The 55,582-nt window shown below is 62.6% G+C and carries 55 protein-coding genes, 1 tRNA gene and 1 pseudogene (2 of these 57 only partly in view); 29 read left to right on the forward strand and 28 right to left on the reverse strand.

What is annotated here, in order from left to right; translation table 11 throughout:
* A protein-coding gene (locus ACJRW5_RS03750) for a PQQ-dependent sugar dehydrogenase (protein ID WP_484569194.1) crosses the window boundary here: on the forward strand, positions 1-207 show its final stretch. It extends 1,095 nt beyond the left edge of the window; only the last 207 of its 1,302 coding nucleotides appear in the window; the start codon falls outside the window, past its left edge; the stop codon is at positions 205-207.
* A gap of 212 nt (positions 208-419) precedes the next feature.
* Here ACJRW5_RS03750 and ACJRW5_RS03755 read toward each other — a convergent pair whose 3' ends face one another.
* The 3 genes from ACJRW5_RS03755 to ACJRW5_RS03765 form a co-directional block, all read right to left on the reverse strand.
* A complete protein-coding gene (locus tag ACJRW5_RS03755) occupies positions 420-1,535 on the reverse strand; it encodes a hypothetical protein (protein ID WP_484569195.1) in 1,116 nt (371 codons plus the stop codon).
* A gap of 242 nt (positions 1,536-1,777) precedes the next feature.
* Positions 1,778-2,428, reverse strand: coding sequence for a response regulator (locus tag ACJRW5_RS03760; RefSeq protein ID WP_484569196.1), 651 nt, complete (start codon positions 2,426-2,428; stop codon positions 1,778-1,780).
* Positions 2,425-2,589, reverse strand: a complete 165-nt coding sequence (locus ACJRW5_RS03765; protein ID WP_484569197.1) for a hypothetical protein — start codon at positions 2,587-2,589, stop codon at positions 2,425-2,427. Before ACJRW5_RS03765 ends, ACJRW5_RS03760 begins: the two co-directional genes overlap by 4 nt.
* Here ACJRW5_RS03765 and ACJRW5_RS03770 point away from each other — a divergent pair.
* Positions 2,542-2,647, forward strand: a tRNA-OTHER gene (locus tag ACJRW5_RS03770). The genes ACJRW5_RS03765 and ACJRW5_RS03770 overlap by 48 nt on opposite strands.
* Before the next feature lie 236 nt (positions 2,648-2,883).
* Here ACJRW5_RS03770 and ACJRW5_RS03775 read toward each other — a convergent pair.
* Both ACJRW5_RS03775 and ACJRW5_RS03780 read right to left on the reverse strand, forming a co-directional pair.
* Positions 2,884-3,690: pseudogene (locus ACJRW5_RS03775) on the reverse strand (histidine kinase); the annotation flags it as partial.
* The gene (locus tag ACJRW5_RS03780) at positions 3,691-4,128 is read right to left on the reverse strand and encodes a cupredoxin domain-containing protein (protein WP_484569198.1); all 438 of its coding nucleotides are present in this window, start codon (positions 4,126-4,128) and stop codon (positions 3,691-3,693) included. It abuts the pseudogene before it with no gap.
* A gap of 245 nt (positions 4,129-4,373) precedes the next feature.
* Between ACJRW5_RS03780 and ACJRW5_RS03785 the strand changes: the two genes are divergently transcribed.
* The 7 genes from ACJRW5_RS03785 to ACJRW5_RS03815 all read left to right on the forward strand — a co-directional run bounded on the left by ACJRW5_RS03785 (position 4,374) and on the right by ACJRW5_RS03815 (position 10,282).
* Positions 4,374-5,555 carry an ABC transporter substrate-binding protein gene (locus tag ACJRW5_RS03785; protein ID WP_484569199.1) on the forward strand — a complete coding sequence of 394 codons (1,182 nt, stop codon included), beginning with the start codon at positions 4,374-4,376 and terminating at the stop codon, positions 5,553-5,555.
* Positions 5,556-5,641: 86 nt separating this feature from the next.
* Positions 5,642-6,607, forward strand: a complete 966-nt coding sequence (locus ACJRW5_RS03790; protein ID WP_484569200.1) for a YVTN family beta-propeller repeat protein — start codon at positions 5,642-5,644, stop codon at positions 6,605-6,607.
* Positions 6,604-7,419 (forward strand): ABC transporter ATP-binding protein, encoded by an 816-nt coding sequence (locus ACJRW5_RS03795; protein WP_484569201.1) that lies wholly within the window; start codon positions 6,604-6,606, stop codon positions 7,417-7,419. Before ACJRW5_RS03790 ends, ACJRW5_RS03795 begins: the two co-directional genes overlap by 4 nt.
* Positions 7,419-8,210, forward strand: a complete 792-nt coding sequence (locus ACJRW5_RS03800; protein WP_484569202.1) for an ABC transporter permease — start codon at positions 7,419-7,421, stop codon at positions 8,208-8,210. Before ACJRW5_RS03795 ends, ACJRW5_RS03800 begins: the two co-directional genes overlap by 1 nt.
* Before the next feature lie 233 nt (positions 8,211-8,443).
* A complete protein-coding gene (locus ACJRW5_RS03805; RefSeq protein WP_484569203.1) occupies positions 8,444-9,019 on the forward strand; it encodes a PQQ-dependent catabolism-associated CXXCW motif protein in 576 nt (191 codons plus the stop codon).
* A gap of 23 nt (positions 9,020-9,042) precedes the next feature.
* Positions 9,043-9,708 (forward strand): response regulator, encoded by a 666-nt coding sequence (locus tag ACJRW5_RS03810; RefSeq protein ID WP_484569204.1) that lies wholly within the window; start codon positions 9,043-9,045, stop codon positions 9,706-9,708.
* A gap of 154 nt (positions 9,709-9,862) precedes the next feature.
* Positions 9,863-10,282, forward strand: a complete 420-nt coding sequence (locus tag ACJRW5_RS03815) for a GNAT family acetyltransferase (RefSeq protein ID WP_484569205.1) — start codon at positions 9,863-9,865, stop codon at positions 10,280-10,282.
* 362 nt (positions 10,283-10,644) lie between these two features.
* Here the strand turns inward: ACJRW5_RS03815 and nahK are convergent, their stop codons facing one another.
* The 6 genes from nahK to ACJRW5_RS03845 all read right to left on the reverse strand — a co-directional run bounded on the left by nahK (position 10,645) and on the right by ACJRW5_RS03845 (position 20,288).
* Positions 10,645-13,287, reverse strand: coding sequence for a hybrid sensor histidine kinase/response regulator NahK/ErcS' (gene nahK / locus ACJRW5_RS03820; protein ID WP_484569206.1), 2,643 nt, complete (start codon positions 13,285-13,287; stop codon positions 10,645-10,647).
* Positions 13,217-14,380 carry a nitric oxide-sensing protein NosP gene (nosP, locus tag ACJRW5_RS03825; RefSeq protein ID WP_484569207.1) on the reverse strand — a complete coding sequence of 388 codons (1,164 nt, stop codon included), beginning with the start codon at positions 14,378-14,380 and terminating at the stop codon, positions 13,217-13,219. Before nosP ends, nahK begins: the two co-directional genes overlap by 71 nt.
* Before the next feature lie 362 nt (positions 14,381-14,742).
* Positions 14,743-15,927 carry a porin gene (locus tag ACJRW5_RS03830; protein WP_484569208.1) on the reverse strand — a complete coding sequence of 395 codons (1,185 nt, stop codon included), beginning with the start codon at positions 15,925-15,927 and terminating at the stop codon, positions 14,743-14,745.
* A gap of 330 nt (positions 15,928-16,257) precedes the next feature.
* Positions 16,258-18,648 carry a pyrroloquinoline quinone biosynthesis protein PqqF gene (gene pqqF / locus ACJRW5_RS03835; RefSeq protein ID WP_484569209.1) on the reverse strand — a complete coding sequence of 797 codons (2,391 nt, stop codon included), beginning with the start codon at positions 18,646-18,648 and terminating at the stop codon, positions 16,258-16,260.
* Between the two features lie 135 nt (positions 18,649-18,783).
* Positions 18,784-19,602 carry a pyrroline-5-carboxylate reductase family protein gene (locus ACJRW5_RS03840; protein WP_484569210.1) on the reverse strand — a complete coding sequence of 273 codons (819 nt, stop codon included), beginning with the start codon at positions 19,600-19,602 and terminating at the stop codon, positions 18,784-18,786.
* 11 nt (positions 19,603-19,613) lie between these two features.
* Positions 19,614-20,288, reverse strand: coding sequence for a TetR/AcrR family transcriptional regulator (locus ACJRW5_RS03845; RefSeq protein ID WP_484569211.1), 675 nt, complete (start codon positions 20,286-20,288; stop codon positions 19,614-19,616).
* A gap of 351 nt (positions 20,289-20,639) precedes the next feature.
* Here ACJRW5_RS03845 and ACJRW5_RS03850 point away from each other — a divergent pair, with 351 nt between their 5' ends.
* On the forward strand, positions 20,640-22,676 hold the full coding sequence (locus ACJRW5_RS03850; RefSeq protein ID WP_484569212.1) for an oxidoreductase: 2,037 nt from the start codon (positions 20,640-20,642) through the stop codon (positions 22,674-22,676).
* Positions 22,677-22,723: 47 nt separating this feature from the next.
* Here ACJRW5_RS03850 and ACJRW5_RS03855 read toward each other — a convergent pair whose 3' ends face one another.
* Genes ACJRW5_RS03855 through ACJRW5_RS03890 form a run of 8 tightly spaced genes read right to left on the reverse strand, consistent with a single transcriptional unit; the run spans position 22,724 to position 28,837 of the window.
* On the reverse strand, positions 22,724-23,602 hold the full coding sequence (locus tag ACJRW5_RS03855; protein WP_484569213.1) for a metal ABC transporter solute-binding protein, Zn/Mn family: 879 nt from the start codon (positions 23,600-23,602) through the stop codon (positions 22,724-22,726).
* Entirely contained in the window at positions 23,599-24,504 is a 906-nt protein-coding gene (locus ACJRW5_RS03860; protein WP_484569214.1) for a metal ABC transporter permease, read from the reverse strand. Before ACJRW5_RS03860 ends, ACJRW5_RS03855 begins: the two co-directional genes overlap by 4 nt.
* Positions 24,501-25,259 (reverse strand): metal ABC transporter ATP-binding protein, encoded by a 759-nt coding sequence (locus ACJRW5_RS03865; RefSeq protein ID WP_484569215.1) that lies wholly within the window; start codon positions 25,257-25,259, stop codon positions 24,501-24,503. The genes ACJRW5_RS03860 and ACJRW5_RS03865 overlap by 4 nt, the downstream gene beginning before the upstream one ends.
* The gene (locus ACJRW5_RS03870) at positions 25,256-26,194 is read right to left on the reverse strand and encodes a metal ABC transporter substrate-binding protein (protein ID WP_484569216.1); all 939 of its coding nucleotides are present in this window, start codon (positions 26,192-26,194) and stop codon (positions 25,256-25,258) included. The genes ACJRW5_RS03865 and ACJRW5_RS03870 overlap by 4 nt, the downstream gene beginning before the upstream one ends.
* Before the next feature lie 15 nt (positions 26,195-26,209).
* Entirely contained in the window at positions 26,210-26,776 is a 567-nt protein-coding gene (locus ACJRW5_RS03875; RefSeq protein ID WP_484569217.1) for a DUF6162 family protein, read from the reverse strand.
* Entirely contained in the window at positions 26,773-27,093 is a 321-nt protein-coding gene (locus ACJRW5_RS03880; RefSeq protein ID WP_484569218.1) for a hypothetical protein, read from the reverse strand. The genes ACJRW5_RS03875 and ACJRW5_RS03880 overlap by 4 nt, the downstream gene beginning before the upstream one ends.
* Positions 27,090-27,629, reverse strand: a complete 540-nt coding sequence (locus tag ACJRW5_RS03885; RefSeq protein WP_484569219.1) for a thiamine pyrophosphate-binding protein — start codon at positions 27,627-27,629, stop codon at positions 27,090-27,092. The genes ACJRW5_RS03880 and ACJRW5_RS03885 overlap by 4 nt, the downstream gene beginning before the upstream one ends.
* Entirely contained in the window at positions 27,626-28,837 is a 1,212-nt protein-coding gene (locus ACJRW5_RS03890; RefSeq protein WP_484569220.1) for a PepSY-associated TM helix domain-containing protein, read from the reverse strand. The genes ACJRW5_RS03885 and ACJRW5_RS03890 overlap by 4 nt, the downstream gene beginning before the upstream one ends.
* Before the next feature lie 300 nt (positions 28,838-29,137).
* Here ACJRW5_RS03890 and dusA point away from each other — a divergent pair, with 300 nt between their 5' ends.
* A complete protein-coding gene (dusA, locus tag ACJRW5_RS03895; RefSeq protein ID WP_484569221.1) occupies positions 29,138-30,148 on the forward strand; it encodes a tRNA dihydrouridine(20/20a) synthase DusA in 1,011 nt (336 codons plus the stop codon).
* Here the strand turns inward: dusA and ACJRW5_RS03900 are convergent.
* On the reverse strand, positions 30,118-30,444 hold the full coding sequence (locus ACJRW5_RS03900; RefSeq protein ID WP_484569222.1) for a transcriptional repressor: 327 nt from the start codon (positions 30,442-30,444) through the stop codon (positions 30,118-30,120). The genes dusA and ACJRW5_RS03900 overlap by 31 nt on opposite strands.
* Positions 30,445-30,640: 196 nt before the next feature.
* On the opposite strand from ACJRW5_RS03900, the gene tal reads away from it, so the two are divergent.
* Positions 30,641-31,567: a transaldolase gene (gene tal / locus ACJRW5_RS03905; RefSeq protein ID WP_484569223.1), complete on the forward strand. Its 927-nt coding sequence runs from the start codon at positions 30,641-30,643 to the stop codon at positions 31,565-31,567.
* Between the two features lie 92 nt (positions 31,568-31,659).
* Here tal and rssC read toward each other — a convergent pair whose 3' ends face one another.
* Together rssC and rssB are read right to left on the reverse strand one after the other, a co-directional pair.
* Positions 31,660-32,142 (reverse strand): anti-sigma factor antagonist RssC, encoded by a 483-nt coding sequence (rssC, locus tag ACJRW5_RS03910; protein ID WP_037050692.1) that lies wholly within the window; start codon positions 32,140-32,142, stop codon positions 31,660-31,662.
* An 8-nt stretch (positions 32,143-32,150) separates the two neighbouring features.
* Positions 32,151-33,335: a two-component system response regulator RssB gene (rssB, locus tag ACJRW5_RS03915; protein WP_484569224.1), complete on the reverse strand. Its 1,185-nt coding sequence runs from the start codon at positions 33,333-33,335 to the stop codon at positions 32,151-32,153.
* A gap of 212 nt (positions 33,336-33,547) precedes the next feature.
* Between rssB and ACJRW5_RS03920 the strand changes: the two genes are divergently transcribed.
* Positions 33,548-33,847: a PilZ domain-containing protein gene (locus tag ACJRW5_RS03920; RefSeq protein WP_484569225.1), complete on the forward strand. Its 300-nt coding sequence runs from the start codon at positions 33,548-33,550 to the stop codon at positions 33,845-33,847.
* A 56-nt stretch (positions 33,848-33,903) separates the two neighbouring features.
* Here the strand turns inward: ACJRW5_RS03920 and ACJRW5_RS03925 are convergent, their stop codons facing one another.
* Positions 33,904-34,608 carry an MlaA family lipoprotein gene (locus ACJRW5_RS03925; RefSeq protein WP_484569226.1) on the reverse strand — a complete coding sequence of 235 codons (705 nt, stop codon included), beginning with the start codon at positions 34,606-34,608 and terminating at the stop codon, positions 33,904-33,906.
* 105 nt (positions 34,609-34,713) lie between these two features.
* Here ACJRW5_RS03925 and ACJRW5_RS03930 point away from each other — a divergent pair, with 105 nt between their 5' ends.
* The 3 genes from ACJRW5_RS03930 (at position 34,714) to ACJRW5_RS03940 (ending at position 36,291) form a co-directional block, all read left to right on the forward strand.
* Positions 34,714-35,124 carry an acyl-CoA thioesterase gene (locus ACJRW5_RS03930; RefSeq protein WP_484569227.1) on the forward strand — a complete coding sequence of 137 codons (411 nt, stop codon included), beginning with the start codon at positions 34,714-34,716 and terminating at the stop codon, positions 35,122-35,124.
* Positions 35,125-35,186: 62 nt separating this feature from the next.
* Entirely contained in the window at positions 35,187-35,906 is a 720-nt protein-coding gene (pcrP, locus tag ACJRW5_RS03935) for an HAD superfamily inactivated hydrolase PcrP (RefSeq protein ID WP_484569228.1), read from the forward strand.
* Between the two features lie 118 nt (positions 35,907-36,024).
* A complete protein-coding gene (locus ACJRW5_RS03940) occupies positions 36,025-36,291 on the forward strand; it encodes a DUF4404 family protein (protein ID WP_037050680.1) in 267 nt (88 codons plus the stop codon).
* A 49-nt stretch (positions 36,292-36,340) separates the two neighbouring features.
* Here the strand turns inward: ACJRW5_RS03940 and queF are convergent, their stop codons facing one another.
* The 5 genes from queF to ACJRW5_RS03965 form a co-directional block, all read right to left on the reverse strand.
* Positions 36,341-37,171: an NADPH-dependent 7-cyano-7-deazaguanine reductase QueF gene (gene queF, locus ACJRW5_RS03945; protein ID WP_484569229.1), complete on the reverse strand. Its 831-nt coding sequence runs from the start codon at positions 37,169-37,171 to the stop codon at positions 36,341-36,343.
* Between the two features lie 216 nt (positions 37,172-37,387).
* Positions 37,388-40,456: an efflux RND transporter permease subunit gene (locus ACJRW5_RS03950; RefSeq protein WP_484569230.1), complete on the reverse strand. Its 3,069-nt coding sequence runs from the start codon at positions 40,454-40,456 to the stop codon at positions 37,388-37,390.
* Positions 40,453-41,475, reverse strand: a complete 1,023-nt coding sequence (locus ACJRW5_RS03955; RefSeq protein ID WP_484569231.1) for an efflux RND transporter periplasmic adaptor subunit — start codon at positions 41,473-41,475, stop codon at positions 40,453-40,455. Before ACJRW5_RS03955 ends, ACJRW5_RS03950 begins: the two co-directional genes overlap by 4 nt.
* 217 nt (positions 41,476-41,692) lie before the next feature.
* Positions 41,693-42,487 (reverse strand): ABC transporter permease, encoded by a 795-nt coding sequence (locus ACJRW5_RS03960; RefSeq protein ID WP_484569232.1) that lies wholly within the window; start codon positions 42,485-42,487, stop codon positions 41,693-41,695.
* Positions 42,484-43,416, reverse strand: a complete 933-nt coding sequence (locus ACJRW5_RS03965) for an ABC transporter ATP-binding protein (protein ID WP_484569233.1) — start codon at positions 43,414-43,416, stop codon at positions 42,484-42,486. Before ACJRW5_RS03965 ends, ACJRW5_RS03960 begins: the two co-directional genes overlap by 4 nt.
* 442 nt (positions 43,417-43,858) lie before the next feature.
* On the opposite strand from ACJRW5_RS03965, the gene ACJRW5_RS03970 reads away from it, so the two are divergent.
* The 13 genes from ACJRW5_RS03970 to choX form a co-directional block, all read left to right on the forward strand.
* The gene (locus tag ACJRW5_RS03970; protein WP_484569234.1) at positions 43,859-46,306 is read left to right on the forward strand and encodes an acyl-CoA dehydrogenase; all 2,448 of its coding nucleotides are present in this window, start codon (positions 43,859-43,861) and stop codon (positions 46,304-46,306) included.
* A gap of 116 nt (positions 46,307-46,422) precedes the next feature.
* On the forward strand, positions 46,423-46,830 hold the full coding sequence (locus tag ACJRW5_RS03975) for a PA2817 family protein (protein WP_484569235.1): 408 nt from the start codon (positions 46,423-46,425) through the stop codon (positions 46,828-46,830).
* A gap of 102 nt (positions 46,831-46,932) precedes the next feature.
* On the forward strand, positions 46,933-47,481 hold the full coding sequence (locus tag ACJRW5_RS03980) for a Tll0287-like domain-containing protein (RefSeq protein ID WP_484569236.1): 549 nt from the start codon (positions 46,933-46,935) through the stop codon (positions 47,479-47,481).
* Complete coding sequence (locus tag ACJRW5_RS03985) at positions 47,478-47,762, forward strand: metal-sensing transcriptional repressor (protein ID WP_484569237.1); 285 nt, start codon at positions 47,478-47,480, stop codon at positions 47,760-47,762. Before ACJRW5_RS03980 ends, ACJRW5_RS03985 begins: the two co-directional genes overlap by 4 nt.
* 187 nt (positions 47,763-47,949) lie before the next feature.
* Positions 47,950-48,813, forward strand: coding sequence for an MBL fold metallo-hydrolase (locus ACJRW5_RS03990; protein WP_484569238.1), 864 nt, complete (start codon positions 47,950-47,952; stop codon positions 48,811-48,813).
* 27 nt (positions 48,814-48,840) lie between these two features.
* Positions 48,841-50,616, forward strand: a complete 1,776-nt coding sequence (locus tag ACJRW5_RS03995) for a SulP family inorganic anion transporter (protein WP_484569239.1) — start codon at positions 48,841-48,843, stop codon at positions 50,614-50,616.
* The gene (locus tag ACJRW5_RS04000) at positions 50,613-50,993 is read left to right on the forward strand and encodes a rhodanese-like domain-containing protein (RefSeq protein WP_484569240.1); all 381 of its coding nucleotides are present in this window, start codon (positions 50,613-50,615) and stop codon (positions 50,991-50,993) included. Before ACJRW5_RS03995 ends, ACJRW5_RS04000 begins: the two co-directional genes overlap by 4 nt.
* Positions 50,994-51,168: 175 nt before the next feature.
* Complete coding sequence (gene cydP, locus ACJRW5_RS04005; RefSeq protein WP_484569241.1) at positions 51,169-51,384, forward strand: cytochrome oxidase putative small subunit CydP; 216 nt, start codon at positions 51,169-51,171, stop codon at positions 51,382-51,384.
* Positions 51,381-52,946, forward strand: a complete 1,566-nt coding sequence (locus ACJRW5_RS04010) for a cytochrome ubiquinol oxidase subunit I (RefSeq protein WP_484569242.1) — start codon at positions 51,381-51,383, stop codon at positions 52,944-52,946. The genes cydP and ACJRW5_RS04010 overlap by 4 nt, the downstream gene beginning before the upstream one ends.
* A 10-nt stretch (positions 52,947-52,956) precedes the next feature.
* On the forward strand, positions 52,957-54,096 hold the full coding sequence (gene cydB, locus ACJRW5_RS04015; RefSeq protein WP_484569243.1) for a cytochrome d ubiquinol oxidase subunit II: 1,140 nt from the start codon (positions 52,957-52,959) through the stop codon (positions 54,094-54,096).
* Between the two features lie 11 nt (positions 54,097-54,107).
* The gene (cydX, locus tag ACJRW5_RS04020) at positions 54,108-54,221 is read left to right on the forward strand and encodes a cytochrome bd-I oxidase subunit CydX (RefSeq protein WP_484569244.1); all 114 of its coding nucleotides are present in this window, start codon (positions 54,108-54,110) and stop codon (positions 54,219-54,221) included.
* The gene (locus ACJRW5_RS04025; RefSeq protein ID WP_484569245.1) at positions 54,214-54,504 is read left to right on the forward strand and encodes a cyd operon YbgE family protein; all 291 of its coding nucleotides are present in this window, start codon (positions 54,214-54,216) and stop codon (positions 54,502-54,504) included. Before cydX ends, ACJRW5_RS04025 begins: the two co-directional genes overlap by 8 nt.
* 283 nt (positions 54,505-54,787) lie before the next feature.
* Positions 54,788-55,582 carry the 5' portion of a choline ABC transporter substrate-binding protein gene (choX, locus tag ACJRW5_RS04030; protein ID WP_484569246.1) on the forward strand. The gene runs 159 nt beyond the window's last position, so 795 of the gene's 954 nt are visible here — the first part of the coding sequence; its start codon is at positions 54,788-54,790; its stop codon lies off the right edge, out of view.

Below are 55,582 nucleotides of genomic sequence, written 5' to 3' on the forward strand. Positions count from 1 at the left end.
CCGGTGGGCTACAAGGTGATCTTCGTGCCCTTCGAAAACGGCCGCCCTTCAGACGACCCCATCGACTTCGTCACCGGTTTTCGCGGCGAAGACGGCAAAACCCGCGGCCGCCCGGTTGGCGTTACGGTCGATCCGAGCGGCGCACTAATCGTGGCGGATGATCTGGCCAATACGGTTTGGCGGGTGGTGCGCGAAGGTAGCGAGTAAGGTGTTGAGGGTGGCAACGACCAAGCGTTTCCAACTTCGACAACCGAGCTGTGGACATGGTGGACAAGCTTCGCGTTGCCCACCCTACTAATCCCTTGCGTAGGGTGGATGACGCTTTTTTTCATCCACCATTGGCGAGACCGATGTTTGGGCTACGTGCTAACGCCCCGCCGAAAGGAGCGCAGCGCATTGAGGCCGGATTAATTGGTTTGTTATGCTCCGCTGTGCCTTATACCCGTTAACGATTCATATTTACGAATCAATTCATCTCTGTATGAGGGAGACCAATCCGGCGAATTATAAACGCGATTAAAGTGCTCACCTGGCTGAAAAGTAATTTTTTCCATATAGCTAACAATATCTTGAGGTAGAAGATCCTTAAAACAATCCAAGCAACCATTCTGTTGAACTTTGATGGACCTTCTAAGCACAGCATTGAAAACTTTGTCACCGCTTGCGAACATCCCCTCTTGCCCAGGAACACGCTCAGTCCACATTCTAAAGTAACGACTCAAGTTATAAAGATCCCATGTCATATTAAACGCACTCCGCTGTTTAGAGCATGGCTCATCTGACATCTTGTATTTCATCATTCGCTTCATGGGTTTGTCACTGAAATAAATAGCAGCAAACGTGATACCCACGAGTGACAGCCTAAACTCAACAACCATCCACTCAACCACTTTTGTTAGCTTATCGAGCTTACTAAGGTTCGGCAATTGAGAAACATAGATTACGTATACAACAATTAAATATAACGAGTCCCACTCACGTAACCGTCGATATTTGGTGAGATTACTCTTGGTAACGTTAGACCGCATAGCATAGGAAGCAGCCGGAACAAGCACATCAACATCACCCAAAGCGAATTCAACAATTGACGAATTATTAATGTTATTTATGCGGTGAAACAACTCTAGATCCGAAATAACCTCATCGAGAACCTGATCGTCTTTTCTATAGTTTATCTTCTCATATACAGCGTAAGTTGGATCCAACTCAATTTCAGCAAACTGACAAAAAGAGACAAGCGCTATCGCATCACGAGATTCTTGCTTGGGTTTGCTTTTCTTAAAAGCATTAAGAATGAACTGGTAGATATTCAGATCTAGGTAAACAGTGTACGTGACACCCTTTTCTTGCTTGTTATACAAATAATCGGAGAAGCTATATATCTGCGAGTCAGCAACACCATAAAAATTGTGAACAAGCCAGTCTCTCTCCATCAGACTTTCAACAATGTTTTCCAAATAATCTGGATAGGTATATAAAACATCCATTTCCATACATCCGCCAAGGAGCATAACAGCGCTTAGATCACCACCCATGCTAATCCAATAGCATAAAGGGCGATATAACTTCGCACACCCGCCGCCAAAAACAATAAAAATTACAACAAAATCAATTAATTACAAGCAAGTCTAGCAAGCTAATATACTCACTCGACCTCCTCTTTTCGCTCACGCATTGCGTCGCCAAAAAGAGTCAGGCCGAAAAGGCGGGATGCAAATACCGCTGCGCAAACGCAAGTCCCCGCGTTCATGCGCGGCGTCAACAGGCATCACCCTGCTCAGGCGCTTTCCAACCCCACCCGCACCACCCCACTATCAATCGCCAAATGCACCAACTCCGCCTGCGAGGTGATCTGCAGTTTGTTCTTCACCAGGGTCTGGTAGTTGGACAGGGTCTTGGCGCTGATGCACAGCTTCTCGGCGATCTGGCGGGGTGGCAGGCCGCGGGCGAGCATGACGAAGATTTCGAACTCGCGCTGGGTCAGTTCACGCAGGCGCGGGTCGAGGCCGTCGCTGCTGGCGGGGTTGCAAGCCAGCTGGGTGGCCAGTTGCTGCTCGATATAGGCGTGGCCGGCGGCGGTGCGTTTGACCGCCTCCACCAGTACTTCCGGCGACGAGTTCTTGGTCAGGTAGCCGATGGCGCCGGCGTCCAGCGCCTGGCGCACCAGGGGCAGTTCGTCGTGCATGCTGAAGAACAGCACGCGCAGTTGTGGCAGGCGCAGGCGCAGGCGGCGGGTGGTTTCCAGGCCGCTGATGCCGGGCAGGCCGATATCCATGATCACCAGGTTGGGAATCTCTTCCTGCACCCGCTGCAACGCTTGCTCACCGTCGCAGGCCTCGCGCAATTGCACCTCCGGCAACAGTGCACGCAGCAGGCTGGCGTAGCCCTGGCGCACTACTGCATGGTCATCTACCAGCAGAATCTTCATGACGTTGCCTCCAGGGGAATATTCAGGCACAGCGCCCAGCCCGCCTGTGGTCGACTGTGCAGGCGCAGTTCGCCGCCCAGGCTGCGGCTGCGTTCGCGCATCGAGCGCAGGCCGATGCCGGGGCGCAGCGGTAGCGCGGCGCCCTGACCGTTGTCGCGCACCAGCAGACGCAAGCCCTGGCCGCGGCGCTGCAGGCGAATGCGTACTTCGCTGGCATCGGCATGCCGGGCGACGTTGGTCAGCGCCTCCTGCACCAGGCGATAGAGATGGGCCTTGCTTGCCAGCGGCAGGCTCGGCAGGTGCTTGCCCAGCAGCAGACGACAACGGATGCCGTGTGCCTGCTGCCAGTCTGCAGCCAGTTGCTGCAGCGCCGGACCAAGCTCCAGACGCTCCAGCACCACCGGGTAGAGGTCGCGGATCAGGCTGCGAAAACCCTGCTGCAGCCGTTCGCAGTTGCCATCCAGCAAGCGCACGGTGTCCTGTACCTGCAGCGGCCGGTTGGCGATCACCTTGAGCAGGCAGGCCTGGGCACGAATACCGCTGAGATACTGGCCCAGGTCGTCATGCAGCGTCTGGCCAAGACGCGCCCGTTCGCGCTCCTGCAACTCCAGCAGCGACTGGGTCAGCTCGGCGTTGTCCGCCTGTACCTGTTGCAGGGTGGTCGCCATATCGTTGAAGTGTCCGGCCAGGCGCTGCGCCTCGGCCATGCCGTGGCCGTGCAGGCGAGTGTCGAAATGCCCGGCCCCCACCTCGCGCAGACCGGCGAACAACTCGTCCAGTACACGCAGGCCACGACGCACGGCAAAACGGATAGTGAGCAGACAGAGGATCAGGGCGAAGCTGCTGAGCAACAGCAGTTGCAGCAGCGAATCGTAGATTTCCTCGATTTCGTCATAGGGATCGAGGGCGATACGCAGTTCGCGGCCATCCTCCAGCGGCCAGGCATCGGCCACAAGTGAGGCCGAGCCCAGCAGGCGTTCGGCGATCCAGTGCTCGATGAGGCTTTCGGTCTGCTGCTCGGGCTCTTCGCCCGGACGCAGCCAGCTCACGCGGATGTGGCGCAGGTTTTCGGTCAGTTCGGGGCGCAGGCTGTCGGGCCTGCTGCGCGCCACTTCGCCAAGGTATTCCAGTACCGCCTCGGCAGCCTGCAGCTCACGCTGCACATCGTGGCTGGCCTGGCGCAGCAACAGCGCCAGCCCGGCCAGGGTCACCAGCACGAAGAGCAGGCTGACGCAGAGGTTGATGCGGCCGAGCGCGGTCATCTACTTGATCACGAAATGACCGAGCATGCCTTTGCCTTCCAGGCCCTTGGCATAGAACCGAAATTTGCCCGGTTTGACGGGTACAAAGAAGACTTCCGCCTCGCCGGCATCCTCGAACTCCAGCTCGGTGAGGGTCACCGCCTTGACCTCGACCCCGCCGGCCTCGACCTTGCGCAGGTAGATGGAGGTGGCGAACTCGGGGGCCTGGAAGGCATATTCCTTCTGGCCGTTGGAGATGATCTTGAGCTGGTAGGCCTGTCCGGTTTCCAGCTGGTACTCGCTCTGCGACATGAAGTAGTCACTGTCATCGTTGCCCAGTACCAGATCAGGCAATGCGACCGGCCGGCGGGTCAGGTCGCCTGCGGCGTGCAGTTGGTCGACGCCGAGCAGGCTGATGATCAGCAGCAAGGGTAGAAGCAGGGCTTTGAACATTCGCATGGCAGGCACCGTTGTTGTTATTGGACGTTGCCTGCAATGCTAAGAAGCAATGGCCCACGCCGGTTTACTACCTTGGTACTGACAGGTTGGTACTTTGGGCATATTTCCCGGCGGCCCACTGCATCGCACCACCCTTTGCGACTCGACGGACTACTACCTTCGTACGTGTCCGGCGCTACCTTGGGCATATTTCCCGAGACCGCAACGCTTCCTATGCTGGCGACACCCTTTGCAGGAGTCGCCCCATGCACCGCATCAGTTGCCGCCTGTTGTTCTGCCTCGCCGCTCTCTGCGGTTCGGCGAGCGCTGTCGCAGCAGACGAGTTGCAGGTGCGCATCGGCTACCTTGCCCATCAGCCGCCGCGTGGCCCGTTGCTGTCCAACGTGATTCCCGAGCCCACTGACGCCGGCCGCCGTGGCGCCGAACTGGCGATCATCGACAGCAACAGCACCGGGCGCTTCCTCAAGCAGCAGTTCGAGCTGCAGAGTGCCGAGAGCGACAACGCAGAGGCCCTGCTCAGCGCTGCCGCAGAGCAGCATCGGGCCGGCATCCGCCTGTTCGTGGTCAACGCGCCCGCCGACACCTTGCGCCAACTCAGCCAGCGCCTGCCGGACAGCCTGCTGCTCAATGCCGGTAGCGCCGACGATGGTTTGCGCCGCGAACAATGTCTGCCCAACGTACTGCACACCTTGCCCAGCCGCGCCATGCTGGCCGACGCCCTGGCGCAGTTTCTCGCCGTGCGCAAATGGACGCGCTGGCTGCTGGTGACCGGTAGCACCGAGGGCGATATCGCCTACGCCGACGCGCTCAAGCGCGCCGCCAAACGCTTCGGCCACAGGATCGTCGCCGAGAAGCCGTGGAGCTTCGACAACGACCAGCGCCGCAGCGCCCAGGCCGACATACCGTTGTTCACCCAGGCGCCCGAATACGACGTGGTGCTGGTGGCCGACGAGCGTGGCGACTTCGGCGAGTACCTGCCCTACAACACCTGGTACCCACGCCCGGTGGCCGGCACTCAGGGGCTAACGCCGACCGCCTGGCACAAGACGGTGGAAACCTTCGGCGCCGCGCAGTTGCAGAAGCGCTTCGAGCAACTGGCCGGGCGCTGGATGAACGACCGCGACTTCGCTGCCTGGATGGCCGTGCGCAGCATCGCCGCTGCCACGACCAAGTTGCGTAACGCAGAGCCCGCCGCTATCCGCACCCTGGCGCTGTCCGCAGAGCTGCCGCTGGATGGCTTCAAAGGCCGCAAGCTGAGCTTCCGCCCGTGGAATGGCGAGCTGCGCCAACCGATTCCGCTGGTCCATCCCCGCGCCCTGGTCAGCACCTCGCCGCAGGACGGCTTTCTGCATCCGCACAACGAGATGGACAGCCTCGGCTACGACCGGCCTGAGGTGAACTGCGATCTGGCGGGGACCGCTAACTGATGGTGCGCACGGCGCCCCCTACCCACACCGAACCCTAGGGTGCGCCGCGCGCACCAGTCCAAGACAACAACAAGAGGATCACTCCCATGCGCCTGACCCGCCTCGCCTGTGCCGTTGCCTTCGGCGTGGCCTGCCACTCGGCCCTTGCCGCCACGGCCTACGTGTCCAATGAGAAGGATGACAGCATCAGCGTGATCGACCTCGACAGCCTGGAGGTCACCGCCACGCTGGATGTCGGCATGCGCCCGCGCGGCTTGCTGCTGTCCTCCGACAACAAGCTGCTGTACATCTGCGCCAGCGACTCGGATCGCGTGCAGGTGATGGACCTAGCCACGCGCAAGATCATCAAAGAGCTGCCCTCCGGTGCCGACCCCGAGCAGTTCGCCCTGCACCCCAACGACCGCTGGCTGTACATCTCCAACGAGGACGATGCCCTGGTCACCGTGGTCGACGCGCAGAGCGACGAGGTGCTGGCGCAGATCGACGTCGGCGTCGAGCCCGAAGGTATGGCCGTCAGCCCGGACGGCAAATGGGCGGTCAACACCAGCGAAACCACCAACATGCTGCACTGGATCGATACCAGCACCCAGCAACTGGTGGACAACACCCTGGTCGATCAGCGCCCGCGTCACGTCGAGTTCGACAAGGACGGCAAGCGCCTGTGGGCCTCGGCCGAAATCGGCGGCACGGTAACGGTGCTCGACGTCGACTCGCGCCAGGTGCTCAAGGTGCTCAACTTCGCGATCAAGGGCGTGCATCCGGACAAGGTGCAACCGGTGGGCGTGAAGCTCAGCGACGACGGCAAGTACGCCTTCATTGCCCTCGGCCCGGCCAACCATGTCGCAGTGGTGGATGCCAAGACCTACGAGATTCTCGATTACCTGCTGGTGGGCCGGCGTGTCTGGCACCTGGAATTCACCCCGGACCACAAGCGCCTGCTGACCACCAACGGCGTCAGCGGCGACGTCTCGGTGATCGATGTCGACAGCCTCAAGGTCACCAAGTCGATCAAGGTCGGCCGCTACCCCTGGGGCGTGGTGGTGACGCCATGAATGCCCTGGAGGTGAGCGGGCTCGGCTTTGCCTACGGCGCACGCCAGGCGCTCAGCGATCTGGCCTTCGAGCTGGCGCCCGGCCGCTTCGGCGCCCTGCTCGGCCCCAACGGCGCCGGCAAATCCACCCTGATCGCCCTGCTCACCCGCCTGTACGACCTGCAACAAGGCGATATCCATATCTTCGGCCACAGCCTGCGCCGCGAGCCACGCCAGGCGCTGCGTCAGTTGGGCGTGGTGTTCCAGCAGAGCACGCTGGACCTCGATCTGTCGGTGCAACAGAACCTCGCCTACCACGCCGCCCTGCACGGCATGCCGCGGCGTCAGGCGCAGGAACGTATCGAGGAAGAGCTGCTGCGCCAGGATCTCGGCGAGCGCCGCCACGACAAGGTACGCACGCTCAATGGTGGTCACCGGCGGCGCGTGGAGATCGCCCGCGCGCTGCTCCATCAACCCCGCCTGCTGCTGCTCGACGAGGCCAGTGCCGGGCTCGACCCGGCCAGCCGCCTGGCGCTGGGCCGGCACGTGCGCAACCTGTGCCGTGAACAGGGTCTGTGCGTGCTGTGGACCACCCATCTGCTCGACGAGATCGAGTCCAGCGACGACCTGCTGATCCTCCATCGCGGCGAGCGCGTGGCCTGGGGCAAGGCCAGCCAGTTCGGTGACGACCTGGCCATCAGCTTCGCCCGCCTGACCGGCGACGAGGCGTTGGGCCGTGGCCATGTGCGTGAGGCGCTGCGGCCGAAACGTGCCGGCGACGATGATGAAACAGCCACGGTGCGCACGGCGCACCCTACGCGAGGTGCTCACTGATGACCGCCTACTGGGAATGCCTGCGCGGCATCGTGTTGCGTGAGTGGCTGCGCTTCGTCCTGCAACGCTCGCGCTTTCTCAGCGCCCTGGTGCGCCCGCTGCTGTGGCTGCTGGTGTTCGCCGCCGGCTTTCGCGCCGCGCTGGGCATCGCCATCATCGAGCCGTACGACACCTATATCACCTACGACACCTATATCGTGCCGGGCCTGGCCTGCATGATCCTGCTGTTCAACGGCATGCAGGGCTCGCTGTCGATGGTCTACGACCGCGAGATGGGCAGCATGCGCGTGCTGCTCACCAGCCCGCTGCCACGCGCCTTCCTGCTGGTGGCCAAGCTGCTGGCCACGGCGCTGATTTCCTTGCTGCAGGTGTATGCCTTTCTCGCCATCGCCTGGGTCTATGGCGTGCAACCGCCGGCCTGGGGCCTGCTCGCCGCACTGCCGGCATTGCTGCTGGTGGCGCTGCTGCTCAGTGCACTGGGGCTGCTGCTGTCCAACGGCATACGCCAACTGGAGAACTTCGCCGGGGTGATGAATTTCGTCATCTTCCCGATGTTCTTTCTGTCGTCTGCGCTCTACCCGCTGTGGAAGATGCGCGAGTCCAGCGAGTGGCTGTACTGGCTGTGCGCATTCAACCCCTTCACCCACGCCGTGGAGCTGGTGCGTAATGCCCTCTACCTGCGCCTGCATAGCGACGCCCTGCTGATCTGCCTCGGCCTGACCCTGCTGCTGACGCTGCTGGCCGTGCTCACCTTCAACCCGCAGCATGCGGCGCTGCGCAAAGCGGGCTGAGCCGCCGAGTTCAACCTGTAGGAACCCCGCCCCGGGGCGAAGCTTGAGGATCCACGTCGATCTCGCGGCGCAGCCATTCGCCGCGGGGCGCGACGCCTACTCACCAGGCAGTCACCTACTGCCCAGCCCGACATTTCTACTACTTTGGTACTGGTTTCCCTCTCCAACGTAGAATTCCCAAGCCTGCGACCATGGCCTGTAATACCGGCACAACAATAAGTAGAGACCTTGCCATGAAGTACCGTCTGCCCTTGCAAGCAGGCCTGATGCTCGCTTCCCTGCTGCTGGTCTGCCTGGTGCAATCCGAAGAACTGTTCAACGCCGAAGGCTATCGCAACAGCCAGTACCGCAGCCCTACACCACACAGCCTGGAGGGCGTTCAGGTCGTCGACACTCCGGCTCTGCAAAAGCTGCTCGCCAAGCAGCCGAATACCTCGCTGATCGACGTCTACCGCCGCCCCTGGTTGCAGGGCCGCTTCATCGAAGACGCCCCTCACGCCAATCTGCCCGGCAGCCTGTGGCTGGCCAATGCCGGTGATGGTGACCTCGCTGCCCAATGGCAGCGCTACTTCAGCCACTATCTGCAACAGGTCAGTGCTGGCGACTTGAACCATCCACTGGCGTTCTACTGCCGCTCCGACTGCTGGCTGAGCTGGAACGCTGCGCGCCGCGCCCATGCTCTGGGCTACCGCCAGCTCTACTGGTACCGTGATGGCATCGATGCCTGGGAACAAGCCGGTCTGCCCCTGGTACCGGCGCAACCTGCCGAACTGCCTGCCGCTTTCCTCACGCCCACCGCCACACCATAATCACAACAACGAGGTGCAAGGCCATGTACAAGATTCTGATTGCCGACGACCATCCGCTGTTTCGTGAAGCCATCCATAACGTCATCGCCGACGGCTTTCCCGGCAGCGAGATCATGGAAACTGCCGACCTGGACAGCGCCCTGGAGCTGACCCAGAACCACGACGACCTGGATCTGATCCTGCTCGACCTGAACATGCCCGGCATGCACGGCCTGGGCGGGCTGATGAACCTGCGCAACGAGGCGCCAACCATTCCGGTGGTAATCGTCTCCGCCGAACAGGACAAGCAGATCGTGCTGCAGGCCATTACCTACGGCGCCGTGGGGTTCATCACCAAATCGTCGCCACGGGCGCAAATGACCGACGCCATCGCGCAGATCCTCGACGGCAACGTCTACCTGCCGCCGGACATCATCCGCTCGCAGAAGAGCGGTAGCTCGCGCCCGCATCACGACAACCCCAGCATTCCGCCGGAACTGCTGCAGGCGCTGACGCGCAAGCAGCTCTTGGTGCTCGAACGCATGACCAAGGGCGAGTCGAACAAGCAGATCGCCTACAGCCTGGACATTGCCGAGACCACGGTGAAGGCCCACGTTTCGGCCATCCTGCGCAAGCTCGGTGTGCACAACCGGGTACAGGCGATCCTCTCGGCGGGCGATATCGACTTCGCCTCTTACCTACGGCGCTAGCTCGCGATAGGTTGGCTGTCGCTCCCGCGCAGGCGGGAAGCCAGAAACTTAGAAGCACCTGGGCCCCCGCCTTCGCGGGGGTGACGAACGAGGTTGTCCTGACTCCCGTCATCGAGCCGTGCTAAAACGGCGGCCTCATTCACTGGAGTCCGCCATGCTCATCCGCCCCTTTCAACCGAGCGACGAAGCCGCCGTCGTCGACCTCTGGCAACGCTGTGACCTGACTCGCCCCTGGAACGATCCGCACAAGGACATCCAGCGCAAGCTGCAGGTGCAGCCCGAGCTGTTTCTGGTCGGCGAGATCGACGGCACGCTGGTGGCCTCGGCCATGGCCGGCTACGAAGGGCACCGCGGCTGGGTCAACTACCTGGCGGTATGCCCCGAGCAGCGCCAGCGCGGCCTGGCGCGCCAACTGATGACACATATCGAAGAGAAGCTTCTGGCCATGGGCTGCCCCAAGCTGAGCCTGCAGGTACGCGACACCAACGCGGCCGCGCTGGCCTTCTACGAGCGGCTTGGCTACAAGGTCGATGCATCGGTGAGCCTGGGCAAACGATTGATTGCGGATGATTGATTACATCCAGGGTGCACCATGCGCACTGCTCTCGAACAAAGCGCTATGAGTGCCCCGGATTGCATCCGGGCTACGAGTCAATTTCTGCGGCTGAACGCTTCGGTGCGCACGGCGCACCCTACGGGATGATCGAGACCTGCTAGGCATTTGGTGTATCGCTGAATCGTAGGATGCACCATGCGCACCGCTTTCGAACAAAGCGCTTTGGATGTCCTGGACTGCATCCGGGCTACGACTCAGTTTCTGCGGCTGGAGCGCTTCGGTGCGCACGGCGCACCCTACGGGATGATCGAAACCTGCTAGGCATTTGGCGTATCGCTGAATCGTAGGGTGCGCCGTGCGCACCAAGCCCCGTGCCGACCTCAGGCCCCTGCCCCGCGCTCCATCAAATGACTCATCGCTGCCTTCAGCTTCATCGGTCGCACTGGTTTGTGCAGCAGGCTGTGGCCGAGCTCGCGCATCTGCTGCTTGAGTTCGTTGCTGTAGTTGGCGGTGATCATCAACGCCGGTAAGGGGGCGCTGCGCCGGGCGTTGATCTGCGCCACAGCGTCGACACCGTTGCGCTCGTCATCGAGGTGGTAGTCGGCGATCAGCAGGTCGGCCTCGGCGTGGTAGTTGTCCACCTGGCGTGCCAGGTCCTCCTCGGACAGCGCAGTGACCACACGGCAGCCCCAACCTTCGAGCAGCGTACGCATGCCGGCGCAGATGGCCGCATCGTTATCCAGCACCCACACCCGCGCACCGCTCAGGCGCTCGATCAACTGGTTAGGGCTGTCCTGCACGGCACGCGCCCTCGGTGCGCGGCGGGTCAGCGGCACCTCCACGGCGAACATCGAGCCCTTGCCCTGCTGCGACGCCACGCGAATACGGTGGCCGAGCATGCGCGCGATCTTGTCGACGATGGCCAACCCCAGGCCCAGACCGCGATCCTGCTTGCGCTGCACCGTGTCGCCGCGTTTGAACTCCTGGAATATCTCGCCGAGCTTGTCCGCGTGAATGCCGATGCCGCTGTCCCAGACCTCGATGGACAGGCTGTTGCCGCGCCGCCGGCAGCCGAGCAGCACGCGCCCGCTGGCGGTGTAGCGAATGGCGTTGCTGAGCAGGTTGCGCAGAATCCGCGCCAGCAGCTGTACATCGCTGCGCACCAGCGCCGAGCTGGGCAGGTAGTCCAGACGCAGCCCCTCGCTACGGGCGATCTGATGGTATTCGGCGGCCAGGTTTTCCAGCAGCTCACTGACGGCGAATGGCGCAATGTCCGGCTTGATCACCCCGGCATCGAGTTTGGAGATGTCGACCAGCGTGCCCAGCAGACTCTCGACGTCTTCCAGCGAGTTGCTGACGTTGCGCACCAGCGGCGCGCAGCCGCTCAGATCGTTCTTTTCCAGCAGCGCGCTGGTGAACAGCCGCGCGGCATTAAGCGGCTGCAGCAGGTCATGGCTGACCGCCGCGAGGAACTTGGTCTTGGACAGGTTGGCCTGCTCCGCCTCGCCCTTGGCCTCACGCAGACGCGCCTCCATCTGCGTACGCTCGTCGATCTCGCGACGCAGCTGATCGTTGACCGTGGTCAGCTCGGTGGTGCGCTCGCGCACGCGCTGCTCCAGGTGTTGATAGGCCTGGTGCAAGGCCTCGGCGGTACGGCGGCGCTCGGTGATATCGCGGATCAGCACAAAGATCCCCACCACTTCGCCGCTGGCCAGGCGATTGGGCACGTAGGAGCGCAGCATGTAGCGCTCCTGGCCGCTGTGGTTGGTCTCGGCGAACTCGAAGGTCACGCTCTCGCCGGACAGCGCCAGCTCCACATAAGGCTCCAGACGCTGACAGTGCTCCTCGCTGTGCACCTCGCGCAGGCTCTGGCCGAGCATGGCGCCGCGCGGCCAGCAGTACCACTCTTCATAAACCTTGTTGGTGAACTCGTAGACCAGGTCCGCCGACAGGTAGGCGATCAAGGCCGGCACATGGTCGGTGATCAGGCGTATCCAGCGCTCGCTCTCGCTCAACGCCTGGGCCTGGCGATGACGTTCGGTGATGTCGGTGAAGGTGTTGACGAAGCCGCCGGTGGGCAGCGGATGGGTGCGCACCTCGAGCATGCGCCCGTCGAACAGGCGTACCTCCACCTGGCGCAGCGGCTGGCCGTTGGCGTCGCGACTTTCCGGGGTCAGCGGCTCCAGCTCGCTTTCTGCCATCACCTCGGCGAAGGGGCGATGAGCATTGATCGGTGCCAGGCCGCAGAGTTCGAGAAAGCGGTGGTTCCATAGTTCAAGCGCGCCCTCGGCATTGACCATGGCCATGCCCTGGGACAGGTTGTCGACCGCACGCTGCAGCAGACGCGACTTCTGCGCCAGCGCCTGCTCGCGGCGCAGCGCCTCGCTCTGCTTCACCTCGGTGATGTCGGTGTAGAGGATCACCAGCCCGCCCTCGCGGGTCGGCCGCTCGCTGACCTGCACCCAGCGTCCGTCCTGCAGACGGAACAGGCTCGGCTCGCCCTCCTTGCCCAGTTGCGCCTCGACCACCAGCCCGGTGCTGCGGCTCAGACGGCGAATTTCCTCCAGCCGCGTACCGGTGCCGATACGCGCACGGCTGCGTGCCCACAGGGCCTTGAACCGGCTGTTGAACAGCACGATGCGCTGACGGTCGTCGAACAGCACGAAGGCGTCGGAGATGCTCTCGATGGCGTCGATCAAGTGCTGGTGCGCCGTTTCCGCACGCAGGCGCGCATCACTAAGCAACTGGTTGCTGGATTTCAGCTCGGCCATCGCCTGGTTCAGCGCATCGGTGCGTTCACGCACCTGCTCGGACAGCACCACCGAATGCTGGAACGCCGCATAGGCGTCGTCACCACGGGAGTGGATCGACTCCACCCGCTCGATCAGCGCGGCGTTGATGCGTCGGAGCTTGGCGTTCTCCTGCTCCAGCGCCGCGTAGTGAGCCTGCAGTTCAGCGCTCGCCACGCCCAACAGGTCGGCCAATGGCGACACCGGTGAAGGTCTGGTTGATGTGCATGCCATTGAACTGCTCTCCGTAGGTGTTGAAACCGATCACCCGCTGCTCGCGCAGCAGCGAGGCGACCGACTCGACGCCGCCATCGTTCTCGATCTCCAGGCGGCGCAGGAAGCAATCGCAGCCGATGGTCAGCAGCAACGGCCCCAGGCGCTGTTGCAGCCCGGCGAACAGCTGCTGCAGGTTGGGCAGCAGCGGGCCGGGATGCATGGCGGTGAGGACGATGCCGTTTTCTACCGCGCAGTAGAACGTCAGGCTGAGGTCATCGTGCACCTGCTGGATCGAGCGCACGTAGTAGTGATCGCTGATGCGCACCGCCAGCGGATAGGCAGCGAACACCCGATGATCGAGCGCCTCGAGCGGTACACCGATCAGGTCGGCGTACTCCTGTGCAGCGGGCGCGGCATTGAGTTCGTAGACCCGCCGGCTGGTGCTGTCGGCGCGGGTGACCACCAGCTTGTCGTTGCTGGGCTGGATGTGATGGGTGCTGAACACCTCGAACTCCAGCCAGGTGTTGAACAGCACCACCACCGCCGCACCGCTGTGAAAGCGTCCGCCGTGATAGACGTGGGTGTGGGTCAGGTGGTTGTCGTCGCCGGCCGAGCCACCGAAATGCGGGATGCTGCCCAGCGCCGCACTGAGCGCGCCGAGCACCAGTTCTTCACGGCTGGACAGGCCATCGAGCAGGGTCAGGGCAAAGCTGTGGCCCTTGATCGACGCCAGCTCGTTGCTGCGGCAGTCCTTCACCAGCCCATCGACCAGATGCTGCGCATCGAGCAGGTTGAAGCGCTCCATTTCGTCGATCAGCACGCTGGCGATGGAGAAGCAGCGCAGATCGAAGCCCAGCGCTACCACGCAACCGCGGCCATAACCCTGCGGCGTGATCTCCCCGGCGCTGGTGCAACCGACCAGGCTGACGCCGCCGAAGTGTGCCTCCAGGGCCTGCCCCAGGCCGTCGAGGTCATATTCGGCCGAGCAGAAGAACAGCACGAAACCGAGATAAGGGTGAATCAGCTGGCGCGCCAGTTCCTGAGCCGCCAGCTCTACATCCTTCGTGCTGGATACCGCGCTGAGCACCCCTTGCGACTGTTCCAAGGCCATAAAACGCCCCAATGCACCTACTGATCAAGTGGAAATTCTACGAAGCGGGCGTTGCCAGCCACATGCTACTTGAGTACTGGATCGGGCCTTCCTAGGTAGGGTGCGTTTGGCAAAGCAGTACGCCAGGCGGCAAGGGCAATCGGGGGGATGCGTTCCCGGGTTTCATCCGGGCTACCTCGTTCGTCTTCACGAACGGGGGACCGCTGGTGCGCATGGCACCCCCTACCCGGGACGCCGCCATGCTGCGCCGTGCGCACCGAGGCAGGCGCAAATCGCGGGCTGTCTCGGGGCGCGCAGCACACCCTACGGATAACAAGAAACCGGGCAGAGGTCGCCCCCTGCCCGGCCGCGAGCATCGCGTTTTACCAGCTCAGTACCGCACCCACGGCGAAGGTGTCGGTGTCCTCGTTCAGACCACTGCCGGCAGCGGCATCGATCTGATACTGGTTGTACTCGGCGACCAGCTTGAGGTTGTCGTTGATGGTGCGGAAGTAGGCGATGCCGCGGGTCTCGTAGTCGGCCGCCACGCCCAGGCCGTTGCCGTCATCCTCGGTCTTGCCGTAGGACAGCGCCACGCGGTTCTTGCCCCAGCTGTAGGAGCCCTGCAGCAGATAGCCATCGCTGTCGATATCGCGCAGGGTCGGCTCACCGAGGTTGTTGGTGAAGAAGGGGTTGATGCCCTTGGCCTGGAAGCCCGAGCCAGTCAGCGACAGGCCGCCGAACTTGGCCTGCACACCGTAGCCGAGGCCCTTGGAGGTGACGGTATCGACGGTGTCGTCGGTGTTCTCCGAGGTCTGGTAGGCGCCGTTGATCCAGGTGTAGATGGTCGAACCACCCACTTCGAACTGGTAGCTGACTTCGGATTCGAAACGCGGGTTCTCCTGGTAAGCCTTGCCCGTGGCGCTGTCGTCGTTGGTATCGACCGGGTCCATGATGCCCACAGCCACGCGTAGCCCTTCGACCAGATTGTTGTTGCGGTAGGTGATCTGCGAAGTCGGGAACGGGTACGGGTAGCCGGTGCCGATGTTGCCGAAGGACACGCCGTTACCGTCCACCAGGCCGAGGGTGTCGGAGACGTTGCCGTAACCGGCCAACAACTCGTCGAGGAAGATATTCGAGCGCGAGAACAGGCCGAAGTCCTTACCCACCAGGAACTCGCCCCACTCCGGGTTGGAGACGGTGCCGTAGAACTGACGTACGTCGATGGCGGTATCGGTGCCATTGGTCTCGCTGTCGTTGATGGTGACCCAGAAGGACGAGCGGCCGGTCAGTTTGAGGTCATCGATCTGCTTGCCGAAGTTGAACCCGATCCAGTTGGGCAGAAAGCCCATCTTCACCCGCGACTGACGGCGGTCGAACTGGTCGCCATCACGATCCACGTCGCTGTTGACGTAGAAGGCGTTGATATAGCCGTCGGTGGAGAATGTGGTGTCGTCCTTGTCGTACAGGACGATCTCGGCAGCGGCCTGCTGGGCAGTCACCAGAGCGACGGCAGTGGCCAAGGTCAGGGGCAGAAATCGAGTGATGGCGATCTTGTTGTTGTTCATAACGCTCTCCGCTTGTGTGGCGACCACCTGGGCAGTCGTGTCGGAGGCGATTATCGAAAGCGAGCCAGGCCCGCCATACGCTGCCTTGGCAGCGTTTGCCTGCTGCTTTGGCCCGGCGCTACCAGCCCGCTCCGGCAGGCTCGCGACCGACCCGCTACCGGTAGCAGGAGAAAGGTCGTAGTACCTGGCCAGTCCTTGGGCGTAGAAATGCATCAGCTTGCAGGCGTCGCGCCCCGCGACGAACAAGGGCAACGCTGCGACAAGATGCTTCGCCCCGGGGCAGGGCTCCTACGGAAAGGCCGCGCGTTGCGGCAAGGAGAAGAGCGCCGCCTAGAGCGGCGAAGGCGCATCGCTGGCCAGTACCCGCCAGTCGCTGACATCCAGCAACTGACGGTGCGCGTCGAGCAGATCGTCGCGCGTCAGCACTGCCAGCGCCTGCTGCAGCCGTTGCGGATGCACCTCGGGAAGCCCGGCCAGATACAGCTGCCACAGCTGCTCGGCGCGAGGCAGGTTTGCCGTGGCGGGAGTCAGCGCCATCTGCAGCGCCGCACGACCCGCTGCCAGCTCGGCATCGTCCAGCGCGGCAAGCGCCTGACGCTGTTCGTCGAGAAAGCCGCGAATATGGGCGAAGATCCCGGCGGCATTGCATAGCGGCGACTGCAGGGCGAAAAGCAGCCCTCTGCAACCCTGCACCTGACGAAAACCGGCAAAAAGCGCATAGCCCAATTGCAGCTCGCCACGCAGCCGCTGATAGAAGCGGCCCTGCAGTTGCTGGCCAAGCAGGCGCCAGGCCGCCTCGGTATGAGCGTGAGCAGCCGGCAGCGGGCAGAACAGCAGCAATGCCGCGTCACCGGCGGGTTGCGCATGCTGATGCCAGGTAAGGCCGGTATAACCGGCCGGCGCTCCGGGCAGATCGTCCAGTGGCTCGAGCGCCAGGCACAGCTCATCGAGTTGCACGCGCTCGGCCTCCCCCAGCCCGACACTCAACGCCTGCAAAGTCGCGTCATCGCTGCACGGGCAAAGCGTCGGCAGATGGTGCAGCAAGCTGCGCAGCAACATGCCCTGGGAAGCAGGCTGCGCCGGTTCGACAACGGGCGCCAGCAGCTGCGCCACGAGCAGAGCGCTGAAAGCCGGCAGCAGCGCTGCCGGCCCCTGCAGCAGCAGCGTCCAGCGCCCCGGCTGCACACTCAGCTGGCAGGCAATACCCAGGCGCTCGCCACGCCAGCGCAGGTCGGCAAGGCGCGCCTGTAAGCTGGCTTCGATGCCATCGCTCGCCCCTGTACTCGTGCAGGGGCCGCGCCAATACAGCGCAGCCGGGCCAGCAGCGCCCTGCCCCGGGTAATGTCGCACGCGGGCTGGCGGCAGCGAATCCGCGGTAAGCACCGCACTCGCAGCCAGCAGAGGCTCTTCAGTAGCCAGGCGAAAATCGAAGTCGCAGGTCAGTGCAGAATCAGGCTCGGCCAAGGCTTGTAGCGGCAACGCCAGCCCGGTCGCAGGCCAAAGCGGTTGCTCCCGCTGACTGCAATGCAGCTCGATCAGTCCCTTACCGTCAGCCAGCTGACTCAGCAGAGCGTCCAGAGCAGACAGCGTGCTGGCTGCGTCGGAAGTGCCCGTTTGCAGATGCCGCGCCAGCGCCAGCGGCGCCAAACTGAGCTGCCGCAGCGTCAGTGTCTGCTGCCATTGACGCAAGCGCAGCCGCCAATGCGCATGCCCCTGCATCTGCCTGGCCCAGCTCTGCAACGCCGCCCGCAAGCGAGGCCCCTGCTCGCCATCTGCGCCCGGAAAGTCCAGGCGCAGGAAACATTGCCCGGCATGGCAATACAGCAGCCGCGCCTGTAATTGCCGACCAAGCTGCCGTGCACGCAGGCCATCGAGCAGGCCACCGCAGGCCGGGTCATGCAGGGCGTCCAGCAACAACTCCAGCGCGGCGTCCAGCGCGCCCTCATCGACCTGTGCGGCAAAGCCGACATGCAGGCTGTTGGCATCCTGCGGCAGGTTCAGCCGGGACGCACGCAGCGGCAGCAGCGCAGCCGGCGGACGGACGGGCTCGGGCTCAGTCGCGGGCCATGCCCCCAGCAACTCACCGGCCATGGCCAGCAGTTGCTCCGGCGGCTGCGGGCCGACCAGGGTCAGACACATGTTCGCGGCTCGATAGTGCTGACGATGGTAGTCATGCAGCGCCTGCTGAAACTCGGGCCGCTCCACGGCCAGCGTGCCGCGATCACCGGCCAGAAAATCGCCGCAGCGGTGCCCGGCAGCCAGCGCCTGGCCCAGCGCGTGGTCGATACGGCTGTCGCCATCCTGGCTGCGCGCCTGGTACTCGGCGTGCAGCACCTCGCGCTCACGCAGCTGCGCCTCGACCTCCAGCAGCGGCCAAGCCAGCATGTCCAGCAGACGGAGCAGCGCCGGCTGCAACTGCTCGGCCGGCACCTGGCAGACGAAATCGGTATGCCGCGCCTGCGTCGAGGCATTGACCTGCCCACCGAGTCGCTGGGCGAACGCCATCAAACTCTGCTCGCGGGGATAGTCGCGGCTACCGAGAAACAGCAGATGTTCGAGAAAGTGCGCCAGGCCGGGATAGGCCTCGGGCTCGTCATGACTGCCCGCCGCAACCCGCAGACAGACGCCCACATCCTGCGCCCAGCTCTGCTGCAATACGCGCAACTCGGCGCCGTTGGCCAGGCGCTTGGAGTGGGCGGTAGCTAGGGCTTGCTGGAGCATGAATCGGTCTCGGGACAGCTTGCGGTCAAGCGTCAACCTTACACCAGCAGCGGACAATACTGCTTTGGCCGCAGCGGACTGCAACCAGGGTCGTAGTTCGCCTGCAACGCTTGGGCCTCGGCGAGGTCGGGCACGCTAGTTGTCCGGCGTGGCGAAGCGCTCTTGCATCTGCCGCGCCGCCACCTCGGCAGCATCGAGGCCGGCATCGACGCTCTGGCGAAAGCCGGCGGCGATCATGGCCTGCAAGCCGGCGGCTGTTGTGCCGCGGTAATCGAGCATGGCCTGGATCATCTGCGCCGGCGGCATGCCATCGCGCCCCAGCAACTGGCTCGCCTCTGTCACCACGCCGCGTACGGCGTTTTCGGCGATCTGCTGCGGCAACCCCCTCGCCAGCGCGTGCGCCAGCAGTGCTTCGGCCAGTAGCGCCGGATAGGCGGCCCCGGTACCGACCAGGCCGCTCAGATAATCGAGCTGGTCCTTACTGGCGACCTCGTCGCCACTGCCGCAACTGTCGAACATGGCCCGTACGAAGTCCTTGTCGGCGGCGCTGACCTGCTCGGCGGCATACCAGGGCGTGTAGCAGCGGCCGATCTGCGCGGCGGCATTGGGCATGGCACGAATCACCCGGCGGCTGCCACTGCGAGCGATCAGCGTGTCCTCCGAGATCCCTGCCATGAAAGAGATCAGCAGTTTGTCGCTGGCATCGAACTCGACTGCCGCGAACTGTTCCGGACGCACCGACAGCACGATGATGTCAGCCCAGTGCGCCAGCTGACGGTTGTCTGCGGTCAGTCGTACCTCTGGCCAGGCATCGAAACCCTCGACCCGCCCACTGCGGCTGGAGAGCATCAGCGCAGCCGGCGCCAGCACGCCTCGCTCAAGCATCGCACCGCCAATCGAGCGCCCCAGCCAACCGCCCCCGCCGATAATGCCAACCTTGCGTCCACTGAACATGCGCGTACCTCTCAGGTTGGCTCACTGGTCGCAGTGGCAACCAGCACAGGCTCGCTCACCGTGAAACCGTGGCGAGCGTAGAAGCGCTGCAGTTCACGCGGCTCAGGCGCCTGCTCGGTGAAGATCCTCACGTACTCCGGGATGCGCTGCATGCGCACGAGCACGTCCTCACGGCTATTCATGCTGATGTAGCCGATCTGGGTCAGGTACAGGGAGCGCGAGCGGACATCGGCAGGCAGCGCCTCGTAGCCGAAACGCGCGAACATGCCCGCCAGGGCTGTCAGGCGCGTCTTGTCGGCCAGCTCCACCTCGGCAGCCACTCTGGCGTCCTGCAGCGCCCAGCTGCGCACGGCGAACTCGAACTGCGAGTCGAACAACGCCGGGCTCAGCCAGCAGTCGAAGACATTGAGCAGCGCCTCGTTGATGCTCTCGGCGTAGGCTTGAGTCTGACCGACCAGATTATCGGTGTTCTTCGCCCGCCAACGCTCCAGCAACGCCGAGAGCAGCTCTTCGCGGTCCTTGAAGAACCAGTAGAAGCTGGTGCGCGACAGCTGCAACTTCTTCGCCAGCGGCAGAATCCGCACAGCCTCGACACCTGACTCGATCAGGACCTCATAAGCGGCTTCCAGCCAGCCATCGGCTGAACCGCGCCAGCCACTGTCACTCGATTTGGTAGATGTGCTCATGCCGCGATGGTAGCGGTGCACCGGTGTGCATACAACGCAAAAGTGTTCATCTGCGTCCATTGAAATGACATCGCTGTACATTTTTCAGACGCAAAGACAACCTGCAGTCAAGTCTCAATACTCCGAACCTGTAGGGGTGGCGCGCCCCCCTTACGACACGGGCCCGAGGCGGAATCCCACGTAAAGCGGCTTGGGGAGCCTTATACCCGCACCCACCAGAAAGATCGCTTACATGCGACAGATGATAGCCAGAAGCGACACAGCCTCTTGCGCAGAATGTACAGCCAAGTCAGATTAATTGACACCTATGTACATTTTGCCTTTCCGTCCTTCTCCTCTGGAGTTCCGAGCATGTCCAGCGATCCACTGCTTCAGCCGTACCAGCTCAAACACCTGACCCTGCGCAACCGGATCATCACCACCTCGCATGAGCCGGCCTATCCCGAGGACGGCATGCCCAAGGCGCTTTATCGCGCCTACCATGTCGAACGCGCCAAGGCTGGCGTGGCGCTGACCATGACCGCCGGCTCCGCCGCCGTTTCCCGCGACAGCCCACCGGTGTTCAACAACATCCTGGCCTACAAGGATGAAGTGGTTGGCTGGCTAAGGGACCTCACCGACGAGTGTCACGAGCACGGCGCAGCAGTGATGATCCAGCTCACCCACCTCGGCCGCCGCACGCGCTGGGACAAGGGCGACTGGCTGCCAGTGGTATCGCCCTCACATCAGCGCGAGGCAGCGCACCGCGCCTTTCCGAAGAAACTCGAAGACTGGGATATCGAGCGCATCATCAAGGACTATGCCGACGCAGCCGAACGCATGCAGGCCGCCGGCCTCGATGGCATCGAACTGCAGGCTTACGGGCACCTGATGGATCAATTCTGGTCGCCGCTGACCAACGAGCTCGACGCACCGTTCGGCGGCTCGCTGGACAACCGCCTGCACTTCACCTTCGAGGTGCTGCGCGCGGTGCGTCAGCGGGTCGGCAACGAGTTCATCATCGGCGTGCGCTATACCGCCGACGAAGCATTGCAGGGCGGCATCAACGCCGATGAAGGCCTGGACATCTCGCGGCGCCTGAAGGAAAGCGGCATGGTCGACTTCCTGAACGTCATCCGCGGCCATATCGATACCGATGCCGGCCTCACCGATGTCATCCCGATCCAGGGCATGCACAACTCGCCGCACCTGGACTTCGCCGGGCAGATTCGCGCGGCCACCGACTTTCCGACCTTCCACGCGGCGAAGATCCCGGATATCGCCACCGCGCGCCATGCCATCGCCTCGGGCAAGGTCGACATGATCGGCATGACCCGCGCGCACATGACCGACCCGCATATCGTGCGCAAACTGATCGCCGGACGCGAAGAGGACATCCGCCCCTGCGTCGGTGCCAACTACTGCCTGGACCGCATCTACCAGGGCGGCGCCGCCTACTGCATCCACAACGCCGCCACGGGGCGCGAGACCAGCATGCCGCATGAGATTGCCAAGGCCGCCCAGCGGCGCAAGGTGGTCATCGTCGGCGCCGGCCCGGCCGGGCTGGAAGCGGCGCGAGTGGCCGGCGAGCGTGGCCATGAGGTGGTGGTCTACGAGGCCGCCAACCAGCCCGGCGGGCAGATTCGCCTGACGGCACAAAGCCCGCGCCGGCGCGAAATGCTCAGCATCATCGACTGGCGCATGAGCCAGTGCCAGGCGCTGGGCGTGACCTTTCACTTCAACCACTGGGCCGAGAGCGAAAGCATCCGCGCCGAGCAGCCCGACGTAGTGATCGTCGCCACTGGCGGCTACCCGCATACCGAAGTTCTGGAGACTGGCAACGAGCTGGTGGTCTCGGCCTGGGACATCCTCTCCGGCGACGTCAAACCGGGGCGCAACGTGCTGCTGTTCGACGACGCCGGCGACCACACGGCCTTGCAGGCCGCTGAATTGATCGCCCAGAGCGGCGCCAGCCTGGAGATCATGACCCCGGATCGCAGCTTCGCACCGGAAGTCATGGCAATGAATCTGGTGCCCTACATGCGCTCGCTGCAGCAACTGGACACCACCTTCACCGTCACCTACCGCCTGACCTCGGTGGCACGCGAAGGCCAGACGCTGCTGGCACAGATCGAGAGCGACTACGGCGGCGTGCGCAAGCAGCGCCAGGTCGACCAGGTGGTGATCAACCATGGTACCCGGCCGATGGACGACCTGTACCTGGAGCTGAAGCCCTTCTCACGCAACCTCGGTGCAGTGGAATATCAGGACCTGATCGTCGGCAAGCCGCAACAGCGCGAAGACAATCCGGACGGCGAGTTCCAGCTGTTCCGCATCGGTGACGCAGTCTCGGCGCGCAACACCCACGCAGCCATCTACGACGCCCTGCGCCTGGTCAAGGATCTCTGATCAGGTAGCGCTGTACCCGGCCATGGCCGGGTACAGCATCGCTTGCGTTACTGACGAGAAAGCCCGTCAATGACCTGATCGGTTATCTCAGCCAACGCTGTCACCGGCTCGTCAGACGATGCGTCGATCACCAGCAACTGTGCACCGGCCTCCTGCAGAACCGCCTGCAAGGCTTCATCCACGGGCCGGTCGCTCAGCACCAGGCGCACGTCGTTATCCTCCAGCGCGGACTGCAGCAGCGCGGCCTGGTTTTCGCCCTGCTCACCTTCTGGCAGTTCGATCACATCGAGGTTGAGGCTGGTGGTGAGGTACTCGAAGCCGGGGGAAAGGCTGGCGACGCTGAGGTTGTCCAGCTGCGCCAGACGGCTCTCGTTCTCGGCACTCAAGGTCAGCAGGCGCTGCTTAATCTGCGCCAGATTGGTCGCGATCTGCTGCGAGTCATCGGGGCTCAGACGGACCAGGTCCGCCGCCATCACGTCAGCCATGCGGCCAAGATTGTTGCTGCTCAGCCAAGGCTGCTCGGCCAGCGCATCGCCGCTCTGCGAGCGCAGTGCGATGCCGGGTAATGCGCCGTCCACGGGGCGCGCCGCATCCACTTCGACGATACGAATGTTACTGCGCCGTGCCATGGGATACAGCGGATCGTCCGGCCACAGCGAACGCAGTGCGATCACCGCATCGGCCTCGTTTGCCGCCTTTTCCAGTGCGCCAGCGCCGCGCCCACTGAAATAGGAGATCTGCCGGCTGGCCGGGAGTCTGGCCGGGGCGGCACGTACCACCTCGACCTTGGTGCCTTGCAGCAGCGCCGAGCCGAGGCCATGAGTCACCGGCAGGCTGGTCAGCACGCGAATGGGTTCTGCTGTCGCCATCGATGCAGCGAGCACGGCACCGACAGCAACGGCGAGATTGAGCAGTTTCTTGTTCATCCGAAGTTCCCTTTGAGACTGGGCAGCAGGCCACGGGCAATGGCGGCGCCGGCAAACACGATGCCGGCCATGATGATGATCGAAGCACCGGACGGCACCGGCAGCTCCAGGGCGATGGGCAGGAAAATGCCGATCAGCGTGCAGAAGGTGGCGATCAGCACCGACAGCCAGAAGAAGCCCTTGAGCGACTGGCTGAGCAGGCGTGCGGCGGCGGCCGGAATGACCAGCAACGCACCGACCAGAATGGCGCCGATGACCTTGACGGCCGCGACAGTGACCAGCGCCACCAGCATGACGAACAGGTAGTCCAGCGGTTTCACCGCCACCCCACGTACAGCCGCCAGCTGCGGGTTGAAGCTGGCCAGCATGAAGCGGTTGTACAGCGGCACGGTCAGGGCCATGACCAGCAGCGAGACCATCGCCAGTACGCCGAGATCCTGTGCATTGACGGTCAGTACCGAGCCGAACAGCACGTTCTCCAGAATATGGATATTGATGCGCCCGGCCAGCACCAGCAGCAGGCTGGCGCCTACAGCCAGCGATACGGAGAGAAACACGCCAATCAGCGTATCCGGTGACAGGCCGGTGCGATTGCGCAGGTAGTTGAGCAGCAGACCGAACAGCAGGCAGTAACCGAACAGGCTGCCATAGGGGCCGGTGTAAGGCTCGCCGAGCAGAATGCCGATGGCGACGCCGGTCAGCGCTGCGTGACCAACGGCCTCGGAGAAGAAGGGGAAGCGTTTGACCACCACCAGCGTGCCCAGCCCGCCGAGCACCGGACCGATCAGCAGCCCGGCGAACAGGGCATTGATGACGAAGCCATAGGCCAGTGCTTCAGGCAGATAGCCAGCAGCGGCCCATCCCTGGATCAGCAGCCGCAGCTGTTCAAAAAAGCCGCTCATACCTCGCCCTCTCCGCCAAGCTGAGGATGACTGGAAAACAGCTGCAACAGGCGCTCCGGTTTCAGCGCCTGTTGCGGCGCATCATCGAACAGCACCCTACGGTTCAACCCCGTGGCTCGATCGGCCAGGCGACCAACCGCGCCCAGGTCGTGCTCGACCCAGAGCACGGTCACGCCGGCCTGTCGCCAGTCCTTCAGCAGTCTTTCGAACACGCGCATGCCCGGTTCATCCAGAGCGGCCATGGGTTCGTCGAGAATCAGCAATTGCGCAGTCGGCACCAAACCCTGGGCCAGCAGCACGCGCTGACGCTCACCGCCGGACAAGGCGCCCATGCGCCGCTTGCGCTTGTCCAGCATGCCGACCCGCGCCAGCGCTTCGTCGATGGCTGCAGCGTGACGCCTGGACAGACCGAGAAAGGCCGGGCGTACCTGACACATGGCGGCCATGAAGTCGTCCACCGTCATGGGCAGGCCACGGTCGAACTCCAGCGCCTGCGGTACATAACCGATGACACCGGGCGCATCCGGCCAGCTCAGGCTCAGCTCGCCACGGTGCGGCATTTGCCCGAGCAGGGTCTTGATCAGCGAACTCTTGCCCCCGCCGTTGGGGCCGACCAGAGCATGCACACTGCCGGCTTGCACCTGGAAAGATATCCGCTCGAGGATGGGGGTACGACCCAGCTCGAGGCTGACTTCGGCAAAATCGATCGAGGGCCCGGTAATCGTCACAGTCGGCAAGGTTTCGACCGCCGTCATGCACCGCTCTCCTGAATCGCACGCACCACGGTATCGAGGTTGCGGGTCATCTCTTCTTCGTATTTGCCCGCGCTGTAGTCGCCGTAGGAGATGTGCGTGAGCGGATACAGGTGTACGCCAGATTCACGCTGGATGGTATCGACGTAGGTCGAAGGGAAGTCCATCTCCGAGAAGATCACCTGCACGTCCAGATCCCGTAGCTGGTCGATGGTCTTTTTCAACTGGCTGGGGCTGGGTTCGATGCCATGCGCCGGCTCGACCACGGCGGTCACCTCCAGGCCGAACTCACGCAGCAGGTAATCATAGGCGCCGTGGATGGTCGCCACGCGCAATTCGGCCCCGCGCTCCTGACTCAGCCGGCTGAGCGCATTGGCCCGCAGGCTACGCAGACGCTTGCCATAGGCGCGCGCATTCTGCCGATAGGTCTTGGCGTTATCCGGATCGAGCTTGCCCAGCTCCCTGGCGATGGTATTGATCTGTGCGATGGACGCGCTGATGGACAGAAACGTATGCGGATTGACCACCTTGCCGGCACCACGTGCAGCCTGCCCCGTGGCCGCCAGCAACGGCACGCCTGCGTTGGCCTCGATCAACGGCAGGTCCGGCTTCTCGCTGGCGGCGATCATGCGCTCGGCGAAATCGTCATGGCCCACGCCGTTGAGCACGACGACATCCAGGCCGCCGATGCGCTTGATGTCCTCGGCGCGCGGTTCGTAGGCATGCGGGTTGAAACCAGCCGGGATCAGCGGCACCACTTCGGCCTTGTCGCCGACGATATTGCTGACGTAGCTGTAGTAAGGATGCAGGGTGATGCCGACGCGCAGGCGCTTGCCTTCAGCCGCGTGGGCCAGCGTGGGTAACAGAACAGCGCTCAGGCAGAGAAGGAAGGCGGCCAGCATTCGGCGCCGCAGCGGGAAGCGAGAGTAGGTCGACATGGAAAAATCCGGAATTCAGTGGCGGTGTTGGCGGGTAACGCCTGCGTCGAACTCGCTGAACACCTGGCGCCAGCCAGCAGCGCTCAGCGCCTGTTCGTACAGGTCGATCGGGGCGTCGTTGAGGGCCGAGCGATTGAGCCAGACGCTGGCCTCCTCGCCGTCGAGCAGCAGCAGAAACGACCCGGCCGTATCCTCTGCATTGCTGCGGCCGAAATAGGCGTCGCTGGTTTCGCTGTGCAGCAATTGCCACACGTGTCCACCGCGGTTGATGCTACTGGCATCGGCGATGAACGGAGGAAAGCCCTCCTCTGCCAGCTGCGCTGGCGTTGGCAGGCGCTGCTCGTCCTCCTGATACAGGCGAATTTCGTCGAGGGCGACCAGCAGATCGGTATGAATACCCTGCTCGGCAGCGTGCAGATCACGCCGCGCATCGAACTGCTCGGAGGCCTCAACGACGCTCTGTTGCGGCTGAGCCTGTAACATCACGACCAGCCCGGCGAGCAGCAGGATGGCCAGCGCCAGCAAACCCACATAGAGCGTTTCGTGCCCTGCACCTGCAGGACGAATCACCTGGGTGCTCATGGTGCCTCGATGTCCATGTGGTCGATCTCCACCACATGGCCGGGGCCGGCGTCGAACAGGACATAGAACTCGCCGTCAGGGCGTTTGAAGCTCAGGCTGGAATCGCCGTCGAGCTTGCCAGCGACGAGAATTTCCTCGTCGTAGCTGATCACGTCCAGCGTCACGCCCGGAGCACCACTGCCATCAGAGAAACCACCAACGCAAACAATCTCCTCATCACCCTGCGGTTCGCACTGGCAAACCGGGTTATGCGCCAGCGCCAACGAGCAGAACGCGCCGGTGGTTGTCAGCAGCAATAAGCGGTACAGGTTTTTCATGGTTTGCCTCCTCGTTGATTCAGCCAGGCATGGGTAGCGGGCGATGCCTGGGACATCGGTATGGATGCCTGATGCAAGGTGCCATCCCAGCCTTCCATGGTGATCCACAGCTCGGCGTCGGCCTTGGTACGCGGCGGGATGGGCAAACTGGCGCCCATGCGATAAGGACTGCCGAAGAAGATCGCACCGGCAGCGCGCAGACTGCGCGGTTTGCCGATGCGCAAATAGGTTGCCTTGACCTGATCGATGCAGGTCGTACACAACGCGGCATTGAAGCTCTTCATGTAACCGGCCGGTCCTTCAAGCCGCGGAGCTTCATCACGCAGCTCGGCCAGTCGCAGACTCCACGGGCCGACCTGCACCTCACCGGCTTCACGCTCGCCGAGTCCGCTCTCGCCACGGAACAGGGAAACGTCCTTGAAATACTTGGGCATGAAAGCCAGCGGGATGATCACCAGCAGGATGTTCAGATGGAAACGCCACTTGTGCCACAGCCGGCCCAAGGGCGTGGATGGCACTGCTGCTGCCTTGCTCATGACTGGCTCTCCGAGGCTTCACCGATACGAATGGGCGCTGGCTTCTCCGGTTTGCGCTCACGCGCGACACGCGGCTTGCGCTTGGCCAGAGCAGCGGTTGCCTGGACGGTGCGTTTGCTCCAGATCAACAGCCCGCTGAGCACCATCATGCTCAGCAGCAGGCCGAACACGAACCACACCAGCTTGAGCCACAGCCCGCCAAAATCACCGGTATGCAGCGGGCGCATCGACTCGGTGACAAACTCGAGGGCAGAACGGTCCGACAACAGGCGAGTCTGGTCGACGTTGGCGGTGTAGGGATTGACCGCAGCCGACTGGAACATCAACGGATACCAGCCACGGCCGCCGACGAAGATATGGCTGTAGGCGTTGCCCGGCAGGCTGACGAAGCTGGCCTCTAGCCCTGGAATGCGTTGTGCGGCGATGTCCACGGCACGATCGATGTCGATGCGCGACACACTGCCCCCCGGCTCGACAACCGGTACCTCTTCACGCGCCACGACCGGCGGTATGCCTTCGGTTGAGATGGAAATGTGATTATCGAAAAGCAGCGCCTGAATCAGAAACCACACACCGGTGATCGAGATGACGGCAATGAACCAGATCGACCAGATGCCGGACAGGCGGTGAAAGTCTCCCCAGAAAATGCGCGCGCCCTGGTTGAAGCGCAGCGTCGGCTTGAAGAAGCCTTTCCAGAACTTCTTGTAGACCACCAGCCCGGTCACCAGAGACGCGAGCATCGGCAAGCCCATCAGCGATACCAGATACCAGCCCCAGCTGAAGCCATTGGTAAAAGGCACCAGCCACCAGCCATGCAGCGCCCGGGTGAACTGGCGGAAGTCGAACTGCGGGCTGATGCCCTGAATGTCGCCCGTATACGGATTGACATAGAGGGTCGGCGAAGTGCCGTCCGGATAGCTGACCCGGGCAGTGAGGGCAAAGTGGTCCTCCTGCGGACGGCTGATCGACTGCACGAAAAGCTGCGGCTCGGCGCGGCTGATGGCCTGCAGCACCTGGCCGTAACTCAGGCGCTCGGCATCATCCGTCGGCTTGCTGGCACGCACATCCGGGTTGGCCAGCCAGACGATCTCCTGACTGACCGTGGCCAGGGTGCCGGTGACACAGATGATCAGCAGGAAAAACCAGACCGGCAGCGCCAGCCAGCTATGAACGAGGAACCAGATTCTGGAGCGGGACTTCTTTGACATCGGCAAACCAGGGGTTGAACGCCAAACGGGCGGTGACTAGGGGGCGGAGAAGCACAAGTCGTGTGTTCATCTATATAGGACGGATGAGATGGGAAAAACCTGCAGGTGCAGGTGAAAAAAATTTCCATTCCGCAAAATTCACGTCCACCCAGCGGGCGAACCCGCGGCCCGACACGCTAGACATGGTCTTTCTTGATAGAATCGCCACCCTTTATTTCCCGCCGAACGCTCCCGACCGCCTCCAGCCCTGTCGAGGCTGCAGAGACGGGTGAAGCCAGCCTTCAACAGCCCTGATTGACGATGCCTGAAGAATCGAACCTTACCCCCACCAGCACGCGCCCTGCCCTGTCCCGCCGCTTCTCCGTGGCGCCGATGATGGATTGGACTGACCGCCACTGCCGCTACTTCCTGCGCCAGCTGTCGAAGCATGCCCTGCTGTATACCGAGATGGTCACTACCGGGGCACTGATTCATGGCGACCGGGAGCGTTTTCTGCGTTACAGCGCGTGCGAGCATCCAATCGCGCTGCAGCTTGGCGGCAGCAATCCGGCAGACCTGGCGCAGTGCGCGAAGATGGCCGAGGAACATGGCTATGACGAGGTCAACCTGAACGTTGGCTGCCCCAGCGACCGGGTGCAGAACAACATGATCGGCGCCTGCCTGATGGGCCATCCGGCGCTGGTCGCCGATTGCGTGAAAGCCATGCAGGATGCGGTAAGCATTCCGGTGACGGTCAAGCATCGTATCGGCATCAACGGCCGCGACAGCTACGCCGAGCTGTGCGACTTCGTCGGCCAGGTGCGTGAAGCTGGCTGCCGCAGCTTCACCGTGCATGCACGCATCGCCATCCTCGAAGGCCTGTCGCCCAAGGAGAATCGCGAAATTCCGCCGCTGCGCTACGACGTGGCCGCCCAGCTCAAGCAGGATTTCCCGGATCTGGAAATCATCCTCAATGGCGGCATCAAGACCTTGGAAGAATGCGAAGCGCACCTGCAGACCTTCGACGGCGTGATGCTCGGTCGCGAGGCGTACCACAACCCCTATCTGCTGGCACAGGTGGACAGCCGCCTGTTCGGCGCCAGTGATGAGAGCATCAGCCGCATGGATGCCCTGCTCGCCTTGCGCCCCTACGTCGAACAGCACCTGCGCGAGGGCGGCACCCTGCACCACATCAGCCGTCATGTGCTCGGCCTGGCTCAGGGATTCCCGGGCGCGCGGCGCTATCGCCAGCTACTTTCAGTGGACATCCATAAGGTGCAGGACCCGCTGGGCCTGCTCGATCAGGCCGCCGAGCTGCTGCGCGGACACTGATCCAGTGCCGTCAGGCGATAGCGGCTGCGCCCTGTCGCCTGCACCATTCCATTTTCCGCCATGCGCCGCAGCACCTGGCGCACGCTGATCAGCGATAGCGGCTCGCCCGCTTCATTCAATTGCTGATGCAACTCCCGAGCGGAGACACCCCGTTCCTCATCGGCAGTGCACAGAGCCTCCACCACCTTGAGCCTAGGCATACTGAAGCGCAAGCCAACGGCCTGCAGCCATTCACGGCACTGACGTGTATCCGGCATATCTTCAAGTGAACGAGAGGGCTGGGTCTGGGTCGACATGATTCGTGCTCCTTGGCTGCTCTCTTCGAGTCGGACTCCACCGACTTCGGCGCGTTCTGACGTGCTGTCATAGATAAAGACGAACGAGCCGGCAAAAAGCGCATACCAAGAAGGTAAATTTTGTCAGTGACCAGACCGTTGAGCCTCCAGGGCACCTCGGGTAAGGTCATGCCATCTGCAACGACAAGGCCTCGTCATGACCTCCAAGCTGGAACAACTCAAGCAGTTCACTACCGTAGTCGCCGACACCGGCGACCTGGATGCAATCGCACGCCTGCAGCCGGTGGATGCCACCACCAACCCTTCGCTGCTGCTCAAGGCTGCCGCCTTGCCGCGCTACGCCGACCTACTGCGCCGGGCAATCGATGCCGGCAAGGGTGATCTGGGCCTGGCCTGTGACCACTTCGCCGTTGCAGTTGGTCAGGAGATTCTCAAGGTCATCCCCGGGCGCATCTCCACCGAAGTGGATGCCCGCCTGTCGTTCGATACTGCAGCGACCCTAAGCCGTGCCGAGCGCTTGATTGACCTCTACGACCAGGCCGGCATTGGCCGTGAGCGGGTGCTGATCAAGATCGCCTCAACCTGGGAAGGCATCCGCGCTGCCGAGCAGCTGGAAAAGGCCGGCATCCAGACCAACCTGACGCTGCTGTTCGCCTTCGCTCAGGCCCAGGCCTGCGCCGATGCTGGCGTGTTCCTCATCTCGCCATTCGTCGGCCGTATCTACGACTGGTACAAGAAAGCCGAAGGTCGTGACTTTGTCGGCAACGAGGACCCGGGCGTGCAGTCGGTCTCGCGCATCTATGACTACTACAAGGCCAACAGTTACAAGACCGTGGTGATGGGGGCGAGCTTCCGTAACCTTGGCCAGATCGAGGCGCTGGCCGGTTGCGACCGCCTGACCATCAGCCCCGAGCTGCTGCAGAAGCTGGCCGAGGACGATGGCCAGCTAGAGCGCAGGCTCGCTCCGGGCGCCACCAGCGAGACACGCCAGAGCCTCGATGAAGGTGCCTTCCGCTGGGCCATGAACGAGGATGCCATGGCCACCGAGAAACTGGCCGAAGGCATCCGCCTGTTCGCCCGCGACCAGGAAAAGCTCGAAGCGCTGCTGACCGCCAAGGCCTGAACGCAAAAAGGGGCGTCAGCCAAGCTGACGCCCCTTTTCGTTGCCCGTTCGAAACGCAGGGTGCGCACAGCGCACCCACAGAAAACAATCGATCAGTGCCGCTCGAGCGCACTGACCAGGTCGTGAAAGGCCTCACGATTGGAGTCATTCAAGCCCATCAGGATACGGTGCGCTTCCAGCACCTTGGCCTTGACCACTTCTTCGGATTGATCCTGCGACGGCAGGTCATCCAGACACTCCGGGCACGGAATCGGCCGATTGACGATATTGAACACCTGATCGAAGCCCATGGACTCCAGCAGGCGCGTGATGTCGTCATGAGTGGTGACAACGGTCGGCAACAGACCAACCTTCTGCCGCGACAGAATGGACAATTTGGCCAGCAAACCGAGGGTTGTACTGTCGATACTGCGGGTTTCGGTCAGGTCGATGACGATGGCCGAAAAATTCAACGCGGTAAAAATCTTTTCAATCGTGGCATCCAGCGCCGAACACAGCGTAAGGCGGACTTCGCCGACGAACTTCAGGACGAAGGTGCCATCCTGTTCGGCAAATTGGATGCGACCGGGGCTTATCCCAGGGTTCATGCAAGGTTCCTGCTCAACACCAGCAAGGCGATATCATCCGGCATCTCTCCGAGATTGGCCAGACCGAGAACTTGACGCAAACCACTCAGCGTCCCGCCAGCCTGGCTAACCAGTTGAGGCAAGGCCACTTCCTTATCTTTCAGAGTGTCGCCCGGCAACAAATCGAGAATGCCATCGGACAGCAGAGTCAGGCTGAAAGACTTCGGTAGCGCCATGACCAGATCACTGTAGTCAGCCTCTTCGAACAGGCCGACAGGTAGGCCACGGCCCTCCAGGTAACGTGCCTGACCATTTTCGAACAGCACGGGCAGCGGTAGATGACCGCCGATGCTGTAGGTCAGGGTGTCGCTTTCCTGGTCGATCACGCCACCGAGCATGGTCACATGCTTGCCCAGCTTGCAGTTGATCAGGCCGCGATTGATATGACCCAGCACATCGGACGGCTTGAACTGCGGCAATTCGCCAGCACGCCGCCACTCGTAGAGCAGCCGCGTGGTCATGAACTTGAGCAGCACGGTGACGAAGGCCGAGGAAGCACCATGCCCGGACACGTCGGCCAGATAGAAGCCGATGCGGCTGTCATCGATGCGGAAGTAGTCGACGAAGTCGCCGGACAGGTACAGCGAGGGGATGATCTGATGGGCGAACGTCAGGTCATCAACCTGCCAGGGCGTCACCGGCAACATGTTCATCTGCACCTGGCGCCCGGCGTTCTGGTCTTCCTGCAGCAAGTGCAGGCTGGCCTGCAACTCACGATTGGCTGCCTCGAGCTTTTCCCGGTAGCGCTGATTCTCGACGCGCAGTCTCGAGCGATCGAGCGCGCGGCGCACCGAGTGCTCGAGCACAGCGAGGTCTTCGAGTGGCTTGATCAGGTAATCAGCGGCACCGAGACGCAAGGCTTCGACAGCGTCATTCATGACCCCTGCACCGGAAACCACGATCACCGGCACTTCGACACCCAGCGCGTTGATCCGCCGGATCAGCTCGAGCCCATCGACCTGCGGCATGCGCAGGTCGCAAATCATCAGGTCGGGGTTTTCCTGCTGGAAGACTTCCAGCCCCTGCAAACCGTTAGTGGCTTGCAGTACCTTGAAGCCGCTGTCCTCGAGATAGGCCGCGAGGCTTGCACGGACGACATCGTCGTCATCGATGATCAGCAGAGTGGCACTGGTTTTGTGCATGGGGTATCCAGGCAAACTGCGCCAGGGCAATTTTGGTCACTGCCCGTGGCGCGGCGCCGCATGACGGCGCCAGGGCGATTTCAAGGGGCAGACGGTACTCCCATCTGCCGGCCGATTCAAGCCGGAACCGGTCGTCGTTCGGCGGCTTTACAGGGCAAATCGGCGAGGGTTATAAGAGCCGCGGGAGAGCTCATAAGAAGAGGACAGGGTCCATGAGTCAGAATGATCGAGCGTACAGCGAAAAACGCGACTACATCCGCATGCGATTGGAAGCTCCAGTCGTCCTCCATCATGCTGGCCGGGAAATTCCTGCAATGTGTCTGGATCTCTCCAGCACCGGCATGCAAATCGAAGCCGAAGTCGAGTTGAACATGGGCGACAAGGTCAAGGTGCACATCCCTTCCGAGCACAGCGAGCTGGCAGGTCTCGACGCCCAGGCCGAGGTTGTGCGCATCAGTGATCTAGGTGATGGCCGCCAGTCGCTGGGGCTGGCAATCATCTCCATGAGCTGAAATCTGCATTTACGAAAAAGGCGGCCATCGGGCCGCCTTTTTCGTATCAGCAGAGCTTAGAAGTCGTCTTCGACCTCGCCATCCTTCACCTTGAACTCGCGGTTCTGCAGGTAGGCATTGCGGACGAAGATGTACTTGTCGCCACTGATCAGGCGCTCGGCCGAGAGCAGGCTGGCGCGTGTATCGATCACCTGTACACCACGCGTGACGTTGCGCGTCGGTACATGGTCGATATATGGGTATGGCGCAAGCAGGCTGTCAGGCACACGCCCGGTTGCATCACGCACGCTGCTTGGGCCAAGGAACGGAATCACCAGATAAGGGCCGCTGCCCAGGCCCCAGGCGCCCAGGGTCTGACCGAAGTCTTCGTCACTTTTCTGCAGGCCCATGTGCTTGGCCACGTCGAAGAAACCCAGCAGGCCGAAGGTAGTGTTGAAGATCAGGCGGCCAGTATCGACACCGGCATCATGGAGTTTGCCCTGCAGCAGGTTGTTGGCCAGGTTGCCAACGTCACCGATATTGCCGAAGACATTGTGCACGCCGTCTTCCAGAAACTGCGGCGTCACAGCCTGATAACCCTGCGCGACCGGCTTCAACGCATAGGTGTCGAGCGTATCGTTGAAGCGAAAGATGGCGCGGTTGAACCCCTCCCAGGGATCCTCCTCAGTCGCCGCCAGGCTGACTACAGGCAGACAGCTCAGGCCAACGAGCGCTACCAGACTGCCCAGACGCGCGATCCAGCGAGCACCGATCACATGCATTGAATTCTCTCCTTGAGGGAAATAATGTGGCCACCGCCAGCGGCCAGAATGCCGCGTAGTATAAAGCCAGGAGCCCTGCTTGGGGCAGCGTAGCGATCAAACACGATGAGTGACAACACACTGCTGCACACCGCACACATTCCCGTACGCTGGGGCGATATGGACAGCTATGGGCATGTCAACAACATCATCTACATGCAGTACCTGGAGGAAGCTCGGGTCGCCTGGCTGGAACTGGCGGGCGTGCCCATGAGCAACGTGCCGCAGGGCCCGGTGGTACTGCAGACCCAACACACCTACCTGAAACCCGTGGTCCACCCCGCTACCGTGATCGTAGAACTGCGCGCCGGTACCGTCGGACGCAGCAGCCTGATCGTCGAACATCGGCTGAGCACGCTGGACGCACCTGACACCCTGCATGGCGAGGGTTATTGCAAACTGGTGTGGGTGGACCATGGCAGCGGTAAATCCGTGCCGCTACCGGAACACGTTCGCACCCTGCTCGCCGTCACCTAACGGTCATGTTTTAGTCATCCGTGAGCGTTAGATTGGCTCAGGCCCCTGCCACGGATGCTCCCATGCCCTATTCCTCCCCCACTGCCATGCTGTTCGAGCTGTCCGGCTGCCTGGTCGATTTCGGTGCTCGCACCCTACCTGTCGCGCTGCAGCGACTGCATCCGGACCGACCGCTTCTCGACCTATCGGGTACGCCACAACGGGCTCTGGAGAACCTGCTGGGCACAGCCGCGACAGATGCCCAGCTGCAAGCCCTGCAACAAACCCTGAGCGAAGTCGCGGATGAGCACGCCGAGCTGACCCCTGGCGCCGAACGCCTGCTCGCACACCTGCAGCAGCATGACATCCCCTGCGCATGGCTCGACCGCCTACCTGCCGATGCCAGCCTGCGTCTGGCGCAGGCCCTGCCAGGCGCGGTCACCGCCGTGTTAGCGGAGCGTGGCAGAGCCTGGCCCGCACCGGACGGCTGCTGGCAGGCCCTGAGTCAGCTGGGTGTCGAGGGCCTGGATGGCTGCATTCTGGTCAGCGGCAACCCGCAACTGTTGCGGGCAGGACTCAACGCCGGTTGCTGGACCATCGGCCTGGCGGCCTGCGGTCCACTCTGCGGCCAGGCACCTGGCGACTGGCAAGCGTTGACGACAACCGAACAGGAAAACCTACGAGCCGACGCCACACTCCATCTCTATCGCCTGGGTGCGCATTCGGTGGTCGACAGCCTGAATGAAATCGAGGCCAGCCTGGAAGATATCGCCCTGCGCCGTAGCAAGGGCGAAAAGCCTTGAGCACTTGACCCGAGTCAGGCAAAGCACCCGCGCTTGGATTAACCTTCAGGTACGGGCTGAAAACTTCCGGCACCGCCTGGGGTCAATGCCTATGCCGATTCGACAAGGAGAGAACTCTATGCCAGCAAGCGATCTGCAGCAGCAACTGGAAGCCCTCCAGCAACACCTGGCCCAGGATACGCCGCTCAGTGAGGAAGAACGGGCATCGCTGTACCTGCTGACCCAGGAAATCGAAGTACAACTGGCGCGCGAGGCTGCGGCAGCACCGGACGCGACCCTGGTCGACGGCGTCAACCTGGCAGTGGAACGCTTCGAGGCCAGCCACCCGACCCTGGCCGGCACCCTGCGCAACATCATGCAGAGCCTGGCCAATATGGGCATTTGACTCCGCTACCCCATGAAAAATGCCGCCCAAGGGCGGCATTTTTCATGGCTCACTGGCGGGCCAGCCGGCCGTTAGTCGTGGTGACCGCCTCGGTGCTGCGGTAGGGGTTGATATCCAGCCCGCCACGGCGCACGTAACGCGCAAAGACGGTCAATGACTGCGGCTGCAGCAGGCGCTGCAGGTCGAGAAAGATACGCTCGACGCACTGCTCATGAAAATCGGCGTGCTGACGGAAGCTGACCAGATAGGCCAGCAGGCTGGCGTGATCCAGCGCCGCGCCGTGGTACTGCACGACCAGGCTGCCCCAGTCCGGTTGACCGGTGACCGGGCAGTTGGATTTGAGCAGATGGCTATGCAGACTCTCCTGCACCACACGAGTGGTATCGCAACGCAGCAACTCCGGTTGCGGGTGATCGTATGCGCTGACACGGATATCGAGGTCGTCGATGCACTGACCCGGTAGCGTCGCCACCCCATCGGCCGCCACCTCGGCCAGCGAACGCAAGCGCACCGCCACCGGCTTGCCGGCTACCGCAGAAAGATCACGCACCAGCGTCGCCTGCAACTCGTCCCAGCTGGAGAACGTGGTCTGATTCAGCGAGTTGAGATAGAGCTTGAAAGATTTTGACTCGATGATGTTCGGCGAGTCGGCCGGGATGGCGAACTCGGCGATGGCCACCACCGGTTTGCCGGACGGCAACAACCAGGACAGTTCGTAGCAGTTCCAGTAGTCCACGCCCTGATACGGCAGATTGGCGCCATCGAGGCCCAGCTCGGCCCACTTGGTCGTCCGCGAGATGGGAAACAGCAACTCAGCGCTGTACTCGGCAATGTACTGGCTGGACTTGCCCAGCGGGGAATGTTCGGCGGGGTGCTGCATGGCGTGAATCCGGGTTGGAGAAAACCGGGCGAGTTTAGCCGGTTGGCCGCCGTGCGGCACCTGTGAAGTACGCCAGCGATGACCTGTAGCCCGGATGCAATCCGGGGAGATCGGCCGCAGTATTCCCTGAATGCATCCAGCAACGCCTCTGATCCGTAGGAGGGTTTCAGCCGCAACAGCCTTAAAAGCTCGCCGCTGAAGCGCCTCCTACAGAATTCAGACCGCCACCGGCGCCTCGTCGATCTGCCGCAGAGGCGCCCAGCGGCGCAGCAGCAGGTACAGCGTCGGAATGACGTAAAGGGTGAAGAAGGTCCCGACCAGCAAGCCGCCGACGATCACCAGACCGATCTGCTGACGGCTTTCGGCGCCGGCGCCGCTGGCAATCGCCAGCGGCAGCGAGCCAAGCACCATGGCTCCGGTAGTCATCAGGATCGGTCGCAGACGCTGCACCGAGGCCTCTATAACCGCCTCACGCAGCACTCTGCCCTCGCGCAGCAGCTGGTTGGCGAACTCGACGATGAGGATGCCGTGCTTGGTGATCAGACCGATCAGGGTCACCAGGCCGATCTGTGAATAGATGTTCAGCGTACCGCCGAACAGTGTCAGCGCGAGCAAGGCCCCGGCCATCGACAAGGGCACACTGAGCAGAATGATCAGCGGGTCGCTGAAACTCTCGAACTGCGCAGCCAGCACCAGGAAGATAAAGGCCAGCGCCAGCGCGAAGATCAGCGCGATACCCGAGCTGGACTCCTTGAAGTCCCGCGAGGTGCCGGTGTAGTCATACTGGGTTTCCGGCGGAAAGACCTCACGCGCCCCGGCCTCGAGATACTCCAGCGCCTCGCCGAGGGTATAACCGCTGCCCACGTTGGCGGTAATGGTCACCGCGCGCAGTTGGTTGAAGTGGTTGAGCTCACGCGGTGCCACCGTCTCGCGCACCTCGATCAGGTTCGACAGCTGCACCATACCGCCGTCGCGGTCGCGTACGTAGACGCGATCGAGATCCTGAGGGTTGCTGCGGTCGATGTCCTGCAGCTGCACCAGCACGTCATACTGCTCGCCGTTCTGCTTGTAGCGGGTGACCTGGCGACTGCCGAACAGGCTTTCCAGGCTGCGGCCGATCACCGACACATCGGTACCCACCGCCACCGCCTGCTCGCGATTGACGGTAATTTTCAGCTGCGGCGCGTTGAGTTTGAGGTCGCTGTCCAGGCCTTCCAGTCCTGGGTAACCGCGCATGCGCTCGAGCAACTGATCGACATAACCCTGCAGCTCGGCATACTCCATGGATGAACGCACGACGAAGTTGATGGGCTGATTACGTGCACTCTGCCCCAGCGGTGGGCGATTGACCGGAGTCACGCGCATACCGGCGACGTCCTGCAGTTGCGGCAGCAACTCGTTGCGAATCTGGAACTGGTTACGCGTACGATCGGCCCAGTCCTCCAGCTTCATGAAGGAGATACCCTGCGCCACCGTGGGAAAGCCGGCAACGACCAGATAGCGGTTGGTTTCCGGGATGCTGGCGTAAGCGGCTTCCACCTCACGGGCGTAGCGCGCCGTGTAGTCGATGGTGGCACCATCCGGGCCATTAAAGACACCGACAATGGTGCCGGTATCCTCAGTCGGCGCCAGCTCCGAGCGCAATCCGGCGAACAGCCAGGCGCAGCTCAGCAAAGCGCCCAGTAGCACAGCCAGCACCAGAGGCCAGGCGCGCAACGCGCCATCCAGGCTGTGCTTGTAGCTGTAGGTCAGGCCATTCAGAAAACCTTCGATCAGGTTGTACAGCCGGCCATGGCGCTGCTTGTGCTGATGCGACTTGAGCAGCAGCGCGCATATCATCGGCGTCAGGGTCAGGGCGACGAAGCCGGAGACTAGCACCGAGCCTGCCAGCGTCCAGGCGAACTCGGTGAACAGCTTGCCGGTGGTGCCCTGCATGAAGCCGATAGGCGCGAACACCGCGGCCAGGGTCAGGGTCATGGCGATCACCGCGAAGGCGATCTCGCGGCTGCCGGTGAATGCAGCCTGCATGGGCGTCATGCCCTGCTCGATATGCCGGTGGATGTTCTCCAGCATGACGATGGCATCGTCCACCACCAGACCGATAGCCAGCACCATGGCCAGCAGCGTCAGGGTATTGATGGAGAAGCCCATCAACGACATCAGGGCGAAGGCGCCGATCAGCGACACCGGAATGGTCACCAGCGGGATCAGCGTCGCGCGCAGCGAGCGCAGGAAGATGAAGATGATCAGGATGACCAGCGCCACCGCCTCCCAGATGGTGGTGAAGACGTTATCGATGGATTCGCGGATGAACTGCGAGTTATCGTTGGCCACGGTCATCTGCATGCCGTCAGGTAACAACGTCTGCACGTCGTCCCAGGAGGCAGCCAGACCATCGGAAATATCCAGCGGGTTGGCAGTGGCCTGCTTGACCAGGCCCAGGGTGACCGCCGGCAGGCCGTTGAAACGCACCACGGTACGCTCGTCACGCGGCCCGACCTCGGCGCGACCGACGTCAGACAGGCGCAGCAGATAGCCCTGGGAATCATCGAGGATCAGCTCGTTGAACTGCTCGGGCGTGCGCAGATCGGTTTCCGACAGAACGCTGAACTCACGTTCACGCGATTCGATACGCCCGGCGGGGATTTCCACGTTCTGTCGGCGCAGGGCGTCTTCCACGTCCTGCACGGTGAGGTTGTGTGCGGCGAGTTTCTCCGGATCCAGCCAGATGCGCATGGAGAAGGTCCGCGCACCGCGCACCTGCACTTCCGACACACCGGGAATGGTTTGCAGACGATCCTTGATCACCCGCTCCAGCACGTCGGTGATCTCCATGGCGCTGTGCTGCTGGCTGTGAAAGGCGATCCAGACCACTGGCTGAGCGTCGGCCTCGACCTTCTGCACGACAGGCTCGTCGACCTCATCCGGCAGCAGGCTGCGCACCCGCCCCAGGCGATCACGCACGTCGTTGGCGGCTTCGTCGGCACTGCGCCCCAGCCTAAACTGCGCGGTGATCTGGGTGTTCTCCGTACGACTGATGGAGGTGACGAAATCCAGGCCCTCGATGCCGGAAAGCACGTCCTCCACCGGCTGCGCCACCTGCGATTCCATGATCTCCGGGCTGGCACCGGGATAGGTGACCTGTACGGTGACGATGGGCACATCGATGTTGGGGTACTCGCGTACGTTGAGGCGGTCGTAGGCCATCAGTCCCAGCAACACGACAATCAACGACAGAACAGTGGCGAATACCGGCCGACGGATACAGACGTCGGAAAGCGTCACGGCTGGCGCTCCCCACTTTTGCTGCGCACAGTGAGCCCTTCGCGCACACGCTGCCAGCCGGCACTGATGACCGTTTCGTCACCCTGCAGCCCTGCGCGCACCTCCACCTGGCCATCGAAGCGTTTGCCGAGAATCACCTCACGGCGCTCGACCTTGTCATCGACCAGCAGATTGACCAGCAGCTTGTCGCCCTGCGGCATCACGGCCTCTTCGGGAATCACCAGCGCCGCGGGTCGTTCTTCGAGAATCACCGAGACGCGAACGAACTGACCAGGACGCAGGCGCCGGTCATCGTTGCCGATATGGGCGCGGATCGCCTGGCTGCGCCCGGCTTCGTCCAGGCGTGGATTGATGGCGTAGATTTCCCCGCGAAAGCGCTCGCCTGGGTAGGTATCGAGGGTGATTTCCACCGTCTGGCCCAAGCGCACCTGGGCCACGGCCTTCTGCGGAATGCGGAAGTCGACCTTGAGCGGGTCGAGCACCTCCAGGTTGACGATGTTCTGTCCGGCGCTGAGGTAGTCGCCCACACTGGCCTGACGCAGGCCCAGGGTGCCGTCGTGTGGAGCCTTGATCTGGGTCTTGTCGAGTCGCGCCTGGGCCAGCGCCTGAGCGGCACGGGCGGCCTGCAACTGGCTCTGCGCCTCATCCAGCGCTTGTGCGTTGCTGGCGCCACGCTGAAACAGCATCTGCGCGCGCTGGTGATTTTTCTCGGCAAGGTCGAGGTTGGCGCGAGCCTGGGCGAACTCGGCACGGGCGATGGCGTCGTCGAGGCTGATCAGCAGATCGCCTGCCGTCACCGCCTGGCCTTCGCGAAAATGCAGCGTTGCCAGCCGCCCTTCCACTTCCGGACGGATCATCACCGACTCATCGGAGCGCAGCGAGCCGAAGGTGATCAGCTCATCGCGAACTTCCATCTGCCTGACCGCCACGACCTCGACCATCGGTCCTTCGGCCGCGACTGCAGATAATGCGAACAACCCTGGCAACAGCCATGGCAAAGAGCGCAGCAGCGCGGTCATGAACAACCCCTTCCTCTAGGTAGGAGCTGAGTCTAACCGGCTGTTGTGGCGCTGCCAGCTGGGCAAGTTATTTCGCTATGTTTTTTCTGCCGCAGCTTAGCGCCGTAGGAGAGGCTTCAGCCGCGAGCGTCAACCGTCGCCCGGATAACGCAAACCTGTAGGCGCGGCTTGCGCCGCGAGAATCGCGGATAAATCCGCGCCTACATGAGCGGCAACGTCACTGACGCATACCGCGGCCGCTGACCAGCAGGCGGATGCACAGCGTATACAGCGCTGCCGTGGCCAGCAGCATGAAGCCGATGGCGACGCCGATGCGGATGTCCGATACGCCGAGGATGCCGTAACGGAAGGCGTTGACCATGTGCAGGATCGGGTTGCCCAGCGACACCGTCTGCCAGAATGGTGGCAACAAGGTGATGGAGTAGAACACCCCGCCCAGGTAGGTCAGCGGCGTCAGCACGAAGGTAGGGATGATCGAGATGTCATCGAAGTTGCGCGCATACACCGCGTTGACGAAGCCGCCCAGCGAGAAGATGGTCGCCGTCAGCAGCACTACCAGCACGGTCACCCCCAGGTGATGCACCTGCAGATGGGTAAAGAACAACGACAGCACGGTCACGATCACGCCCACCGCCAGCCCGCGCAGCACGCCACCGACAACGAAGCCGATGAGGATGGTATGCGGCGATACCGGGGAAACCAGCAGCTCCTCGACGTTGCGCTGGAACTTGCTGCCGAAGAAGCTCGACACCACGTTGCCGTAGCTGTTGGTGATCACCGACATCATGATCAGGCCCGGCACGATGTATTCCATATAGGTGAAACCACCCATGTCGCCAATCTGCCGGCCGATCAGATTGCCGAAGATGACGAAGTACAGAACCATGGTGATCGCCGGCGGCAGCAGGGTCTGCGGCCAGATGCGGGTAAAGCGGCGCACCTCGCGGTAAACGATGGTGCGCAGGGCCACCAGGTTGGCGGCGAATTCGCTGTTGTGGTACTGAGTCGTCATTGCGCCACCTTGGCCAGATTCTTTTCCACCAGAGAGACGAACAGCTCTTCCAGGCGATTGGTCTTGTTACGCAGGCTGAGCACCTGCACCTGCTGCTGCGCCAGTTGCTGGAACAGCGCATTGAGGCCCTGGCTCTTCTCCACCTGCACTTCCAGAGTGTGGTGATCGAGCAGGCGCACCGGGTAGCCCGTCAGGTTCGGCGCTTCGCTGTAGGAATCCTTGAGGTCGAGCAGGAACGTCTCGACGTGCAGCTTCTTCAGCAGGTCTTTCATGCTGCTCAGCTCGACGATGCGGCCATGGTCGATGATGCCGATGTTGCGGCACAGTTGCTCGGCCTCTTCCAGGTAGTGGGTGGTGAGGATGATGGTGGTGCCCTGCTTGTTCAGCTCGGTGAGAAAGCTCCACATAGAGCGGCGCAGTTCGATATCCACCCCGGCGGTGGGCTCGTCGAGAATCAGCAGGCGCGGCTGGTGCACCAGCGCGCGGGCGATCATCAGGCGGCGTTTCATACCACCGGACAGTTCACGCGAGGCGACATCGCGTTTCTCCCACAGGCCAAGCTGAGTCAGGTACTGCTCGGCACGTTCCTTGGCGATCGATCGGGGAATGCCGTAGTAGCCAGCCTGGGTGACGACGATGTCGAACACTTTCTCGAACTGGTTGAAGTTGAATTCCTGCGGCACCACGCCGAGGCAGCGTTTGAGCGCATAAGGCTCGCGGTCGAGGTCGTGGCCAAACACGTTGACCGTGCCGCCGCTCTTGTTCACCAGCGTCGAGAGGATGCCGATGGTGGTGGATTTGCCGGCGCCATTGGGGCCGAGCAAGGCGAAGAAGTCTCCTTCGGCGACGTCCAGATCGATGCCGTGCAGGGCCTGGAAGCCGTTTCCATAGGTCTTGGTCAACTGGCGAATGGTCAGGGCGGAGCTCATGAAGATGGGGTTTCCCGCGCGAGAGTGAGGTCGTTATAGATGAGGGCGGACACAGGCGATTGCAACCGCGTGTTTCACCCGCTCTTTGCTGGCATGCACCCTACCGACCTGGAGGCACAGAGAAAAGGCCGTCCTGGCGATGTTGATTATCGACCCAGTCGATAGCATTCATCTTTCACCGGTCTACTGACGCTCCTGATCACCCCAGGAGCGTGACTGGGCGGTTCTGCTGACGCCCGGCGAACTCGATTACCTGCGGGTGGTCACTGTCAATGAAGCGGCCGGGACGCAGATCGCGGTGCATGACAGGGCCCTGAAATATTTTCAGGGCAAACCTGCCGATTGCGCCAACTTAGCGATGATCCGGCCAAGCTCACCGCCCCCTACCGCCATTTATGGCTATGCTCGGGGCGTCGCCCGCTCGAATCATGGAGGAATGCACATGCTCGTCATCTGGTTGCTGGTTCTGCTACTCGGGGTGCTCTACCTGGCCCATAGCCGTACCGCCGCCCTGCCCGCACTGGGCATCACCGCTGCCTACCTGGTAGCCATGGCCCTGTTCAGCCCGGTGCCCGGCTGGCTGCAACTGCTGCTCTGGATCGTCACCGGCGCCGTAGCTGCGTTCATCCTGCTTGGCGACCTGCGCCGGCAACTGTTCACTGGCCCCTTGTTCTCCTGGTTCCAACGGGTTCTGCCGCCCATGTCCAGCACCGAGCGCGATGCCATCGAGGCCGGCACCGTCTGGTGGGATGGCGAACTGTTCAGTGGCAAGCCGAACTGGGACAAGCTGCTGTCCTACCCCAAGGCCACGATGACCGAGGAAGAACAGGCCTTCATCGACGGCCCCACCGAAGAACTCTGCGCAATGATCAGCGACTGGCAGGTCGGCCAGCAGATGGATCTGCCGGAGAAAGCCTGGCAGCACATCAAGCAGCACGGCTTCTTCGCCCTGATCATTCCCAAGGAATACGGCGGCAAGGGCTTCTCCGCTTACGCTCACTCGCAAGTGGCGATGAAACTGGCGACCCGCAGCGGCGACCTGGCCTCCACCGTGATGGTGCCCAACTCGCTCGGCCCGGCCGAGCTACTGCTGCACTACGGCACCGATGAGCAGCGCCAGCATTACCTGCCGCGCCTGGCCAGCGGTGAGGACATCCCCTGCTTCGCGCTCACTGGCCCGCTGGCCGGCTCCGACGCCGGCGCCATGCCGGACACCGGGATCATCTGCAAAGGCCAGTGGAACGGTGAGGAAGTCATTGGCCTGCGCCTGAACTGGGAAAAGCGCTATATCACCCTGGGCCCGGTCGCCACCCTGCTCGGCCTGGCCTTCAAGGCCTATGACCCGGAGCACCTGCTGGGCGACAAGGAAGATCTGGGTATCAGCCTGGCGCTGGTGCCAACCGACACTCCCGGCGTGGAAATCGGCCGCCGTCACCTGCCACTGGGCGCCGCCTTCATGAATGGCCCCAACAGCGGCAAGGACGTGTTCATTCCGCTGGAGTACCTGATCGGCGGCCAGGAGTACCTGGGTAAAGGCTGGATGATGCTGATGAACTGCCTGTCGGTCGGTCGCTCCATCTCGCTGCCGGCTGTCGGCACCGGCGCCGCCAAGTTCACCAGCCTCGCCACCGGCCAGTACGCGCAGCTGCGCGAGCAATTCAATGTGCCACTGGCCGCCTTCGAGGGCATTCAGGAGGCGATGGCCCGCATCGGCGGCAACGCCTGGCTGATGGACAGCGCACGCATTCTGACCGCCAATGCCGTCGACTTGGGTGAAAAACCGTCGGTGCTGTCGGCGATTCTCAAGTACCACCTCACCGAGCGCGGCCGCGAATGCATTGGCCACGCCATGGACGTGCACGGCGGCAAGGGCATCATCATGGGCCCGAACAACTACCTCGCCCGCTCCTGGCAAGGTGCACCGATCTTCATCACCGTCGAGGGCGCCAACATCCTCTCGCGTAACCTGATGATCTTCGGTCAGGGTGCCATCCGCTGCCATCCCTACGTGCTCAAGGAAATGGCCCTGGCCGACCGCGAAGACAAGGACGAGGCACTGGCCGAATTCGATTCGCTGCTGATGAGCCATATCGGCTTCGCCGTTGGCAACGCCGCCAGCAGCTTCCTCCTGGGGCTGACGCTCAACCGCCTCGGCCAGGTACCCGGCGACGACGTCAGCCAGCCTTACTATCGCGCGCTCAATCGTCTGGCTGCCGCGTTCGCGCTGTGCGCCGACAGCAGCATGATGCTGCTCGGCGGTGACCTGAAACGCCGCGAGCGACTCTCCGCACGCCTCGGTGACGTGCTCAGCCATCTCTACCTCGGCTCGGCAGCCCTCAAGCGCTACCACGACCTCGATTACCCGCAAGACCTGCAGCCGCTGGTGCGCTGGGCCATGGAGGAAAACCTGTATCACGCCGAGCATGCTCTCGATGAGCTGTTGAGCAACTTCCCCAACCGCCTGTTCGGCTGCCTGCTCAAAGTGCTGGTATTCCCCCTGGGCCGCCGCCATCACGGCCCAAGCGATGCACTGGACGCCGAAGTCGCCGCCATCATCGGTCGGCAGGCCGGCGATCCGGCGCTGGAGTCGGTGCTGGAAGGCTGCTACCGGCCGCAGGCCGACCAGGATTCGGTCGGCGCCCTGCAGCATGCACTGAACCTGGTGAACGCCAGCCAGGACGCGCGCAAACGCCTGCACCAGGCGCTCAAGGACGGCAGTCTGCAACCGGCGCCGGGCCAGGACGCCATCGAGGCCGCGATTGCCGCCGGCATTCTCGACAGCGAACAGGGCCAACGCCTGCAGGACGCCGAAGCTGCGCGGCGCCGGGTGATCGATGTCGATGACTTTGCCAAGGAAGAGCTCAAGCTCAGTCGCGGCAAGGTGCGCTGAGTCGAACCGCTAGCGGCAGGGGCTTTGAGCCCCTGCCACGAAGGCCAACTATGCAGGACAGCGGGCGCCAGGATCTCTATACTCCTGCGCCCGTTTTACCCTTCAGGAACTCCACCATGGCCAGCCATCTCGAACACCATCTCGCCCTGCTCAACCACCTGCGCGGCATTCTCGTCGCCCTGGGCGAAGCCGAGCAGATCCTGGACGACAGCCATGCCATGTTCATCGAGCGCTACGACGAACTGCTCGCCGAACTGCCGCGCGACCCGGTATCCAGCCAGTACCTGGGCCAGGACCTGATCAGCCAGATCTTCCAGCGTTACCCGCAGATCGCCCACCTGGTACCACGCGACCTGTTGTGGTTCTTCGGTGGCGACTGCCTGCACTACATGCCCGACGAAGAGATCGACGTCTACCAGCGTCTCGACGAGCGCCGCTTCGAGGCCGAAGAGAACGACGAGCCGTTCGACTGGAATCAGGAAAAACAGCTGCTTGCACTGCCAACCGACGGCGCCAAGCACTGACTCACAGCTGATACCGCGTGGTCATCATGTCGCACCCAGCTGCGATGACAGCATGCGCTTTCCATGCATAAATACCCCCACCAGTATTTATGAGGATCGGCCATGCGCCCGTTGCTGTTTACTGCCCTGCTCGTCTGCACGACCACACTGGCTGCCGCTCCCTGGCAGAACGATGCCGCCGCGCAGATCTCGCCCTTCGCCGAGCAGTTGCTCGGCAGTGTACGCCAGGCGTTGGCCGCCGGCGGGCCAACGGCGGCCGTACAGGCCTGCCAGGTGTTAGCTCCACAGATCACCGACGAGCACAGCCAGCATGCCTGGCAGATTGGCCGTACATCCTTGAAAGTGCGCAACCCAAACAACGCACCCGATGCCTGGGAACGCAGCGTGCTCGAGCGCTTTGCCACGGCGGCGGCTAACGGAACGCCGATCAGGGAATTGCACTACGGCGAAGAGGTCGACGGCCAGTACCGCTACATGCAGGCCATTGCTGTAGGCGAACCCTGCCTGGCGTGTCATGGTGCGACGATCAGCACAGAGGTAGGAAAGGTCATTGACCGGTACTATCCGCAGGATCAGGCCCGCGGCTACCAGACCGGCGAATTGCGCGGCGCCTTCACCCTGAGTCGCCCCATCACACAGGACACGCCATGAGCGAAAACACCGACCTGCGCGTACATATGCTCGAACAGCAACAAGCGATGCTCAAACGCCTGGCCCGCGTCGAAGGCCAGATACGCGGTATCCAGGCGATGATCAAACGCGGTGAAGACTGCGCCGCCATTGCCCAGCAGTTCTCGGCCGCACGCAGTGCGCTGGACAAATCCTACCGCCTGATGCTCACCTGCCTGATCGAAGAAGCCATGCTCGACCCCGAGCAGAATCCACAAGAGTCGCTGCAGCGAGTACGCGAGATCTTCACCAAGTACACCTGAGCCTTGGTATCGGTTACTCCATCCCCCACCAAGCACGCTCATCCCGCCTGAATGCTTGCAGAACCAGCAGCACGGTCTGAACAAGCTCGCCATCTTTTATTCCATAAAACTCTAAGCATAGAACCGAAAAACAATTAAGATTAATCTTAATTGAATACTCCTACGGGTATATAGGAGACACCTGATCATGCATCCCGATGTCGTCGAATTCTTCGACTCAGCCACCTACACCTACAGCTATATCGTCATCGACCCCGCCTCCGGACGCTGCGCGATCATCGACTCCGTGCTCGACTACGACCCGGCCTCCGGGCGTACCTCACATGCCAGCGCTGAACGCATCATCGCCTTCATCAGGGCACGCGACCTGCAGGTCGAATGGCTGCTGGAAACTCACGTACATGCCGACCACCTCTCTGCTGCGCCCTACCTCAAGGCTGAACTGGGCGGCAAGCTGGCCATCGGCGAACACATCACAGTGGTGCAGAACACCTTCGGCAAGCTGTTCAATGCCGGCCACGATTTCGCTACCGATGGCAGTCAGTTCGACCGACTCCTGCGTGATGGTGACGAGTTGCAACTGGGCGAACTGCAGATCCGCGCGTTGCATACCCCCGGACATACTCCGGCCTGCATGACCTATCTGATTGGCGATGCCGGCTTCGTTGGCGACACCCTGTTCATGCCCGACTACGGCACCGCACGCTGCGACTTCCCTGGCGGCGACGCGCACGCCCTGTACCAGTCGGTGCAGAAGCTGTTCGCCCTGCCTGACAGTACCCGCCTGTTCATGTGCCATGACTACCGGGCGCCCGGACGTAGCGAATTTCGCAACCTGACCAGCGTCGGCGAACAGCGCCAGCACAACGTGCATATCCACCAAGGGATCGCCGAGGACGAGTTCGTCTCCATGCGCCAGCAGCGTGACGCCACCCTGGGCATGCCGGCACTGATCCTGCCGTCGGTGCAGGTCAACATGCGTGCCGGGCAATTACCGCCAGCCGAAGACAACGGCGTGCGCTACCTGAAGATCCCCCTCGATGTGTTGTAGTCAGCATCGCCTCGTCAGGAGCGCAGCATGAAGCTGAGCCGCTGGTTACCCTGCCTGGAATGGGGCAAGCACTACGACCGTGGCAGCGCCGCCCAGGATGGCCTTGCCGCGCTGATCGTCACACTGATGCTGATCCCGCAGAGCCTGGCTTACGCCATGCTCGCCGGACTGCCGCCGGTCAGCGGTCTGTACGCCAGCATCCTGCCGCTGCTGGCGTACGCCCTGTTCGGCTCCAGTCGCACCCTGGCCGTTGGTCCCGTGGCCGTGGTCTCGCTGATGACGGCCGCTACCCTGACGCCACTGTTTCCTACCGGCAGCCCGCAATACCTCGGCGCAGCCATGCTGCTGGCGTTGTTGTCCGGCGTGCTGCTGACGGCCATGGCCATGCTGCGTCTGGGTTTCATCGCCAACTTTCTCAGTCATCCGGTGACTTCCGGCTTCATCAGCGCCTCCGGCATTCTCATCGCCGTTGGTCAACTCAAACACCTGCTGGGCGTTTCCGTCGCCGCCGAGAATCTGCCGCAACTGTTGTCGCAACTGCTGCAGGCCTTGCCGCAGAGCCATTGGCCCACCCTGCTCATCGGTCTGCTCAGCCTCGCCTGGCTGTGGTGGGCCCGGGTCTATCTGCAGCAGGTGCTGCAGCGTCTGGGACTGTCGCCGCGCGCTGCTGGCAACCTGGCCAAGGCCGGGCCCGTACTGGCCATCATCGTCGCAATCGGCGCGGTCGCCCTGCTGCAGTTGCAGGCAACAGGCGTCAAGGTGGTCGGCAGCGTGCCGCAGGGTTTGCCTGGCCTGACGTTACCGACGCTCGACCTGGAACTGGCCAGGCAACTATTGCCGGCGGCGCTGTTGATCAGCCTGGTGGGCTTCGTCGAGTCGGTCTCGGTTGGCCAGACCCTGGCCGCCAAGCGCCGCCAGCGCATCACGCCGGATAACGAGCTACTCGGCCTCGGCGCAGCCAATATCAGCGCAGCCTTCAGCGGCGGCTTCCCGGTCACTGGCGGCTTCGCCCGCTCGGTGGTCAACTTCGATGCTGGCGCACAAACGCCGATGGCCGGCGTGTTCACCGCCATCGGCATCGGCGCTGGCGTGATGCTGCTGACACCGCTTCTGCACGATCTGCCACAAGCGGTACTGGCCGCCACCATCATCGTCGCCGTACTCAGCCTGGTGGACCTCAAGTCGTTGCGGCATACCTGGCGTTATTCGCGGCAAGATGGCGCAGCGCAGGCGGCTACCCTGCTCGGCGTACTGTTGATCGGAGTGGAGGCCGGCATCCTCATCGGTGTCGGCCTGTCGCTGCTGCTGTTTCTCTGGCGCACCAGCCAGCCGCACATGGCCGTAGTCGGCCAGGTGCCGGGGAGCGAACACTTTCGCAATATCGAGCGCTTCGCGGTGGTCGAAGCACCCAACGTGCTCTCGCTGCGTGTCGATGAGAGCCTGTATTTCCCCAATGCGCGATACCTGGAGGAGCGCATGGGCGAGCTGATCGCTCAGCGCCCGCAGGTGCGCCACCTGGTGCTGATGTGCTCGGGCGTCAACCTGATCGACGCCAGCGCCCTGGACTCGCTGCACGCCATCGTCGAACGGCTGCATGCCGCCGGCGTGCAACTGCACCTCTCCGAGGTCAAGGGGCCGGTGATGGACCAGTTGCGCCGCTCCGACTTTCTCGAGCGCTTTGCCGGCCAGGTCTTCATCAGCCAGTTCGATGCCCTCCGGCATCTGGCGCCACAACTGACCCAACAGACGCTGGCGTCCGGACATACCCCCGCCCCTATCAGCAGCGAAAGGAGCAACCCATGAAAAACGCACATGACCTGGTGATGGCCGCCAGAAGCAGAATCACCGAGGTGAACCTCGAGCAGGCCGACGCGGCAATCCGTGGCGCCGAACTGCTGATCGACGTACGGGAGGCCGATGAATTCGACGCGGCACACATTCCAGGGGCCATCCACATTCCACGTGGGTTGCTGGAGTTCAAGCTGAGCAACGACCCGCAACTGGCCCGACGCGACCTCAATCTGGTGCTCTACTGCAAGAACAGCGGACGCTCGGCCCTGGCTGCCGATGCCCTGCGGGAAATGGGCTATCGCCATGTCCTTTCGCTGGCAGGCGGCATCGAAGCCTGGCAGGCCGCAGGACGCGAAGTGGTGGAACCGGTATTGCCGAGCTTCGACTGAACATCTCCGCCAGCATAAGGCCCTGCAACCTTCTGCTGGCTAATCGCCGTTCCACTGATCTGCATCAATCCTCCGCCCTTCTATACTCCCCCCGGTAATCAGTAATATTAAGACACACTGTTACCGAGCAGCGCCTGCGCGCAAGGCCAGCCCCTGGCAAGCAAGGAGTATCAGGATGACCGAACACGAGCCCCCTTCTCCCTGGCGTATTGCGCTGGTGCGCGAGATTGCCGTGATCCTACTGATCAAGCTGGCCCTGCTGCTCGCCATCAAGGCTATCTGGTTCAACGCGCCCACCGTGCCTGTTGATGCCCAGCAGAGCGTCGCCGGCCACCTGCTCGGCGAACCTGCCACCCCGCCTTCAATCCCCACCGAGGAGCAACCGAGATGATCTCGGAATCAGTCGTCGACCTGTCGCGCCTGCAGTTCGCCATGACCGCGATGTATCACTTCATCTTCGTCCCCCTGACCCTGGGCATGGCCTTCCTGCTGGCGATCATGGAGTCGGTCTACGTGATGACCGGCAAGCAGGTGTACAAGGACATGGTCAAGTTCTGGGGCAAGTTGTTCGGCATCAACTTTGCCCTCGGCGTCACTACCGGCCTGACCATGGAATTCCAGTTCGGTACCAACTGGGCCTACTACAGCCACTACGTCGGCGACATCTTCGGTGCGCCACTGGCCATCGAAGGGCTGATGGCGTTCTTCCTCGAATCCACCTTCATCGGCCTGTTCTTCTTTGGCTGGGAGCGTCTTAGCAAACTGCAGCACCTGACCGTAACCTGGCTGGTGGCGCTAGGCTCGAACCTCTCGGCGCTGTGGATCCTGATTGCCAACGGCTGGATGCAGAATCCGGTGGGCGCCGAGTTCAACTTCGAAACCATGCGCATGGAGCTGACCGACTTCGGCGCCCTGCTGTTCAACCCGGTGGCCCAGGTCAAGTTCGTGCACACCGTGGCCGCTGGCTACGTCACCGGCTCGATCTTCGTTCTGGCCATTTCCAGCTACTACCTGCTGAAGAAGCGCGACCAGGGCTTTGCCCGCCGCTCCTTCGCCATCGCCTCGGCCTTCGGCCTGGCCTCGATCCTCTCGGTGATCATCCTCGGCGATGAATCCGGCTACGAGATCGGTGACGTACAGAAGACCAAGCTGGCGGCCATCGAAGCCGAATGGGACACCCACCCGGCACCAGCAGGCTTCACCCTGTTCGGCCTGCCCAATCAGGACCAGCAGCGCACGGATTACGCAGTGAAGATTCCCTTCGCCCTGGGCCTGATCGCCACCCGCTCGCTGGATGAGGAAGTGAAAGGCATCAAGGACCTGCTGATCGAGCACGAAGCGCGCATCCGTACCGGCGTCACGGCCTACGAGCTGCTGGAGCGCCTGCGCGGCGGTGACACGTCAGCTGAAACCCTCGCGGCCTTCGATGCGGTGAAGAACGATCTGGGCTATGGCCTGCTGCTGAAGAAGTACACGCCGAACGTGGTCGATGCCAGCGAGGAGCAGATCCAGCTGGCCGCGCTGGACACCATCCCCAACGTGTTCGCCCTGTTCTGGACCTTCCGCATCATGGTCGCCAGCGGCTTCCTCATGCTGGCCCTGTTCGTCTGCGCTTTCTGGGCCTCGGCGAAGAAGAACGAGGAAAGCAAACCCTGGCTGCTGAAATGGGCATTGCTGAGCCTGCCACTGCCCTGGGTCGCCGCACAGACCGGCTGGTTCGTGGCCGAGAACGGCCGTCAGCCCTGGTCGATCGCGGAGGTCCTGCCGACCCACCTGTCTGCCTCCAGCCTGAGCAGCGGCGACATCTGGGGTTCGCTGCTGGCGCTGATCGCCTTCTACAGCCTGCTGCTGGTGGTGGAGATGTACCTGATGATCAAGTTCGCCCGCCTCGGCCCGTCGAGCCTGCACACCGGCCGCTATCATTTCGAACGGCAACAGCCGGCCCACGCCTGAGGAATCCGTCATGTTCGATTACGAAACCCTGAAACTGATCTGGTGGGTGTTGATCGGCGTGTTGCTGATCGGCTTCGCGCTGACCGATGGCTTCGACATGGGCGCCATGGCGCTGATGCCCTTCGTCGGCCGTACCGACAACGAGCGCCGCGTCGCCATCAACACCATCGCCCCGCACTGGGACGGCAACCAGGTGTGGTTCATCACCGCCGGCGGCGCGCTGTTCGCGGCATGGCCGATGGTCTACGCGGTGGCCTTCTCCGGCCTGTACTGGGCCATGCTGCTGGTACTGTTCGCCCTGTTCTGCCGCCCGGTGGGCTTCGACTACCGCAGCAAGATCAGCGACCCGCGCTGGCGCAGCGCCTGGGACTGGGCGCTGTTCGTCGGCGGCGCGGTGCCGGCGCTGGTGTTCGGTGTGGCCTTCGGCAACCTGTTCCTCGGCCTGCCGTTCGAGCTCGATGACATGATGCGCTCGACCTACCACGGCTCCTTCTTCGCCCTGCTCAACCCCTTCGCCCTGATCTGCGGCGTCGCCAGCCTGAGCATGCTCAGCGCCCACGGCGGCGCTTGGCTGATGATGCGTACCGAAGGCGATCTGGCTGACCGTTCGCGCGCGGCCACCCTGCTCTGTGCGGTGGTGTTCCTGGCCGCCTTCCTGCTGGCCGGTTCCTGGCTGATGCACGGCATCACCGGCATGAGTCTGGCCAGCGCCGTCGACAGCGGCGCCGCGCTCAACCCGCTGCACAAACAGGTAGCAGCCGATAATGCCGGCTGGCTGGCCAACTACAGTCGCTACCCGATCACCATCTGCGCGCCACTGCTGACCATTCTCGGCGCAATGCTGGTCATTCTCGCCAGCCTCGGCCGCCGTGGTGGGCTGAGTTTCTTCGGCAGCAGCCTGATGATTGTCGGCGCCATCTGCACTGCCGGCTTCGCCCTATTCCCCTTCGTCTTCCCGTCGAGCCTCGACCCGGCTTCCAGCCTGACGGTGTGGGACGCAGTATCCAGCCGCAAGACGCTGGGCATCATGTTCGTCGTGGCCTGCATCTTCGTGCCGATCATCCTCATCTACACCCTGTGGGGCTACGTGAAGATGTGGGGCAAGCTCAATGACGAAAGCATCGAATCCAACCCCCACGGCCTGTACTGAGGAGAAACGCGATGTGGTACTTCACCTGGATTCTCGGCGTCCTGCTGGCCTGCAGCTTCGGCATCATCAACGCGCTGTGGCTGGAAACCACCCAGGATCTCGACACCGAGAACGCACATGAGTGACAGCGTTCTGAGCGAGCGCGCGCCTCTGCGCGCGCTCTCCTGGCTGCTGGCGACACCCATGGCGCTGATCCTGCTGATCCACCCCGCAGCCATGCTCGACAGCCAGGGCCGCTACAGCCACTCACTGCTGATGCTGGTGATGTGGGGCGTGTCCTGCGCCTTCATCCATGCCGTAGGTTTCAGCCCCCGCCACTGGCTGTGGCGAGCGCTGTTTTCGCCCTGGCTCGGCTGGGGACTTTGCGCCCTGGGCTACGCCCTGCTGCTTACCGCACAATCACGCTGACCTATCCGCAGCGCTCTCTCGCTTGACTGCTGCGCTACGGCCCAGCCCCGTCGACAATGGCCTCAGGCAGCTAATCGGGGGCAATTTACGGTGCGCCAATGTCGCAGTTGTATGCGTCAATGCCGTATTTTTCTGGTTTTCAACCCGAGCGGTTTAATAACTTAAAGACGTCACCGCAGAGTGGAGCCCTGAGTCAGATCATCGATCGGCTCAGAAAAAGAATGAAATCGGATACGTATTTTAAAAATCTGTCTCCGTTTTGCCTTGCCGGAGAACCCCACGCATGACCCGCATGATCAGCCTTTCGAAAACCCTGAAAACAATAACCGCGATCAGCACGCTGGCCCTGGCGTGCCAGGCAGTGCAGGCCGCCGACGCAGAATCCTGCAAAACCGTTCGCTTCGGCATGATGAACTGGACGGACCTTGAAGCGACAACCGCCGTCGCCAAGACGCTGCTGCAACAGCTTGGCTATGAAACCAAGGAAACCTCAGCCTCCCAGCCCATCATCTTCAGCGCCATCAAAGACAAGCGCCTGGACGCCTTTCTCGGTTACTGGAGCCCGTCCACCGACCAGACCATCGCCCCCTTCCTGGAGAGAAAGGAGCTGAAAGTCTCTGACCAGCCCAACCTGGCCGACGGGCAGATGACCCTGGCAGTCCCGACCTGGCTGGCCGAGAAGGGACTGAAGACCTTCTCCGACATTCATCGATTCAAGGATGAGCTCGATGGCCGCATCTATGGCATCGACCCGGGGACCGACGTCAACAGCCGCCTCAAGGAAATGATCGACAAGAACCAGTTCAACCTGGCCGGGTTCAAGCTGATCGAGTCGGGCGAGGCCGGCATGCTCAGCGCCGTAACGCGAGCCGACAGACGCAAGGCGCCGATCGTGTTCCTCGGCTGGAAGCCGCACCCGATGAACATGAACTTCGACATCACCTACCTGGGTGACAGCGACGATGTGCTCGGTCCCAAGGACGGTAAAGCGACGGTCTGGACCGTGACGCGCCCGGATTACGCCGAGCAGTGCCCGAATGTCGAGCGACTCCTGCAGAACCTGCAATTCACCAGTGCC

The sequence above is a fragment of the Pseudomonas pichavaramensis genome (assembly GCF_050473265.1).
Taxonomy (GTDB): domain Bacteria; phylum Pseudomonadota; class Gammaproteobacteria; order Pseudomonadales; family Pseudomonadaceae; genus Aquipseudomonas.

Coding starts and splice junctions, on each gene's coding strand:
- ACJRW5_RS03960 (WP_484569232.1), bottom strand. CDS start 42,487: ATGACGACTCAGTACCACAACAGCGAATTCGCCGCCAACCTGGTGGCC.
- dusA (WP_484569221.1), top strand. CDS start 29,138: ATGCCTGAAGAATCGAACCTTACCCCCACCAGCACGCGCCCTGCCCTG.
- pcrP (WP_484569228.1), top strand. CDS start 35,187: ATGCCCTATTCCTCCCCCACTGCCATGCTGTTCGAGCTGTCCGGCTGC.
- ACJRW5_RS03985 (WP_484569237.1), top strand. CDS start 47,478: ATGAGCGAAAACACCGACCTGCGCGTACATATGCTCGAACAGCAACAA.
- ACJRW5_RS03870 (WP_484569216.1), bottom strand. CDS start 26,194: ATGTCGACCTACTCTCGCTTCCCGCTGCGGCGCCGAATGCTGGCCGCC.
- cydP (WP_484569241.1), top strand. CDS start 51,169: ATGACCGAACACGAGCCCCCTTCTCCCTGGCGTATTGCGCTGGTGCGC.
- ACJRW5_RS03850 (WP_484569212.1), top strand. CDS start 20,640: ATGTCCAGCGATCCACTGCTTCAGCCGTACCAGCTCAAACACCTGACC.
- ACJRW5_RS03995 (WP_484569239.1), top strand. CDS start 48,841: ATGAAGCTGAGCCGCTGGTTACCCTGCCTGGAATGGGGCAAGCACTAC.
- ACJRW5_RS03980 (WP_484569236.1), top strand. CDS start 46,933: ATGCGCCCGTTGCTGTTTACTGCCCTGCTCGTCTGCACGACCACACTG.
- ACJRW5_RS03970 (WP_484569234.1), top strand. CDS start 43,859: ATGCTCGTCATCTGGTTGCTGGTTCTGCTACTCGGGGTGCTCTACCTG.
- ACJRW5_RS03880 (WP_484569218.1), bottom strand. CDS start 27,093: ATGAAAAACCTGTACCGCTTATTGCTGCTGACAACCACCGGCGCGTTC.
- ACJRW5_RS03940 (WP_037050680.1), top strand. CDS start 36,025: ATGCCAGCAAGCGATCTGCAGCAGCAACTGGAAGCCCTCCAGCAACAC.
- nosP (WP_484569207.1), bottom strand. CDS start 14,380: ATGGCCTTGGAACAGTCGCAAGGGGTGCTCAGCGCGGTATCCAGCACG.
- cydX (WP_484569244.1), top strand. CDS start 54,108: ATGTGGTACTTCACCTGGATTCTCGGCGTCCTGCTGGCCTGCAGCTTC.
- ACJRW5_RS03900 (WP_484569222.1), bottom strand. CDS start 30,444: ATGTCGACCCAGACCCAGCCCTCTCGTTCACTTGAAGATATGCCGGAT.
- ACJRW5_RS03780 (WP_484569198.1), bottom strand. CDS start 4,128: ATGCGAATGTTCAAAGCCCTGCTTCTACCCTTGCTGCTGATCATCAGC.
- ACJRW5_RS03795 (WP_484569201.1), top strand. CDS start 6,604: ATGAATGCCCTGGAGGTGAGCGGGCTCGGCTTTGCCTACGGCGCACGC.
- ACJRW5_RS03810 (WP_484569204.1), top strand. CDS start 9,043: ATGTACAAGATTCTGATTGCCGACGACCATCCGCTGTTTCGTGAAGCC.
- ACJRW5_RS03965 (WP_484569233.1), bottom strand. CDS start 43,416: ATGAGCTCCGCCCTGACCATTCGCCAGTTGACCAAGACCTATGGAAAC.
- ACJRW5_RS03805 (WP_484569203.1), top strand. CDS start 8,444: ATGAAGTACCGTCTGCCCTTGCAAGCAGGCCTGATGCTCGCTTCCCTG.
- ACJRW5_RS03760 (WP_484569196.1), bottom strand. CDS start 2,428: ATGAAGATTCTGCTGGTAGATGACCATGCAGTAGTGCGCCAGGGCTAC.
- ACJRW5_RS03875 (WP_484569217.1), bottom strand. CDS start 26,776: ATGAGCACCCAGGTGATTCGTCCTGCAGGTGCAGGGCACGAAACGCTC.
- cydB (WP_484569243.1), top strand. CDS start 52,957: ATGTTCGATTACGAAACCCTGAAACTGATCTGGTGGGTGTTGATCGGC.
- queF (WP_484569229.1), bottom strand. CDS start 37,171: ATGCAGCACCCCGCCGAACATTCCCCGCTGGGCAAGTCCAGCCAGTAC.
- rssB (WP_484569224.1), bottom strand. CDS start 33,335: ATGCACAAAACCAGTGCCACTCTGCTGATCATCGATGACGACGATGTC.
- ACJRW5_RS03790 (WP_484569200.1), top strand. CDS start 5,642: ATGCGCCTGACCCGCCTCGCCTGTGCCGTTGCCTTCGGCGTGGCCTGC.
- ACJRW5_RS03815 (WP_484569205.1), top strand. CDS start 9,863: ATGCTCATCCGCCCCTTTCAACCGAGCGACGAAGCCGCCGTCGTCGAC.
- ACJRW5_RS03955 (WP_484569231.1), bottom strand. CDS start 41,475: ATGACCGCGCTGCTGCGCTCTTTGCCATGGCTGTTGCCAGGGTTGTTC.
- ACJRW5_RS03990 (WP_484569238.1), top strand. CDS start 47,950: ATGCATCCCGATGTCGTCGAATTCTTCGACTCAGCCACCTACACCTAC.
- ACJRW5_RS03925 (WP_484569226.1), bottom strand. CDS start 34,608: ATGCATGTGATCGGTGCTCGCTGGATCGCGCGTCTGGGCAGTCTGGTA.
- ACJRW5_RS03785 (WP_484569199.1), top strand. CDS start 4,374: ATGCACCGCATCAGTTGCCGCCTGTTGTTCTGCCTCGCCGCTCTCTGC.
- ACJRW5_RS04000 (WP_484569240.1), top strand. CDS start 50,613: ATGAAAAACGCACATGACCTGGTGATGGCCGCCAGAAGCAGAATCACC.
- ACJRW5_RS03860 (WP_484569214.1), bottom strand. CDS start 24,504: ATGAGCGGCTTTTTTGAACAGCTGCGGCTGCTGATCCAGGGATGGGCC.
- ACJRW5_RS03800 (WP_484569202.1), top strand. CDS start 7,419: ATGACCGCCTACTGGGAATGCCTGCGCGGCATCGTGTTGCGTGAGTGG.
- ACJRW5_RS03855 (WP_484569213.1), bottom strand. CDS start 23,602: ATGAACAAGAAACTGCTCAATCTCGCCGTTGCTGTCGGTGCCGTGCTC.
- ACJRW5_RS03845 (WP_484569211.1), bottom strand. CDS start 20,288: ATGAGCACATCTACCAAATCGAGTGACAGTGGCTGGCGCGGTTCAGCC.
- tal (WP_484569223.1), top strand. CDS start 30,641: ATGACCTCCAAGCTGGAACAACTCAAGCAGTTCACTACCGTAGTCGCC.
- ACJRW5_RS03755 (WP_484569195.1), bottom strand. CDS start 1,535: ATGGGTGGTGATCTAAGCGCTGTTATGCTCCTTGGCGGATGTATGGAA.
- ACJRW5_RS03885 (WP_484569219.1), bottom strand. CDS start 27,629: ATGAGCAAGGCAGCAGCAGTGCCATCCACGCCCTTGGGCCGGCTGTGG.
- ACJRW5_RS04025 (WP_484569245.1), top strand. CDS start 54,214: ATGAGTGACAGCGTTCTGAGCGAGCGCGCGCCTCTGCGCGCGCTCTCC.
- ACJRW5_RS03865 (WP_484569215.1), bottom strand. CDS start 25,259: ATGACGGCGGTCGAAACCTTGCCGACTGTGACGATTACCGGGCCCTCG.
- ACJRW5_RS03930 (WP_484569227.1), top strand. CDS start 34,714: ATGAGTGACAACACACTGCTGCACACCGCACACATTCCCGTACGCTGG.
- pqqF (WP_484569209.1), bottom strand. CDS start 18,648: ATGCTCCAGCAAGCCCTAGCTACCGCCCACTCCAAGCGCCTGGCCAAC.
- ACJRW5_RS03840 (WP_484569210.1), bottom strand. CDS start 19,602: ATGTTCAGTGGACGCAAGGTTGGCATTATCGGCGGGGGCGGTTGGCTG.
- ACJRW5_RS03975 (WP_484569235.1), top strand. CDS start 46,423: ATGGCCAGCCATCTCGAACACCATCTCGCCCTGCTCAACCACCTGCGC.
- nahK (WP_484569206.1), bottom strand. CDS start 13,287: ATGGCATGCACATCAACCAGACCTTCACCGGTGTCGCCATTGGCCGAC.
- ACJRW5_RS03920 (WP_484569225.1), top strand. CDS start 33,548: ATGAGTCAGAATGATCGAGCGTACAGCGAAAAACGCGACTACATCCGC.
- ACJRW5_RS04010 (WP_484569242.1), top strand. CDS start 51,381: ATGATCTCGGAATCAGTCGTCGACCTGTCGCGCCTGCAGTTCGCCATG.
- ACJRW5_RS03830 (WP_484569208.1), bottom strand. CDS start 15,927: ATGAACAACAACAAGATCGCCATCACTCGATTTCTGCCCCTGACCTTG.
- ACJRW5_RS03890 (WP_484569220.1), bottom strand. CDS start 28,837: ATGTCAAAGAAGTCCCGCTCCAGAATCTGGTTCCTCGTTCATAGCTGG.